This is a genomic window from Mesorhizobium sp. FG116, assembly GCF_057809835.1.
In genome coordinates, this window is sequence record NZ_JBMDKS010000025.1 from 1 (window position 1) to 56523 (window position 56523).

The following is a 56523-nucleotide window of genomic DNA, read 5'->3' on the forward strand; positions in this document are numbered from 1 at the left end:
TTCCGTGACAGTGCGGCAATGCTCAGGCGAGGTAGAAAACAGCACAAGCGAAAGCTCGCCCTGCAACGAGTGGATGCGAAAAATTCCAGCGGCTGCGAGTGATCCCTGGCATTCCCTTCTTGCTCCGCCCCAAAGAGAATTCCAGGATGATGAAGCGGAGAGGTTGCGCCCCCACTTCAAGTGACGAAGCGTAGGGATGCGCTTCCTTTGGTAGCATGACGAAACGGAGGGGAGGAAGCTGGCCTACTCGGCGGCGAGCTTGTTGCCGGTGGCGTAGGTGGACTGATAGCGCGCGCGCTGGCGGTTCAGCGCCACCATGGTGTTGCGCATCAGGATCGCCACCGTGATCGGGCCGACGCCGCCCGGGACCGGCGTGATCCACGAGGCCACGTCCTTGACGCTTTCGGTGTCGACGTCGCCGACGATGCGGCTTTGACCGTCCGGACCGGTCTCGGCATTGATGCCGATGTCGATGACGGCTGCGCCCGGCTTGACCATATCCGCCTTGATGAGCCGCGGCTTGCCGACGGCTACGAACAGCGCATCGGCGCGGCGGGCGTGGGCGGCGACCGAGCGCGTCATGTGGTGGCAGACGGTGACGGTGGCGCCCTCGCTCATCAACAGAAAGGCGATCGGCTTGCCGACGATCTCGGAGTGGCCGACGATAACCACTTCCAGACCCTTGAGGTCGAGGCCGGTTTCCTTGAGCAATTCGACCGACGCGGCGGCGGTGCATGGCGCAAGGTCGAGATCGTTATAGACGATGTTGCCGATGGAGGCCGGGTGCATGCCCTCGACATCCTTGAGCGGATGGATGGCGCCTTGCAGCGCCTTGATCGGAATGTGCGGCGGCACCGGGCGCTGGATGATGATGCCGGTGACGCGCGGATCGGCATTCATGCCGTGGATGGCGGCTTCCAGTTCGGCTGCGGTGAGGTCGGCCGGAAAGTTGCGTTCCTCGAAATCGATGCCGGCAAGCTCGGCCTTGGCGCGCTGGTTGCGCACATAGACGCCGACCGCGGCGACATCGCCAACGGTGATCGAGACCAGCCGGGGCTGGAAGCCGTCAGCCGCGGCGGCTTCGGCCTGCGCGCGCACTTCGGCAATGATGCGCTTGGCGACCGGGCCGCCCCTCAGGTAGCGCGTATCATCGGAGATAGACATTTTTGTTTCCTGTATGGAAAATGGTTTGCATAGGGAGATAACCGAGAACGCCGCCAAGAGCAACGCGAAAGCGGGATTTTCGGCAGCTTTGACCGCCTTCTTTCAGGCCAAGTGCAGATTGGCAACAAAAAGGGCAGCGCGGCGTCGCCGGCTGCCCTCTTCGCGACCGGTCATGTCCCCTACACGACCCGTCCCCCGTAGTTGCGGACTTTTCTACATCACCACGACTGTGGTGCCAACCGGCACGCGCTCGTAGAGGTCGACGACATCTTCGTTGCGCATGCGGATGCAGCCCGACGAAACCGCACCGCCAATGGTCCAGGGCTGGTTGGTGCCGTGGATGCGGTAAAGCGTGGAACCGAGATAGAGCGCACGCGCGCCGAGCGGATTTTCAATGCCGCCGGCAAGGTGGGTCGGCAGGAAGCGGCCCTTGGCCTTTTCGCGCGAGATCATTTCCGCCGGCGGATACCAATCCGGCCATTCGCGCTTTTGCGAAACCTTGTGCGTGCCGGCCCATTCGAAGCCGGGCTTGCCGGTGCCGACGCCATAGCGGCGGGCCTTGCCGTTTTCGCCGACGAGATAGAGGAAGTTCTCGGTGGTATCGATGACAATGGTGCCGGGCTTCTGCGGCCCGTCATAGGCCACTTCCTGCGGCAGGTAGATCGGGTTGATCTGCGGGCGGGCCACGACACGCTTCTGTGGCTTCGGCACGGCAGCGGTGCGGATGCGGTCCGGCTGGACCTGGATCTGCGCCGGCGCTTCGACGGCGCGAAGCTTGCGCTTCTGTTCCGCCTGCTGCGCGCGCTTCAGCGGACGCACGGCGGTCGGTTGCTGGCCAAGCTGCATGACCCACGGCGCGGACAGGTCCGGACTGACCATGACCGGCGGGCGTTCGGCATAGCGTTCGCTGGCCATCGATGCGGGCGCCGCAAAGGCAAGGGCGCAGACCGCGCCAAACAGGGAGACGGAAAGTCGTTTCATCGGGATTTGCTCTCAGCTTAATCGTCTCGGCCCAACGGCAAGACCGTTGGCCCAAGACCCGTTGGCATGGCGCGATGTTGGCTGCGAGCAGCAACCGAAACGTGAATCGGAATGCGTAAAATGCGGTTTTGTCAGTAAACCTTTTGGTATGGTTATCGGCGCGTTCAGGAATCTGGTAAAGCGCCGGTAAAAGGCGAAGCGACAAAGGTTAATGGGCGAAATCCATGAGCGAGAACACTGGCCTCATCACCGGCCCGGACGGCATCGAGCGTTGCTTCTGGCACGGCAATCTGCCGGACTACCTGCACTATCACGACCATGAATGGGGCCGCCCGATGGCCAACGACACGCGGCTGTTCGAAAAAATCTGCCTCGAAGGTTTCCAGTCCGGCCTGTCGTGGCTGACGATATTGAGGAAGCGCGAGAATTTCCGCGAGGCGTTCGACGGCTTCGAGTTCGACCGCGTGGCGCGCTTTACCGACGAGGACGTGGAGCGCCTGCTGGGCAATGCCGGCATCATCCGCCATCGCGGCAAGATCGTCTCCACCATCAACAATGCCAGGCGCGCGCGCGCGTTGGCCGACGAGGCGGGTTCGCTGGCGGCGTGGTTCTGGAAGTTCGAACCGGGGCCTGAGGAGCGCCCGGCGGTGGTCGATCTCGCCCATCTCAAGGCCAACCCGACGACGGCCGTTTCAGTGCGCATTTCCAAGGAACTGAAGAAGCGCGGCTGGAGCTTCGTCGGCCCGACCACCGTCTATGCCTTCATGCAGGCGATGGGGCTGGTGAACGACCATCTGGAAGGTTGTTCGTGCCGTGCCGAGGTGGAGAACGAGCGCAAGCGCTTCAAGCGGCCGCGCTGACCGCGCTTGCGGCGAAAGGCCGGGGAGCCAAACCCTTGCCGCATTAGACGGCATCGGTTAGGACAGCCGCGTCGCAGGGTCCGGCAGTTTTGCCGCTGCGGCATGTCCTGAATTGCCGAGTATCAATCCATGGCCGATAAATCGGAAAAGATGAAAGCGCGGCTGCCGCGCGGGCTCGCTGACCGCAGCGCGGAAGACATCCGCGCCGTCGAGAAGATGACGGCGAAAATCCGCGAGGTCTACGAGCTTTACGGCTTCGAGCCTGCGGACCAGCCGCTGATCGAATATACCGACGCGCTTGGCAAGTTTCTGCCGGACCAGGACCGGCCGAACGAAGGCGTGTTCTCGTTCCAGGACGATGACGAGCAGTGGCTGTCGCTGCGCTATGACCTGACCGCGCCGATGGCCCGCTTCGTGGCGGAGAATTACGACCGCCTGCCGAAGCCCTTCCGCAGCTATCGCTCAGGCTGGGTGTTCCGCAACGAGAAGCCGGGTCCGGGACGCTTCCGCCAGTTCATGCAGTTCGACGCTGATACGGTGGGAACGCCCGGCGTAGCAGCCGACGCCGAAATGGCGATGATGATGGCCGACGTGATGGAGGCGGTGGGCATCAAGCGCGGCGACTATGTTATTCGCGTCAACAACCGCAAAGTGCTGGATGGTGTGCTGGAGGCGATTGACCTTGGCGGCGACGAGAACGCGGGACGTCGGCTGACCGTGCTGCGCGCCATCGACAAGCTGGATAAGCTGGGCGTCGAGGGTGTTCGGCTTTTGCTCGGTCCCGGACGCAAGGATGAGTCTGGCGATTTTACTAAGGGGGCAGGGCTTGAACAAAGGTACATTGATTTTGTTGCAGATTTGTTTTTGAGAACAGATGAAGGCGGATCGACGAGGCAGGTTCAATCCTCAGAAAATGCCCGAAAGTCGATGAACTTGCCTTTGCAAGGCGTCCTCGGAGGAAGCAAGCAAAACGAGACGTACCTGAACGGTGTTGATGAGCTGCTTAGTCTTAAGAATTTGGTGACAGCTGCTGGTTATGGGCCGGAGCGCATACTTATCGACATGTCTGTCGTCCGCGGCTTGGAATACTATACCGGGCCGGTCTACGAGGCGGAGCTGCTGGCCGAGATTCCCAATGACGAGGGAAAAATCGTGCGCTTCGGGTCGGTAGGCGGCGGTGGGCGCTATGACGGGCTGGTGTCGCGCTTCCGCGGCGAGCCGGTACCGGCGACCGGTTTTTCGATTGGCGTCTCGCGCCTGATGACGGCGCTGAAGAATCTCGGCAAGCTCGATACGTCCGATGTCATCCAGCCGGTCGTCGTGCTGGTCATGGACAAGGACACGGAAAGCCTCGGCCGCTACCAGAAGATGGTGTCCGACCTGCGCAAAGCCGGCATCCGTTCCGAAATGTATCTCGGCGGCGCGGGCATGAAGGCGCAGCTCAAATATGCCGACAAGCGCGGCTGTCCAGTGGCCGTCATCCAGGGCGGCGACGAGCGCGCCAAGGGCGAGGTGCAGTTGAAGGACCTGATCGAGGGCGCGCGGCAGGCTGCGGCCATTGCCGATCATGCCGAATACAAGGAAGCGCGTCCCGGCCAAGTGACGGTGGCCGAGACCGACCTCGTCGCGGAAGTGAAGAAGATACTCGCCGCCCAGGCCGAGGACAGGGCCGCAAGATGAGGGCCGGAGCGTCAGCCGCAGCGCGGCAAAGGCCGTCGTCATGACCGCGCGGCCGGCCATCGCCATCGAGATCGCAAGGCTGTTCGCAGAGCGCGGCGCGGTGCCTGTGGACGTGGCGGTGCTGCAGCCGGCCGATCCGTTCCTCGACATGGCCGGCGAAGATTTGCGCCGCCGCATTTTCCTGACCGAAAGCGAGACCGGGCAGACGCTGTGCCTGCGCCCGGAATTCACCATTCCGGTGTGCCTCGACCACATCGCTTCGCAGGCCGGCACGCCGCGCCGCTATGCCTATCTCGGCGAAGTGTTCCGCCAGCGCCGCGAAGGCGCGAACGAGTTTTTCCAGGCTGGCATCGAGGATTTGGGCGACCGTGACACGGCGCGCGCCGATGCGCGTTCGCTGGCCGATGCCCACGCGCTGATTTCACTCGCTCTGCCCGGCGAAACGCTTGCGGTGACGCTCGGCGACCAGGCGGTGTTCGAGGCGGTGCTGGCGGCGCTTGGCCTGCCGCGCGGCTGGCGTATGCGGCTGGCGCGGGCCTTCGGCTCGGATGCGATGCTGGAAGCGGCTCTTGCCGATCTTGCCAATCCGCCCCGCAACGGGCAACTGGCGGGCGCGGTGGCGATGCTTGCCATTGACGGCGACACGGATGCTCTGACCGCGCACATTGCAGGCGAAATGGAAGAAGCCGGGCTGTCCGCCTCGGCTGGACGCACACCCGTCGATATCGCGCGCCGCCTGATCGAGAAAACCCAGTTGCGTAGCGTGCGGCTTTCCGACGACGCCTTTGCCGCGCTGAAGACCTTTCTCGCCATCGATACGCCGCTTGCAGAAGCTGCACCCGCGCTGGAGAAATTCGCCGCCGATGCGCGCCTGTCGCTTGGCGAAGCGCTGGAGAAATTCGCCGCGCGCGCCGAGGCAATCGCCGCGCATGGGCTGGGCGCGGGTACAGTCCGCTACGATGCGGCCTTCGGGCGTCCGCTCGATTATTATACCGGGCTGGTGTTCGAGATCGCGGCGAGCGGCGTTTCCCCGCGTGTTCTTGCCGGCGGTGGCCGCTATGACCGGCTGCTGACGTTGCTCGGCGCAAAGACGCCCATTCCCGGCGTCGGTTTCTCTGTCTGGCTCGACCGGATCGAGGCCCTGAGGGGAGCAAGCCGATGACGGTGACATTGGCCATTCCGTCCAAGGGCCGGCTGAAGGAGCAGACGCTGGAGGTGCTGGCCAAGGCCGGGCTTGCCGTCAGCCTGCCCAGCGACGAGCGCACATACCGCGCCCATGTCGAGGGCCGCGACGACATCGAGGTCGCCTTCCTGTCGGCGTCGGAGATTGCCGGTGAAATCGGACAGGGCGCGGTCGATCTCGGCGTTACCGGCGAGGATCTGGTGCGCGAGAACCTGGCCGACTGGGAACAGCGCGCTGAAATAGCGGCTCGACTCGGCTTCGGTCATGCCGATGTGGTGGTGGCGGTGCCCGACATCTGGCTCGACGTAGACAGCATGGCCGACCTCGACGATGTCGCCGCCGACTTTCGCCAGCGCCACGGGCGACGCCTGCGCATCGCCACCAAATACTGGCGGCTGACGCAGCAGTTCTTCTCCGGCAAGCACGGCATCCAGGTCTATCGCATCGTGGAAAGCCTTGGCGCCACCGAAGGCGCGCCCGCCGCCGGCTCGGCCGATGTGATCGTCGACATCACCTCGACGGGCTCGACGCTGCGCGCCAACAGGCTGAAGGTGCTGGCCGACGGCGTGGTGCTGAAATCGCAAGCCTGCCTTGTCGCTTCGCGCACGGAGCGCGGCGCAAAGGCGCAGGCGCTCGTGGATGAAATCGCGGCCAAGGTGCGCGCGGCAATTGCCGGATAGGCTGGCATTCCAACCGGTCAGGCGGTAAATCCTCGACCATGATCAACGCCCTTAGCTCGCCCGACCTGCAGCAAAGCAACCGGCTGCGCCTCAACACGCTGATCCGCCTGCGCTGGCTGGCGATTTTCGGCCAGAGCATCGCCGTGCTCGTCGTTGCCTATTGGCTGGAATTTCCGCTGCCGGTGGGCCTCTGCTTCGCGCTGATCGCCGGGTCGGCCTGGATGAATTTGTGGCTGGCGTTCCGCTATCCGGCGGCGCACCGGCTGAAGCCGCTTGCTGCCATGGGCATCCTGACATTCGACAGTTTGCAGCTTGCCGGCCTGCTCTACATGACCGGTGGCCTGACCAATCCGTTCTCGCTGTTGATGACGGTTCCCGTCGTCATCTCGGCGACCTCGCTGCCGCTCAGGCTGACCGCCGTGCTCGGCCTGCTGGTGATGGCGGTGGCTACCTTTCTTGCCTTTTTCCACCTGCCGCTGCCGTGGATCGAAGGCGCGCCACTGGTGATGCCGTTCGTCTATGTCGCGGGCATGTGGATGGCGCTTCTGTCTTCCATCGCGTTCACAGCCATCTATGCCTTCCGCGTGGCCGACGAGGCGCGGCTGCTGGCCAATGCGCTCGCCGCGACCGAACTGGTGCTGCAGCGCGAGCAGCATCTTTCCGCGCTGGACGGGCTGGCGGCCGCTGCCGCGCATGAGCTTGGCACGCCGCTCGCCACCATCACGCTGGTGGCCAAGGAAATGGAAAAGGTGCTGGGCAAGGACCCGAAGTTCCATGACGACGTAACCCTGTTGCGGACGCAAAGCGAGCGATGCCGCGAAATCCTCAAGCGGCTGACCAGCCTGTCCTCCGAAGGCGAGCCGCTATTGACCCGACTGCCGATCACATCGCTGATCGAGGAGGTGATCGCACCGCACCGCGATTTCGGCATTTCGATCAAGCTGAAACCCGGCGAGCGCATCGGCGCGGAGCCGGTGGGACGGCGCAACCCCGGCGTCATCTATGGGCTTGGCAACCTTGTCGAGAACGCCGTCGATTTCGCCCATACGAGCGTGAGCGTGAGCTGGACCTGGGACGATGCTTCGGTCCTTCTCACCATCACCGACGACGGCGCCGGTTTTCCGGCAGAAGTCATCGACCGCATCGGCGAACCTTACATGTCGACGCGGCAAGGGGCCGAGCCGGGCGGCGGGCTGGGGCTTGGCCTGTTCATCGCCAAGACGCTTCTGGAACGCTCCGGGGCCAGCATCGTGTTCAGTAATTCGAGCGGACCGGGCGAAGGCGCGGTGGTGCAGATCAAATGGCCGCGCAGCGTGTTCGTCTATGCCGATAACTTGGCTGGCACATCGCTCGACGCGGTGTAGAATTGGACAGCGGCGCTCAACACCTATATCTGCGCGTGAAAGATGCTTTCTTGCACGATAAAAATTGGGCACGACAAAAAATTGGGACCTGACAGATCATGACCGGCGAAGACGTCACTGGCAGCATGGTAACCGGCGGCGACACTTCGCTGCTGATCGTCGATGACGACAAGCCCTTTTTGACCCGGCTGGCACGCGCCATGGAAACGCGCGGCTTTGTGGTGGAAACCGCCGACAGCGTCGAGGAAGCGGTGGGCAAGGCGCGCGCCAATCCGCCCGCCTATGCGGTGGTCGACATGCGGCTTGGCGACGGCAACGGCCTCGACGTGGTGGCTGCGATCCGCGAAAAGCGCGAGGACGCCCGCACCGTCATCCTGACCGGCTATGGCAATATCGCCACCGCAGTTACCGCCGTGAAGCTTGGCGCGATCGACTATCTTTCCAAGCCGGCCGATGCCGACGATGTGTTCGCGGCGCTGACCCGAACGTCCGGCGAGCGCGCCGCACCGCCGGAAAATCCGATGTCGGCCGACCGGGTGCGCTGGGAGCATATCCAGCGCGTCTACGAGATGTGCGAGCGCAATGTCTCGGAAACGGCGCGCCGGCTGAACATGCACCGCCGCACCTTGCAGCGCATATTGGCCAAGCGCGCCCCTCGCTAGGCGGCGTCAAGGTTCAGGTGATGGCGGCCTGCAAATAGCGGGCTCAGTCAACTCTCAACGACATCTGGACGGCTTTGGGAAAATCCGGGCCGCGAAGACCTGTCTGACTGCCGGTCGCTAATGACAGGCCGCCACGTCGTTGCCGTTTGGGCCTTGCAAGAAATGGCCGGGGTTGGCGCACGCGCACCACCCCGGTACTGTCGGGCGTGAATCAAGTTCACGCCGTTCGACCCATCACAAGACATGCGAGGTAGACATATGCAGCCAGAAAGACCGCGCCCGGTTTCGATTTTCCGCGAATTTCTCGACAGCGAGGCGTCCGGCGGAATCGTACTGATGGTGGCCGCGGCACTGGCGCTGATCGTTGCGAACTCGCCGCTGGCGGAGGGCTATTTCGCGGCGCTGCACGCCTACGCCGGACCGCTCAGCGTGTCGCACTGGATCAATGACGGGCTGATGGCGGTGTTCTTCCTGCTGGTCGGGCTGGAGATCAAGCGCGAGGTGCTGGACGGGCAATTGTCGACGTGGCCGCGCCGGATGCTGCCCGGCATTGCCGCCGCCGGCGGCATGATCGTGCCGGCCCTGGTCTATGTCGCCCTCAACCGCAACAATGCCGAGGCCCTTGCCGGCTGGGCCATCCCGACGGCGACCGACATCGCCTTTGCGCTCGGCGTCTTGTCGCTGCTCGGCAACCGCGTGCCGGCAGCACTCAAGGTGTTCCTGACCGCGCTCGCCATCATCGACGATCTCGGCGCCGTCATCATCATTGCCGTGTTCTATACCAGCGGCCTGTCGCTCGCGTATCTCGGCGCCGCCTTCGCCGTCATCGCCCTGTTGATCTTGCTCAACCGCATGGGCGTGCTTTCACTTGTTCCCTATATCCTGCTCGGCGTCGTGCTGTGGGTGCTGGTGCTGAAGTCCGGCGTCCACGCCACGCTGGCCGGCGTTGCGCTGGCGCTGACGGTGCCGCTCAGGGTTTCGCCCGGCATCGCGCACGATCTCGATCACTCGCCGCTGCACCGGCTGGAACACGCGCTGCACGGGGTCGTGCCGTTCGTCATCATTCCGATCTTCGGCTTTGCCAATGCCGGGGTCAGCCTGACCGGCCTGACGCCGGCGGCGCTGTTGGAGCCGCTGACACTGGGTGTCGCCGCAGGGCTGGTGGTGGGCAAGCTGGTCGGCGTGTTCGGCGCATCAGCGCTGGCAATCCGCCTCAAGCTTGCCGACATGCCGGCCAATGCCGGCTGGTCGCACCTTGTCGGCATATCGCTGCTCTGCGGCGTCGGCTTCACCATGAGCCTGTTCATCGGCCTGCTCGCCTTCGGCGACAACCAGGCACTGCAGGATGCAGTGAAGGTCGGCATCCTTGCCGGTTCCTTCGTCGCCGCGGTCCTCGGCGCGGGCGTGTTGCTCGCCTCGCCAAAGCCGGGGCGGGAAGAGGAGTTGTAGCCGCGACGGCTATCGACCACGCGCTACTCGCTCTCGCCCTCCAGCGCCGGCACCGAGACGCCGGCAAGCTCGGCCGCCAGAAGGCGGGCGGCACCGGCGCGCGCGATGCGCAGAATCAGCGCCTTGCGGGTGGCGGCCGCCATGCGATGTTCCGGCGCATCGCGCATGATTTCCGCGCCATAGCCGTCGGAGAGGATGAAGCCGCATTCGTCGGGGAAGATTTCCGCCGGCACGCCCGGATGGGTGGCGAAGAAGAAACGGTCTGAATGCAGCCGGTAATCCGGCCATTTGCGGTCGACGCGGAAATCCTCGATGGACGACTTGATCTCGACGATCCAGATGTCGCCTTGCCTTGTCAGCGCGACAAGATCGGCGCGGCGGCCGGTGGCCAGCGACAATTCGGGCAGCACATGCGCGCCCATGTCGGTCAACAGGCGCTGAACGCCACGCCGGACGAGCAGCGCGCGATCCGACTGGCGGCCATCTATAAGCGGGTTATGGGAAAGCGGCGAAACGATTGGCATGGCACCCACCATGCCAGAGTTTGTTCACGTTTTGAACCCTATCGCGCCTACAACACCATCAAATATCTTAACCTCGACGTAAAGCCATTATGGTCTCGATATCTTTGTCATTGTTTACGCCCAAAACAGTATAACCCTTAAAATCAAGGTTTACGACCAAAAGTAAGTCTTTTGAAGGATCAAACTTTGAGCCGTTATTAATAGCATTGGCGAGAGATCCCGAAGACCCCTCCGAGGATTCCAACACAAAGAAAGAAGTCGTTTCTTTCCAATAGTTGCGACCTACAGCCTTGTTGCGGATTGCGTCATTAACCGAGCTCCATCGCTCTTGGTAAGAGCCATAAAGACTGGACTCATTTGCGATCCGGAAAGAGACAACAAAGATAGTCATATAAAGGTTTCCTTATGTGGAAACCTTTGGTTGGGTTGACAGTAAGTCGAATGCGATTCATGGTGCGCACGTGTCTTCGAAATGCCGCAACCCAGCCAAAGGTTTTGCGGTTATCGACACGGAGCCGGGGTGCCAGCCCCGGCTTTGTCGTATCGAGAATCAGCACTATGCCAATTCGCTTAGAATTTAAGAGCGACTCGGTTTGGGCCGTCAAGAACGTATTTGCGCCGAAAAGATAAACGTGACGGCTTTTCCCCTTAGATTCGTCTGTTCGTTGAGCAATCGCGCTTAACGCCCACTCATATTTACGTTTTTCCTGCCATCTCCTCGAGGATCGGGCAGTCGGGACGGGCATCGCCGTGGCAGGCGAGGACAAGTTTCTGCAAGGTGGAGCGCATCGACTGCAGTTCGCGGATCTTCTCCTCGATTGCGGTCACATGGTCGGAGGCGATCTGGCGGACGTCGGCGCTGGCGCGCGAACGGTCCTGGTAGAGCGCCATCAACTGGCGGCAGTCGTCGATGGAAAAGCCGAGATTGCGGGCGCGCTTGAGGAAGGCGAGGCGGTGGACGTCGTCGCCGGAATAGTCGCGATAGCCGTTGCCGGCGCGCTGCGGCGCGATCAGGCCGATTTCCTCGTAGTAGCGGATGGTCTTGGCCGGAAGTCCGGCGCGACGGGCTGCATCACCGACGTTCATTTGCCAACCTCAAAGCACTGTGCGGCAGTTTATTAAAATTCGGGTCATTGATTTTGCTTCACATTCCCGTGAATGCTGTTGCGAAAATGCAATAGTCTGCAACTTACGCGATGGCTATGCCCAGCATATAGGCACCGCCTGCTTGGCAAGCAAAAAAATAGCCAGCATGTATACGTTCCAGAAATCGAGGCCGATTCGGCCGGATGATTCTGGGCGGGGGCAACGGTTTTACATGCGGGTGAAAGCTTTCCTTCTTGCCGCAGCACTGGCGACCGCGCTGGCCGGTTGCAGCACGATCGGCTCGACGCCGATCTTCACCTCCAGCTACGGCGCTGTGACGGATTCTGGCTACAAGCTGCCGCGCATTCCGATCGAGAAGGTAAAGCGCGAGTTTCACCGCCAGGTTGTGAGCTACGACACCAGCGAGAAGCCGGGCACGATCGTGGTCGATACCGGCAGGAAGTTCCTTTATCTGGTCATGGCCGACGGCAAGGCGATGCGCTACGGCATCGGCGTCGGGCGCGAAGGCTTCGAATGGCGCGGCACTGCCCGCATCGCCATCAAGCGCGAGTGGCCGACCTGGACGCCGCCCTCCGCCATGATCAAGCGCCAGCCGGAACTGGCGAAATATGCCGGCGGCATGGAGCCCGGCCTGATGAACCCGCTCGGCGCACGCGCGCTCTACCTGTTCAACAAGGGTGGCGATTCGGGCTATCGCCTGCACGGCACGCCTGAATGGAATTCCATCGGCAAGGCGATGTCTTCGGGCTGCATCCGGCTGATGAACCAGGACATCATCGACCTCTACAACCGCGTCGACACCGGCGCGAAGGTCATCGTGATGTAACAAGTTTTGTACGCGGACCGTCTAGGCAACACTGACGTCCCAAACAGGAAACCGGGCTCAAAGGCCCGGTTTTTTGTTGTCTGCGCTACGTGTCTGCGACGGAAAGTCAGGCGACCTGTTCGACCTGCTGGACTTCCGGAACGAAGTGCCTGAGCAGGTTCTGGATCCCGTGCTTAAGCGTCGCCGTGGACGACGGGCAGCCGGCGCACGAGCCCTTCATGTGCAGGAACACGGTGCCGTTCTCGAAGCCGCGGAAGGTGATGTCGCCGCCATCTTGGGCCACTGCCGGGCGCACGCGGGTGTCGAGCAGTTCCTTGATGGTGACGACGAGTTCCTCGTCGGCCTTGTCGTAGAACTCTTCCGTCTCGCTGGTCTCGGCGGCAGGGGCCGAGCTCGTCATCACCGGCTGGTTTGACATGAAGTGTTCCATGATCGTGCCGAGGATCGCAGGCTTCAGGTGCTGCCACTCCGGGCCGTCCTTGGTGACGGTGATGAAGTCGTAGCCGAAGAACACGCCGGTGACGCCCGGAATGTCGAACAGGCGGCCGGCAAGAGGCGAAGCCTCGCGGGCGCTGTCGGCATCACGAAAATCGGCGGTGCCTTCGCGCAAGACTTCCTTGCCCGGCAGGAACTTCAGCGTGGCCGGGTTCGGGGTCGATTCGGTCTGGATGAACATGGCCGTCTCCATGGCCGCATTCGGCCGTTCAGATTGGAATAATTCTAAATAGACCTCCCGCCGGTCTTATTCAAGCGATAAGGCGCGGGGAAAGTGGCTGGCTGCAAAGATGCGGGCTGGCGGATGTCTATTTAAGGCTGCGCGCGCAAAAGAGAAAGAGGTTTGCGCCGCCGGCATGCAGACAGGGGCGGACAGCCTAGGAAAGGCTTTCGATGTCCTCGTCCGACAGGGTTTGCGGGATGACGGTGACGGGAATGGGGAAGGCCGCGCCCTTGCCGACCACGGAGGCGACCAGCGGGCCGGGACCTTCCTTGCCCGAACCGGCGGCAAGGACCAGGATCGAGATGTCCTGATCCTCCTCGATCAGCTTGTGGATCTCCTCGACCTTCTTGCCTTCACGTACGACCAGTTCCGGCTCGATGCCGAACTTCTGGCGCACCTTGTTGGCGTAGGTGTCGAGTGCTGCGTTTGCGGTCGCGGCCGCCTCCTCGCGCATGATCTTCTCGACGCCCAGCCAATGCTGGAAATCGTCGGGCTCGATGACGTAGAGCAGCACCAGCACGCCGTTGGTGCTTTGCATGCGCATCGAGGCGTAGGCGACGGCCCGTTCGCATTCGGGCGTGTCATCGATGATGGCGAGGAATTTGCGGCGGTGACCCGCTTCGCGGACGAGACGTTTGGAAACCATGTTTTACTGTACGACTCGGATTGGTGAACCGGCGCAATCTGCCACCGGCGACAGCCGGCGACAAGCCGGTGGATCGCCAGGGCCTGACGCTATCCTCTCAGTTCCCGGCGCAGGATCTTGCCGACCGGAGTTTTCGGCAGCTCGTTGCGGAACTCGATATATTTCGGCCGCTTGTAGCCGGTCAGGTTGACCTTGCAGTAGGCGGCAAGCGTCTCGATGGTAAGATCGGGGTCCTTCTTGACCACGAAGAGCTTCGGCACCTCGCCCGACTTCTCGTCCGGCACGCCGACGGCGGCAACCTCGAGCACGCCCGGATGCTGGGCAACGACCTCTTCGAGTTCGTTCGGATAGACGTTGAAGCCGGAGACGAGGATCATGTCCTTCTTGCGGTCGACGATCTTGGTGAAACCCTGCTCATCCATGAAGCCCATGTCGCCGGACTTGAAGAAACCGTCCTTGGTCATCACTTTGGCGGTCTCGTCGGGCCGGTTCCAGTAACCGGCCATGACCTGTGGCCCCTTGATGCAAATCTCGCCGACCTCTCCCAAGGGCAAATTGTTGCCCTCGTCGTCGCGGATGGCGATCTCGGTCGAAGGAATGGGCAGGCCGATGGTGCCGGTGAAGTCCGGTGAACTGCACTTGTTGGCGGTCGCCACCGGCGAGGTTTCCGACAGGCCATAGCCTTCCGTGATGTGGTTGCCGGTCAGCGCCTTCCAGCGGTCGGCAACGCCCTTCTGCACGGCCATGCCGCCGCCGAGGCTCAAGATCAGCGGCTTGAAGTCGAGCTTGCGGAAATCCTCGTTGTTGAGCAGCGCGTTGAACAGCGTGTTGAGGCCGGGGAAGATGTTGAAGGAATATTTGCGCAGTTCCTTGACGAAGCCCGGAATGTCGCGCGGGTTGGGGATGAGGATGTTGTGGGCGCCCTGCTGCATGCCCATCAGCGCGTTCACCGTCAGCGCGAAGATGTGATAGAGCGGCAGCGCGCAGATATAGGTGAGGTGGGCCGGCTTCGGCTTCACCGCATAGGCATCCTCGACCCACAGCGCGAGCTGGGCAACATTGGCAAGGACGTTGCGGTGCAGCAGCGTCGCGCCCTTGGAAACGCCAGTGGTGCCGCCGGTATATTGCAGGAAGGCGACGTCGTCGGGCGACACTTCGGCCGGCTTGAAGGCAAGGCCGGCGCCTGCCTTCATCGCGGCGTTGAACTTGATGTGACCGGGCAGCGACCAGGCCGGAACGAGCTTCTTGACGCGGCGAACGACAAGATTGACCAGCGCGCCCTTCAGGCCGCCGAGCAGTTCGCCCATCGAGGCGACGACGACATGCTTGACCGGGGTCTTGCCGATTGCCGCCTGCAGGGTCGCGGCGAAGTTTTCGAGGATGACGATGGCTTCCGCACCTGAATCCCGCAACTGGTGCTCGAGTTCGCGCGGCGTATAGAGCGGATTGACATTGACCACGACGTAGCCCGCCCGCAGCACGGCCATCATGGCGACCGGATATTGCAGGACGTTTGGCATCATCAGCGCGACGCGCGCGCCTTTTTGCAGGCCCTTCGACTGCAGGAAAGCGCCGAAGGCACTCGACAGGCGCTCGACGTCGGCAAAGCTCAGCGTCTTGTCCATGCAGGTGAAGGCCGGATTGCCGGAAAACTGCTGGCAGGCGGTGACAAGAAGGTCACCGATCGAGGCCGACTGCATCGGGCCGATCTCCGACGGCATGTTCCGGGGATAGCTGGCGAGCCAAGGCTTTGGCGGCAACCCTGCTGTGAGTCTGGTGATGGCCTTGGGCAAAGGCTTTTCGCCTGCCGGTTTCTTTTGAGCGGGTTTCTGCGGAGCGGGTTTCTTTGCTTCAGTTTTCTTCGTCTCAGACTTTGTCTCAAGTTTTGGGGGTACAGATTTTGCAACCGCCGGCTTTTTGGGCGCGGCCTTCACGGCGACCGGCTTTGAAGCAGCTGGCTTGGCTGCAGCTGGCTTGGCGGCGGCCGGTTTGGGATTTGGCGCTGCAGGTTTCGTCGCCGCCTTTGGCGACGGCTTGGCCGAGCTGGCCTTTGATACGGTCTTGTCAACGGCCTTGGGCGCTGCCTTCGCAGCGGGCGCCTTGGGAGCCGCAGCCTTAGCGGCCGGTGCCTTCGCCGCAGCCGGCTTGGCCGGTTTCGCAGCGGCTTTCTGGACAACGGTCTTGCCGCCCGCCGAACCCTTGTTGCTTGCCTTGGCCAATTTTGCCTCCCCTGATTTCGCCTCGCCGGTCGTGTCGCGGCCGTTGTCGCCGGCCGTCGGGAGCGCCGTCACAGGGACCGGCTCCTCTTTCACGGAAGTTCCACGCAACAATGTATGGCGACAATTCCGGCCCATGCAAGCCGTGCCCCTAGGGCAAGCCGGACGGAAACGTCGAACCGCCGCGCATAAATCCATGTCCGCGGACCGCAGGAAGCCGTCGGATTGCGGAGGTTGCACAACGCGCGCGTTACACTCGGTCGCCGACAGCTGCCTGCTCATTCCATTTGTTGCGCAATATTGGCAATCACGGGAATTTTGTTCCGGTTCCGCAAGGGCAGGCAGGCAGGGAGTTCCAAAGCCGGAAAAACGGTGCTTATATGCGCGCTTCACGAGCCTGATTAGGGGGCTTGGAAGAACATCAGGGAGTGCTCAATGAACAAAAAGCTGACTTTTGCGGCCGCGTTGCTGGCTGCAACCGTCATGGGCGGCATGGCCAATGCCAAACAGCTGGTCTACTGCTCGGAAGCGTCGCCTGCCGGTTTCGACCCGTCGCCGTGGAGCGGTGGTAACGACTTCGACGCATCCTCACGCACCATCTATTCGCGTCTTGTCGAATTCGAACATGGCAAGACCACGATCTCGCCCGGCCTCGCCGAGAGCTGGACGGTTTCCGACGACGGCCTGGAATACACCTTCAAGCTGAAGTCCGGCGTGAAGTTCCAGACCACCGACTATTTCACCCCGACCCGCGACCTCACCGCCGACGACGTGATCTTCTCCTTCGAGCGTCAGTGGAAGAAGGAAAACCCGTGGTTCGAATATCTGCCCGGCACCGGCTGGGAATATTTCGCCGGCATGGGCTTCCCGGACCTGCTCAAGGAAGTCGTCAAGGTCGACGACCTGACGGTCAAGTTCGTCCTCAACAAGCCTGAAGTCGCCTTCCTGCCCGACCTTGGCATGGACTTCGCCTCGATCGTGTCTAAGGAATATGCCGACCAGCTCGAAAAGGCCGGCACCAAGGAACAGTTCACCCAGAAGCCGATCGGCACCGGACCGTTCCAGTTCGTCGACTACCAGGTTGACGCCGTCATCCGCTACCAGGCCTGGGACGGCTATTTCGGCGGCCGCCAGAAGATCGACGACCTGATCTTCGCGATCACGCCCGATCCGGCCGTGCGCGCGCAGAAGCTGAAGGCTGGCGAATGCGATATCATGTCGTATCCGGCACCGGCCGACATTGCCGGCCTGCAGGCCGACACCAACCTCAAGGTCGATGAGCAGGAAGGCCTGAACATCGGCTACATGGCCTACAACACCACGCAGGCTCCGTTCGACAAGGTCGAGGTCCGCAAGGCCCTCAACATGGCCGTCAACAAGCAGGCGATCATCGACGCGGTCTATCAGGGCGCCGGCCAGGTTGCCGTCAACCCGATCCCGCCGACGATGTGGTCGTACAACACCAGCATCAAGGACGACGAGTACAATCCTGATGCGGCCAAGAAGATGCTCGAGGAAGCCGGCGTCAAGGATCTGTCGATGAAGATCTGGGCCATGCCGGTCAGCCGCCCGTACAACCCGAACGCACAGCGCGTTGCCGAGTTGATCCAGGCCGACTACGCCAAGATCGGCGTTAAGGCCGAGATCGTCAGCTACGAGTGGACCGAGTATCGCGAGCGCGGCAAGGCCAAGGATCGTGACGGCGCCTTCCAGCTTGGCTGGACCGGCGACAACGGCGACCCGGACAACTTCCTGTTCCTGCTCGGCTGCGACGCGATCGGCCAGTCCAACTACGCGATCTGGTGCAACCAGGAATTCCAGGACCTGCTCTTGAAGGGCAAGGCGACGACCGACGTTGCCGAGCGCACCAAGATCTACGAGGAAGCCCAGGTTGTCTTCAAGCGTGAGGCTCCGTGGCTGACGATTGCCCACTCCAAGGTGTTTATGCCGATGAACAAGAAGGTTTCCGGCTTCGTCATGGACCCGCTGGGCATCCACCGCTTCGACGGCGTGGACGTCACCGAGTAAGATCGTGACAACAGAATAGGGAACGGCGGCGCTGGACATCCTGCGCCGCCGTTTTATTAAAGACGATGCTTCGCTTTCTTCTCCAGAAACTCGCTCTCATCGTGCCGACCGTCATCGGCATCTCGCTGGCGGCGTTCGCCTTCGTGCGGCTGTTGCCCGGCGACCCGATCCTGGCGATGGCCGGCGAACGCGGCGTCTCGCCCGAGCGCTATGCCGAACTGGTCGTGCGCTTCGGCTATGACAAGCCCTACATCGTCCAGTACTTCAACTACATCGGCGACGTTTTGTCGGGCGACTTCGGCATTTCGATCGCCACCAAGCGGCCGGTGCTGGGCGAATTCCAGGCGCTGTTTCCGGCGACGCTGGAACTGGCGACGGTGGCGCTGATCATCGCCGTCCTGATCGGCATCCCGGCCGGCATTTTCGCGGCGGTGAAACGCGGTTCGTGGTTCGACCAGGCGACGATGGGCGTTGCGCTGACCGGCTATTCGATGCCGATCTTCTGGTGGGGGCTTTTGCTCATCATCTTCTTTTCCGGCTATCTCGGCTGGACGCCGGTATCCGGGCGCATCGGGCTGCAATATTTCTTCAAGCCGGTGACCGGCTTCATGCTGATCGACAGCCTGTTATCGGGCAAACCGGGCGCATTCACCTCCGCGCTCAGTCATCTGATCCTGCCGTCGATCGTGCTCGCCACCATTCCGCTTGCCGTCATCGCGCGCCAGACGCGCTCGGCGATGCTGGAGGTTCTGGGCGAAGACTATGTGCGCACCGCCCGCGCCAAGGGGCTGGCGCCGCGGCGCGTGATCGGCCTGCACGCATTTCGCAATGCGCTGATCCCGGTCGTCACCACCATCGGCCTGCAGGTCGGCACGCTGATGGCCGGCGCGATCCTGACGGAGACGATCTTCTCCTGGCCCGGCATCGGCAAATGGATGATCGACGCCATCGGCAAGCGTGACTATGTCGTGGTGCAGAGCGGGCTCTTGATCATCGCGCTGATCGTCATGGCGGTGAACCTGATCGTCGACGTGCTCTATGCCGTCATCAACCCACGCATCAGGGTGCAGTGATGACAGACCAGTCCGCAGGCCTTCCCGCAGCCGCAACCGTTCCGACGGGTCCGCGCCAGCGCGCCCTTTCCGAGTTCTGGCACTATTTCTCCATGAACACCGGCGCGGTTATCGGCCTCGTCGTGTTCACGCTGCTTGTTTTGACCGCGATCTTCGCGCCGCTGATTGCGCCGCATATGCCCGACGAACAGTTCCGCGATTCGCTGCTGACGCCGCCGATGTGGCAGGAGGGCGGCAAGTCGATGTTCATCCTCGGCACCGATGCGGTTGGCCGCGACATGCTTTCGCGCCTCATCTACGGCGCGCGCTACTCGCTGTTCATCGGCCTTGTCGTCGTCGTCTTTGCGCTGGTCAGCGGCATCATCCTCGGCGTTCTGGCCGGTTATTTCCGCGGCTGGGTCGACACGCTGATCATGCGCGTGATGGACATCATCCTCGCCTTCCCGTCGCTTTTGCTGGCGCTGGTGCTGGTCGCCATCCTCGGCCCCGGACTGTTCAACGCGATGCTGGCGATTGCGCTGGTTTTGCAGCCGCACTTCGCCCGCCTGACCCGCGCCGCCGTGATGGCGGAGAAGAACCGCGAATATGTCGTGTCGGCCAAGGTTGCCGGCGCCAGCCATCTGCGGCTGATGCTGGTGACCATCCTGCCCAATTGCGTCGCCCCGCTGATCGTGCAGGCAACGCTGTCGTTCTCCAACGCCATTCTCGAGGCTGCGGCGCTGGGCTTCCTCGGCATGGGTGCGCAGCCGCCGACGCCGGAATGGGGCACGATGCTGGCCACCGCCCGCGAGTTCATCCTGCGCGCACCATGGGTGGTGACCTTCCCCGGCCTTGCCATCCTGATCACCGTGCTCGCCATTAACCTGATCGGCGACGGCCTGCGCGATGCGCTCGACCCCAAGCTGAAGAGGTCGTGAGCCATGCCCCTGCTCGATATCAAGAACCTAACCGTTTCCTTCGACACCTCGACCGGCCCGTTCCTGGCTGTGAAGGGCATCGACCTTTCGGTCGAGCCGCGCGAGGTGCTGGCCATCGTCGGCGAGAGCGGCTCCGGCAAGTCGGTGTCGATGCTGGCGGTGATGGGCCTGTTGCCAGCATCCGCCACCGTCACGGCGGATCGTATGAGCTTCGACGGCGTCGACCTGCTTGGCATCGACGCGGCTGAGCGGCGCAAGATCGTCGGCAAGGATATCTCGATGATCTTCCAGGAACCGATCGCCAGCCTCAACCCCTGCTTCACGGTCGGCTTCCAGATCGAGGAAGTGCTGCGCTTCCACATGGGCATGGACCGGGCGCAGCGGCGAGCCCGCGCCATCGAGCTTCTGACGCTGGTCGGCATTCCCGAACCTGCCGAACGGCTGAGTTCCTATCCGCACCAGATGTCGGGCGGCCAGTGCCAGCGCGTGATGATCGCGATTGCCATTGCCTGCAATCCGAAGCTGTTGATTGCGGACGAGCCGACCACGGCGCTCGACGTGACCATCCAGAAGCAGATCCTCGACCTTCTGGTGCGCCTGCAGGCGGAGTACGGCATGGGCCTGATCATGATCACCCACAATATGGGCGTCGTGGCCGAAACCGCCGACCGCGTGATCGTGCAGTACAAGGGCACCAAGATGGAAGAGGCGGACGTTCTGTCGCTGTTCGAGAGCCCGAAAAGCAACTATACGCGCGCGCTTTTGTCGGCGCTGCCGGACAACGCCACCGGCGACCGCCTGCCGACGGTATCCGACATGATGTTCGAACCGGCGCCGGGAGCCTGACGATGAGCGTTGTTGTCGAGGGAAAGAACATCAAGCGCGACTATCATGTCGGCGGCGGACTGATGCGCGGCGCGCGCACCGTGCATGCGGTCAAGGGCGTGTCGTTCAGCGTCGAGCAAGGCAAGACGCTGGCGATCGTCGGCGAAAGCGGCTGCGGCAAGTCCACGCTGGCGCGCATCATCACGCTGATCGATCCGGCGACGTCCGGCGATCTTCTGATCGACGGCCACAAGGTCGATATCGCCAAGGACGGGCTGTCGAAGGAGATGCGCCGCAAGGTGCAGATCGTGTTCCAGAACCCGTATGGCTCGCTGAACCCGCGCCAGAAGATCGGCGACATTCTTGGCGAGCCGTTGATCATCAACACCGACAAGCCGGCGGAAGAGCGGCGCGAACTGGCCCACGCCATGTTGAAGAAAGTCGGCCTCGGGCCCGAGCACTACAACCGCTATCCGCATATGTTCTCGGGCGGGCAACGCCAGCGCATCGCCATTGCGCGCGCGCTGATGCTGAACCCGCGGCTTCTGGTGCTGGACGAGCCGGTGTCGGCGCTCGACCTTTCGGTGCAGGCGCAGGTGCTCAATCTGCTCGCCGACCTGCAGGACGAGTTCGAACTGACCTATGTCTTCATCAGCCACGATCTGTCGGTGGTGCGCTACATCGCCGACGACGTGATGGTGATGTATTTCGGCGAAGCGGTGGAATACGGCCCGCGCGACGAGGTGTTTTCAAACCCGCAGCACAGCTACACCAAGACGCTGTTTGCGGCGACGCCGCGCGCCGACGTTGCCAGCATCAAGGCGCGACTGGCGAAGAAGGCCGCCTGAAGGCTACAAGCAGAAAGCGCGGCAGCTCACCACCACTTGACGTCGATGGTGCCGCCGGCGGCGTTGCCGTCGCAATTTTCGTAGGTGCCCGACAGGCCATCGGGACGCTGCGAGGCGAGCGTGTATTCGCAGCCGATGACGTTGTTGTTGCCCTTCTTGATGAAGTCGACTTCCTTGAAGAACAGCGACGTGTCGGAATAGCGGCCCTTGATCAGGTGCTGCGATTTCATCGTCGTCCATTCGAGCGATGCCTCGAACTGGAAGTCCGCGCCCAGCCTGACATCGGTCACGCGGAACGGCCAGCGCGTCGTGCCGTCAGAGGCCGCGCCGTCGAAACCGCCGGCATCGAGATGGGCCTTGATGGTGGTCGCGGAAGGCGCAGCGGCGGGCGCGGCAGCGGGTGCGGATGCGCTGGCTTCCAGCTTCTTTTCCAGTTCACCAATACGCGCCTCGAGGCGGTCGATGCGCGCCGCATCCGTCCCGAACTGGGCTTTGGACAGAACTTCGTGCAGTTGGGCGATCTGGCCGCGCAGGTTCTGGATCTCGCCCTTGGCGGCCTCGAAATCGGTGACGTATTTGGCGATGCCGTAGCTGATGCCCAATACGCCGGCGCCGGTCAGGATCAGCGCACTCGCCTTGCCAAAAATGTTGTCCGCCACCGCTGCCCCCGATGCTGCGCCAAGCTGGCGGCAGGAAATCAGAAAGAGGCGCTGGCGGCAACGTAGATTTCAGCCAGCCGCTCGACACCGGCGCGGTCGTCTTCGTCGAAGCGGCCGGGCGTCGGGCTGTCGAGATCGATGACGCCGATGATCTGGCCATCGCGGACAAGCGGCACGACCAGTTCGGAGCGGGAATCGGGATCGCAGAAGATGTGGTTGTCGGCCTTGGTCACGTCTTCGACGATGATGGAGCGGCGTTCGGCAACGGCGCTGCCGCAAACGCCGCGGCCCACCGCGATGCGCACACAGGCAGGCTTGCCCTGGAACGGGCCGACGACCAGTTCGTCCGGCGAGCGCAGGAAATAGAAGCCTGCCCAGTTGAGGTCGGGCATCGACTGGAACAAAAGCGCGGAGACGTTGGCGGCATTGGCGATGGCGTCGGCCTCGCCGGTGAGCAGGCCTTCCATCTGCTCCGCGAGTTCATGGTAGAACCGAGGCTTGTCGCTAGTGTCGATGGCGTGGGCTGCAAACATATCCTGTCTCCGCCGGTAAACTGCAATCCGGCATAAGGTGATAGGCCCGAACGCCGATCTACGGAAAGCAAAATCCCGTCAGTTGACGCCCTTCGGCACATTTTCCGGCGGCACGGTGTCCTTCACCTTCTGGCGATGGAAGATGAACAGGCCGGCAAGGACGACGATGCCCGCTCCGACAAGGATGCGCGGGCCGGGAAAGTCGCTGAAGAACAGAGCACCGAACACCACCGCCCACAAAAGCAGCGTGTAGTGCAGCGGCGCTAGCGTCGAGGCGGGTGCCAGTTTCAGCGCGCGGGTGATCATGAGATGGGCCGCGCCAGAGACGATGCCGAGCAGAAGCATGGCGCCATAATCCATCGAGGTGGCCGGCTGCCAGTGACCGATGGCGATGACGGCACCGACCAGGCCGGCGGCAACCGTCTGCCAGGTGACAAGCGTGGTGTCACTGGTGCCGCGCAGGCTGCGGTTGAGGACGATGCCGACGGCAAAGGACATGCTGCCCACCAGCGCGAACAGCGAGGATAGCGAGAATGCGGCGGATGACGGCTTCAGCATGATGAGAACACCGCAGAAGCCGACGAGGATCGCCAGCCAGCGCCGCCAGCCGACCTTTTCGCCGAGCAGGAAGTGCGAGAGCGCGGCGACGTAGATCGGGCCTGCCATGTAGAAGCTCATCACGTCGGCCAGCGGCAGGTAGACGACGGCGGCGTAGAACAGAACGGTGTCCAGCGTGGTGGCAACAACGCGCAGGATCTGCAGGCCGAGCCGATCCATGTGGAACAGCTTGGCGGCACCCTGATGGACGATCATCGGGCCGAGGATGAAGAAGGAACCGATCGAGCGGACGAAGACCACCTGGCCGACCGAAAAACTGGCGACCAGCCATTTGCCCATCGCATCGTTGAGCGCGAACATGAAGTCGCCCGCCAGCATCAACAGGATGCCGGCAACGAGCATGTTGCGGATCGGGAACTTGGGCATAGGCGGTGTCTCTTCGGGCCGCTTGGATTGGCGAGCAGGTTGCCCGGCCGCCAGTGGCGATGACGCGCTTTAGCCGCATGTCGCCACGTTGGCGAGGGAATTCGATTGGTTCAGGAAACCGCGAAGAGACTTACGGTGCTGGCGGGCGCACGATGACCGGGCGATAGATGACGCGCGGCTGCAGGAAGGGATCGATGCGACGCATTTCACGGCTTTCAGCGCGCCGGTCGAGTTCGATGCGCTGCAGGCATTCGGCGAAAGCGTCATTGTTGTGCTTGAAGCCGTAGGCCCGGCACTTGGCCTCGTCGGCAGCGCGCAAATCCTGGGCGCTCATGCAGCCTGAAAGCAATATGCCGAGGGCGACGAGGGCAAAAGATGTGAGCGCGCGCATTGTCGAGGCTCCAACGGCGGTGGGTCTGGTTCGAAACGATAGAGCAAAATCGTGGCAAGACTTAACGCGTCTGCCACGATCTCAAGTACCGCCAGAACTCTACTCCGGCACGTGGCGCACCGCGCCCTTGTCGGCGCTGGTCGCGAAGGCCGCGTATGCGCGCAGCGCCTTGGTGACCTTGCGCTTGCGCTGCTCTACGGGCTTCCAGCCGGCCTTGTCCTGCTCGACGCGGCGGCGGGCAAGCTCGGCATCGTCAACGGCGAGATTGATGGTGCGATTCGGAATGTCGATCTCGATGATGTCGCCCTCGCGCACCAGCCCGATCAAGCCGCCTTCTTCCGCTTCCGGCGAAACGTGGCCGATGGAGAGGCCCGAGGTGCCGCCGGAAAAACGCCCGTCTGTCAGAAGCGCGCATTCCTTGCCGAGGCCCTTCGACTTCAGATAGCTGGTCGGATAGAGCATTTCCTGCATGCCGGGGCCGCCGCGCGGGCCTTCATAGCGGATCACGACAACGTCGCCCGGCTTGATCTTGCCGTTGAGGATGGCAAGCACGCTGGAATCCTGGCTTTCGAAGACGCGGGCCGGGCCAGTGAATTTCAGGATCGATTCATCGACGCCGGCGGTCTTCACGATGCAGCCGTCGACCGCGATATTGCCCTTCAGAACGGCCAGTCCGCCATCCTTGGAGAAGGGATGCTCGACGGAACGGATAACGCCGTTTTCGCCATCGGTGTCGAGGTCCTTCCAGCGCGCATCCTGGCTGAACGCCGTCTGGGTGGGTATGCCGCCAGGTGCCGCACGGAAAAATTCGCGCACGGATTCGCTGTTGGTGCGGGTGATGTCCCAGCGGTCGATGGCGTCGCCGATGGTCGTGGCGTGAACGGTGGGGCTATCGCGATGGATCAGCCCGCCGCGGTCGAGTTCGCCGAGGATGCGCATGATGCCGCCGGCCCGATGGACGTCTTCCATATGGACGTCGCTCTTGGCCGGGGCGACCTTGGACAGGCACGGCACCTTGCGTGAAAGCCGGTCGATGTCGGCAAGCGTGAAGTCGACCTCGCCTTCGTGCGCGGCGGCGAGGATGTGCAGCACGGTGTTGGTCGAACCGCCCATGGCGATGTCGAGCGTCATGGCATTTTCGAACGCGGCCTTGGAAGCGATGGTGCGCGGCAGCGCGGTCTCGTCATCCTGCTCGTAATAACGCTGGGCGAGATCGACGATCAGGTGGCCGGCCTCCACGAACAGGCGCTTGCGGTCGGCATGGGTGGCCAGCGTCGAGCCGTTGCCGGGCAGCGACAGGCCGAGCGCCTCGGTCAGGCAGTTCATGGAATTGGCGGTGAACATGCCCGAGCACGAGCCGCAAGTGGGGCAGGCCGAGCGCTCGATGGCCTTGACGTCCTCATCGGATACCGCGTCGTCGGCAGCAGCGACCATGGCGTCGACCAGGTCGAGCGCCTGCGTCTTGCCGGCGAGTACGACCTTGCCGGCCTCCATCGGGCCGCCCGAGACGAACACGGTCGGGATGTTGAGGCGCAGCGAAGCCATCAACATGCCGGGCGTGATCTTGTCGCAATTGGAGATGCAGACCATGGCATCGGCGCAGTGCGCATTGACCATGTATTCGACGCTGTCGGCGATGATCTCGCGCGACGGCAGCGAATAGAGCATGCCGTCATGGCCCATGGCGATGCCGTCATCGACGGCGATGGTGTTGAATTCCTTGGCAACGCCGCCCGCCTTCTCGATCTCGCGCGCGACAAGCTGGCCGAGATCCTTGAGGTGGACGTGGCCCGGCACGAACTGGGTAAACGAGTTGACCACCGCAATGATCGGCTTGCCGAAATCGCCGTCCTTCATGCCGGTGGCGCGCCAGAGGCCGCGCGCGCCGGCCATGTTGCGGCCATGGGTGGTCGTACGTGAGCGATAGGCAGGCATGAAACTGTCCTTGACTGGGCAACGGCGCCATCGCGCCGCTCGATAAAAATAGGTCGCAGGCGTTATACACGCCATCTTTTTCTGTTGCCACGCTTTTGCACTGCGCCAGTTCAGAGCAAGCGGCGCGAGGATAAAAGCCGCAGAAGATGCCCGTTCAAACAAAAAGGCGGTGGATCGCTCCACCGCCTTTTTTGTTTCGCGCGTCTTGCCGGCTAGTCGATCACCGCCGGCATCAGCTTGGGGTCCGGCTTTTCGGCGTGCTTCGGCAGGTCCTTGCTGGCGATGAAGGTATAGAACATCGGCACCACGAACAGGGTGAACATGGTTCCGATGAGAATGCCGGTGAAGATCACCAGACCCATGGAGTAGCGGGCCGCAGCGCCGGCGCCGCTGGACAGGATGAGCGGCACGACGCCGAGCGCCATCGCCGCCGTCGTCATCAGGATCGGCCGCAGGCGCACCTTGGCGGAGGCGATGATGGCATCCCGCCTGCGCATGCCGTGCAGTTCGCGCTGCTGGTTGGCGAACTCCACCAGAAGGATGCCGTGCTTGGTTATCAGGCCGATCAGTGTGATCAGGCCGACCTGCGTATAGATGTTCAGCGTGCCGAGCCCGAGATTAAGCGGCACGACCGCGCCGAAGATCGACAGCGGCACCGACATCATGATGATGAGCGGATCGCGGAAGCTTTCGAACTGCGCCGCCAGCACCAGATAGATGACAAGAATAGCGGCCGCGAAGGCGATCAGGATGGTGTTGCCCTGCTCCTTTTCCTGCCGCGACTGGCCGGAGTAGTCGATGAAGAAGGTGTCCGGCAGGCTCTGCTTGGCGATGTCCTCGATCGTTTTCAGCGCGTCGCCCGTGGTGACGCCCGGAAGCGGCAGCGCCGAAATGGTGGCCGAGTTCAGCTGGTTGAACTGCTCGATTGCCGCAGGCGCGGCATTGGACGATATCTTCACCACCGACGACAGCGGCACCATTTCGCCCGTCACGCTGCGCACGAAATAGTCGCCCAGCTTCTCGGGATTGTCGCGGAACTCCTGCGGCACCTGCGGGATGATGTCGTAGCTGTTGGAATCGCGGTCGAACTGCGCCACTTCCGCGCCGCCGACCAGGAGCGTCAAGGTACGGCCTATGTCGGCAATCGGCAGGTTGAGCGCCGCCGCGCGGTCGCGGTCGATGGTGACCGTGGTTTGCGGAGCGTCGAAGGCCATCGAGTTCTGCACCACGATGAAGCGGCCGGAAGCCTGCGCCTTGTTCTTGATTTCCTCGGCAGCCTCATAGACCTGGCTAGCGTCGCCCGTGGAACGCACAACCATGGAGACCGGCAAGCCACCGCCGGAGCCCGGCAGAGTGGGAGGCGCGAAGACGAAGGCCTCGACGCCGGCGACATGGGAGAGCCTGCCCTGGATGTCCTCCTGAAGCTGCTTTTGCGACCTGTCGCGTTCGGCCCAATCCTTGAAGGCGAAGCCGACGAAGGCGCTGTTGGTCGCGCCGCCGAAGGCGGTGGCGGCGAAAAGCGCGCGCGTTTCCGGAACGTCCTGCACCAGTCCGAGGATCTGGTTGACGTAGGTTTCGGTGTAGTCGGACGTCGCGTAGCGCGGCGCGGTCACCAGCGACAGCAGGAAGCCCTGGTCTTCCTCAGGCGCAAGCTCGCTCGATGTCTTGGTGAACATGAAGCCGGTCAGCGCGACAAGCGCGATGACGATCATCAAGGTCACGGGACGATAGTTCAGCGAGCCCGAGACCAGCTTCTCGTAGATGTGCTCGACGCGCGAGAATGTGCCGTCGACGATGCGCTGGAAGCGGCTGTGCGAACCGGCCTTGAGGATGCGTGCCGACATCATCGGCGTGATGGTGATGGCGACGAGGCCGGAAATCACCACGGAGCCGGCAAGCGTCATCGCGAATTCGCGGAAGAGCGCGCCGGTCAGGCCGCCGGTGAAGGCAAGCGGGGCGAACACGGCGGCGAGTGTCAGCGTCATGGCGACGATGGCCGAGGAGATTTCGCGCATGCCGTTAAACGCCGCCTGCATCGGCGGCATGTTGTCTTCCTCCATGTGCCGATGAATGTTTTCCACCACCACGATGGCGTCATCGACGACGAGGCCGATGGCCAGCACCATGGCCAGCAGCGACAACAGGTTGATTGAGTAGCCGACTGCGAACAAAAGGAAGCACACACCGATCAGCGACAGCGGGATGGTGACGATCGGCATGATGACCGATCGGAACGATCCCAGGAAGAGCAGGATGACCACGATGACGATGGCAACCGCCTCGGCGATGGTCTTGAACACCTCGTCGATGGAGGCGCTGATCTGCTCGGTCGAATCGTAGACGACGACGATCGACATGCCTTGCGGCAAGGTTTCCTGGATCGACGGCACGATCTTGTGGATGGCTTCGGCCGTGCTGAGCGGATTGGCGGCCGGCGTCGGGAAGATGGCAAGGAAGGTGCCGGGCTTGCCGTTGAAGTTGACGCGCGTATCGGTGCTTTGCGCCGCGAGCTCGACGCGCGCGACATCGCGCAATCTTACGACATTGCCGTCCTTGGATTGAAGCGGAAGTTCGGCGAAGGCCTCCGGCGTCTGCAATGTCGAACGCACCGTGATGGACGAGGCGACGTATTCGTTCTCGACCTTGCCGGGTGCCGACAGGAAATTGGAGTTGTTGATCGCGGTCAGCACGTCGGTCGCAGTCACGCCGCGCGCCGCCATCTTGACCGGGTCGATCCAGACGCGCATCGAATAGTCGGCCGCGCCGAATATCTGGACGTCGGCAACGCCTTCCACCGTCGTCATGCGCGGACGCACGACACGCTGGATGTATTCGGTGAGCTGCTCGGGCGTCATGTTCGGATTCTGCATCGACAGATACATCATCGCGAAACTCTGGCCCGTGCCCTTGACGATGACCGGGTCCTTGGCCTCGGTCGGCAGCGTGCCGCGAACGCCCTGCACCTTGGACATCACCTCGGTCAAGGCGATGTCGGGGTTGGAGCCAAGCTTCATGTAGACCGTCACGATGCTCACCGAAGGCGTGCTTTGCGAGGTGACGTAATCGACGTTTTCGGTGGACGAAACGGCGCGTGCGATCGGGGCCGAGATGAAGCCCTGGATCAGGTCGGCGCTGGCGCCCGGATAGGCGGTGGTAACAGTGATGGCGGTTTCGTCGACCTTCGGATACTGGCGGATCGACAGGTTGAAGATGCCCTGAAAGCCCAAAAGCAGGATCAGGCAGGCGAGGACGGTCGAGAGGACCGGCCGACGGATGAAAATGTCGGAAAAGCTCATTGTGCGGCCGCCTGCGGGTTAGCTGGCTTCGTCGGATCAATGGTGTTGTCAACGGTGACGGACATGCCGTTGAACAAGCGGTTCTGTCCTGCCGTCACGACCTGATCACCGGCGGCGATGCCTTTGGTGATTTCGACGAGGCCGGCATTGCGGCGGCCCGGCGTGACGAAGACCTGTGCAAGGACAAGACCGGGCTTGGCCTCTTCCGCCGGCTTGGCAGCTTCGGCAGCGGGCTTTGCGTCAGTCTCCGCCGCGGCGGGAGCAGCGGCGGCATCTGCCGGCTTGGCCTCCGGCTTTGCCTCGGCCGGCTTCACGACGAAGATGAAATCACCGTAGAGGCTGGTGGTGAGTGCCGTCTGCGGCAGCGCCAGAACGTTGGTCTCTTCCGGCAGTTCAACACGCACCTGCACGAACTGGCCGGGGCTGAGCCGCCCGTCAGGATTGGAGATTTCGGCGCGCACCGAAACGAGGCGGCTGACCGGGTCGATCTTGGGATCGATGCCGACGACCTTGCCCTCATAAGGCAGGTCTCCGGAAGCGAGGCCGAAACGGACCGGCTGGCCGATCTTCAACTCGCTGAAGCGCTGTTCCGGCACGGTGAAGTCGGCGCGCATGGTGTCGATGTCCTGCAAGGTGGCGACCGCATTGCCCGGCGCGACATACTGGCCTTCCTCGACCCGCGGAATGCCTATGGTGCCGGAGAACGGCGCCTTGAGCAGCTTCTGGTCGAGCACGGCCTGCAGCTTGGCAACCTGCGATGTGGAGGCCGACGAAGCGGCGCGCGCAGCGTCGAGCGTGGCTTCGGTGCCGACGCCACGTTCCTGCAAGGCGAGCGCGCGGTCGAGCGCCTGCCGGTCCAGCGCGGCCTGCGTCTTGGCGGCAGCGAGATCGGCCTGCTGCACCGCGTCGTCGAGGCGAACCAGCGACTGGCCTTCCTCGACATGCTCGTTGGCAGCAAAGATGACGTCCTTGACGATGCCGGTCGTTTCCACTGTCAGGTCAACGCCGCGCGCCGCCGATACCGTGCCGATCGCCTCGATGCCCGGGGTCCAGTCCAGCGGCTTGACCTCCGTCGTCGAGACGGTCGCGGGCGGGGCCTTCATGGTGGCGAAGAAGTCGCTGATCGCCTTGTCGCGGAACAGGTTGAATCCGACGATGCCGCCGCAAACAAGCACGAGCAGGATGAAAGCGATGATGAAACGCTTGATCACGGGTGATCCTTTCGGTCGGCAATGACAATAGGGCAAGCGGGCGCGACGGCGCCTCAAACTGATTACTTACTGTACCGTCTGGACGGTAATGTCAATTGGGTCTAAGCTATTGATGGAGGCATCATGAAGCAAAAAAAGTCAAACTCCCGCGAAAAGATACTGACAGCAGCTGCCGATGTCGCTCGCGAAGCCGGTCCCGGCAACCTGTCGCTGGATGCGGTCGCCAGCCGGGCCGGCGTCTCCAAGGGCGGCCTGCTCTACAATTTCCCCAGCAAGGCAAAGCTGATGCAGGCGCTGGTCGAGACGTATCTCAACGACTTCCAGCAGGCTTTGGAAACGGCCCGCGCGGCGGAACCGGACAAGAGCCTGCTTGCCAACTACCTTCGTCTTTCGGCGCAGGAATGCGACGAGACGAAGGATGCCGCATCGTGGATTTTTTCAGCTATTGCCGAGGACCCTGATTTCCTCACGCCGATGAAGACATTCAAGCGCCAGCTTTTCGAGCGCCTGAAAGCCGACACGCCCGACCTCAAGAAGCTGCTGGTCACCTATATGGCGATCGAAGGCCTACGCAACCTCAGCCTGTTCGACATCGACCTGCTTGATGAGCGGGAACGACACCTCCTCGTCGATACATTGCTTGAGATCGCCAACGGATAGCTAGCGCCCTTTGCAGTTTGGCCAAAGCCATGCTTATTCAAGGCCATGGCATTCACTCTTAGGCAGTTGCAGTATTTCGTTGCCGTCGCCGAGCAAGGCACGGTTTCGCGCGCTGCCCAGAACCTGTCCATCTCGCAATCCTCGGTGACCGAGGCGATCAAGGAACTGGAAAGCGACCTCGGCGTCGAACTGTTCGAGCGCCACCCGCGCGGGCTCAACATCACCCACAAGGGCCACCAGTTCCTGCGCCACGCCACCAAGATCCTGTCCGGCGTTTCGGATGCGCGCCGCGCATTTTTCGGCGAGCAGGCGGCTGCGCCCGGCCGGCTGCAACTCGGCGTCACCTCCATGGTGGCCGGATACGTGCTGTCGGACCTGCTTGCCCGCTACCGCCGCGCCAACCCGGCGGTGGAAATCTCGGCAATCGAGGACAATGGCGACTATCTCGAACATTTGCTTGTCGGCGGCAAGCTGGACGTTGCCGTGATGGTGACCTCCAACCTGCGCGACCGCACCGCCCTGCAGTCGGAAATCCTTGAAGTCTCCGCTTACCGGCTGTGGCTGCCGCTCGGCCATCCGCTGGCGGCAGCCGACATCATCAGCGTGGGCGACATTGCCGGCGAGCCGCTGATCATGCTGACCGTGGACGAAATCGAGGAGAACACCGGCAAGCTGCTCGCCGCCATCGGCGCCAAGCCGCATGTCGCGTTCCGAACCCGCTCGGTCGAGGCGGTGCGCAGTCTTGTCGCAACCGGCGCGGGCGTCGCGCTGTTGCCCGACCTCGTCTACCGGCCGTGGTCGCTGGAAGGCGACCGTATCGAATCCCGCGACGTTTCGGGCTCACTGCCGGTGGTGCAGGTCGGCATGGTATGGCGGCGCGGCTCCAGCCTGCCGCAAGCCGCGCGCGACTTCATCGGCATTGCCCAATCGCAGCGCACGGTGCGCCAGCGGCCGTGAGTTTGATATCGGAGAAACCGATATCGCCTTTCTGATAAATGAATTTGCGAAACCGGCGGTTTCAAGACACCTTTTCCAAGAGGGAGAAGCCGTAGACGAACGGCCCCTTTCGAAACGGGAGGATCGACGATGCAGTCATTTCTGAAATCATGCACGGCTCTCACCATGGCGCTGACCTTTGCCGGGCAGGCGGTGGCGCAGGAGGCGCTGAAGGAGCTTGGCAAGGGCGAGGGCGCGCTCTCGATCGTTGCCTGGCCCGGCTATGTCGAGCGCGGCGAAACCGACAAGGCTTATGACTGGGTGAGCGATTTCGAAAAGGAAAGCGGCTGCAAGGTCACCGTCAAGACCGCAGCCACCTCCGACGAGATGGTGGCGCTGATGAACGAAGGCGGCTTCGACCTCGTCACCGCGTCCGGCGATGCCTCGTTGCGCCTGGTTGCCGGCAAGCGCGTGCAGCCGGTCAATGTCGATCTGATCCCAAGCTGGAAGACGGTGGACGAGCGGCTGCAGAATGCGCCCTGGTACACGGTCGACGGCGCCCATTACGGCGTGCCCTACCAGTGGGGCCCGAATGTGTTGATGTACAACACCAACGTGTTCAAGGAAGCGCCGAAGAGCTGGAATGTCGTGTTCGAGGAACAGACGCTCTCCGACGGCAAGTCCAACAAGGGCCGCGTGCAGGCCTATGACGGACCGATCTATGTTGCCGATGCCGCCAACTATCTGATGGCGCACAAGCCGGAACTCGGCATCAAGGACCCCTACGAACTGAACGAGGACCAGTACAAGGCAGCGCTCGACCTTCTGCGCACACAGCGCACGCTGGTCGGCCGCTACTGGCATGACGCCGCGATCCAGGTCGATGATTTCCAGAACGAGGGCGTCGTCGCTTCAAGTTCGTGGCCGTTCCAGGTCAACACGTTGGTTGCCGCCAAGCAGCCGATCGCCTCGACGGTGCCGGAAGAAGGCGCGACCGGATGGGCCGACACCACCATGCTGCATGTCGATGCCGAGCACCCGAACTGCGCGTATATGTGGATGGAGCATTCGCTGAAGCCGAAGGTGCAGGGCGACCTCGCCGCATGGTTCGGCTCGGTGCCGGTGGTTCCGGCGGCGTGCAAGGGCAACGAGCTTCTGACCGACGAAGGCTGCGCCACCAACGGCTTCGAGAATTTCGACAAGATCAAGTTCTGGAAGACGCCGGTTTCTCAGTGCGCCAGCCAGAACAACCAGTGCGTGCCTTATTACCGCTGGGTGTCGGACTATATCGGCGTCATCGGCGGGCGGTGAGCGCGCATCCTCTCAAGCGCGCCTTGCCCCTCACCCTTGCCCTCTCCCCGCAAAGCGCGGGGAGAGGCGACGCTGACGTCGAAGCTTTTTTCCTCTCCCTGCCGCGCAAGGAGAGGCGGCGACGACTCTCGAAAAGAGTGAACTCATGACCTCTGCCGTTTCCTTCCAGAAAGTCTCGCGTCATTTCGGCACGGTGCGCGCCGTGGACGCCGTAGACCTGGACATCGCGCCCGGCGAGTTCTTCGCCATGCTGGGGCCGTCCGGTTCAGGCAAGACGACCTGCCTCAGGCTGATCGCCGGCTTCGAGCAACCAACGGCAGGATCGATCTCCATCTTCGGCGAGCGTGCGGAAGGCGTTCCGCCCTACCGGCGCAACGTCAACACCGTGTTCCAGGACTATGCGCTGTTCCCGCATCTCAACATCCTCGACAACGTCGCCTATGGCCTGATGGTCAAAGGTGTCGGCAAGGCCGAACGCCACAAGGCAGCCGAGGATGCGCTGGCGCTGGTGCGGCTTCCCGGCTACGGCGGGCGTCGTCCCGGCCAGCTATCGGGCGGCCAAAGGCAGCGCGTGGCGCTGGCCCGCGCGCTGGTCAATCAGCCCAAGGTTTTGTTGCTGGACGAGCCGCTGGGCGCGCTCGACCTCAAGCTGCGCGAGAACATGCAGGAAGAACTGAAGTCGCTGCAAAAGGCGCTCGGCATCACCTTCATCTTCGTGACCCACGACCAGGGCGAGGCCCTGTCGATGGCGGACCGGGTCGCGGTGTTCAATGACGGCAAGATCATGCAGGTGGGCACGCCGCAGGACATCTACGAGCGGCCTGCCACGCGCTTCGTCGCCGATTTCGTCGGATCTTCCAACGTGCTGCCACCGGATTTCGTGCAACGCTACTCCGGCCAGCGCCGCTGGGGCAGCCTGCGGCCCGAGGCGATCAGGGTCGGCAAAGCCACGCGCGGCGACGGTGTTTCGGCGCGGCTCGTTTCGGCCAATTATCTCGGCGCGACGACGCGGCTGGCGCTCGACGCCGACGGCTTGCGGCTGCACGCCGTGGTGCCCGCCGGGACCAAGCTGCCGGAAGAAGGCGAAGCGCTGGTGCTTACCTTCAACCGCGACCAACTCCATTTGATGGATGAGCCGGCATGAGCATGGCCGCCAATCAATACCGCACCGCGCCGGCCATATTGCCGGCGGCAAGCGGCATTCGCGGCGTTCTGTCCGATGCCTTCTGGCGCAAGCCGAAGCTCCTGCTTTTCCTCATGCTGCTGCCGCCGGTGCTATGGCTCGGCGTCGTCTATATCGGTTCGCTGTTTGCGCTGCTGTTGCAAAGCTTCTTCTCGATCGACGAATATTCCGGCCTGATCAACCGTGAGTTCACGCTCAAGACCTATGGCGACCTCTTGCAGGCCGCCAACCTCGACATCATCCTGCGCACCGTCACCATGGCGGCGGCGGTGACGCTCGCCTCCATCGTCGTCGCCTTTCCCATCGCCTATTACGCCGCGCGCTATGCGCAAGGGCGCTGGAAGGCGCTGTTCTACCTCGCCGTGATGCTGCCCTTGTGGTCGAGCTACCTGGTCAAGGTCTATGCGTGGAAGCTGATCCTCGCCAAGGAAGGCATCCTCACCTGGCTGCTGGCCAAGCTGAACCTTTTGTGGCTGCTCGACGGCTGGCTGTCGCTGCCCATCGTCGGCGGCAACTCTCTGTCCGTTTCCTTCACCGGCACCTTCATCGTCTTCGTCTATGTCTGGCTGCCGTTCATGATCCTGCCGATGCAGGCAGCGCTCGAGCGCGTGCCGGGCAACCTCATCGAGGCCTCATCGGACCTTGGCGCCTCGCCACGGCAGACATTCTGGAACGTGTTGTTGCCGCTGGCGCTGCCGGGCATCGTCGCGGGCTCGATCTTCACCTTCTCGCTGACGCTTGGCGACTACATCATTCCGCAGATCATCGGCACGTCGCGCCTGTTCATCGGGCAGGCCGTCTATTCGCAGCAAGGCACGGCGGGCAACATTCCGCTGGCCGCCGCCTTTGCCGTGGTGCCGATCGTCATCATGGGGCTCTATCTGTGGATGGCCAAGCGCATGGGGGCCTTCGATGCGCTCTGACCGCAACCAGAAGACACCGCTTGGCCTGAAGATCGCCGCCGGACTCGGCCTCATCTTCCTGCATGCGCCGATCCTGCTGATCTTCGTCTACGCCTTCACCACCGAGGAGAAGAGCTATCAGTGGCCGCCGCCCGGCCTGACCACGCAATGGTTTGCGGTGACCTGGAACCGGCCGGACGTGTGGGAAGCGCTGTCGCTTTCGGTCCGCGTCGCAGCCATCTCGACCGCGATTGCCGTTGTGCTCGGCACGCTTTGCGCAGCTGCGGTTTCGCGCTCGAAATTCTTCGGCCGCGAGACGGTGTCGCTGCTCGTCATCCTGCCGATCGCGCTGCCGGGCATCATCACCGGCATTGCGCTGCGCTCGGCGTTTGCGCTCACTGACATCCCGTTCTCGTTCTGGACGATCATCCTCGGCCACGCCACCTTCTGCGTCGTCGTCGTCTACAACAACGCCGTTGCCCGCTTCCGGCGCACCTCCGGCTCGATGATCGAGGCGTCGATGGACCTTGGCGCGGACGGTTTCCAGACCTTCCGCTATGTCGTCCTGCCCAACATCGCGACCGCGCTGCTTGCCGGCGGCATGCTGGCCTTTGCGCTGTCGTTCGACGAAGTCATCGTCACCACCTTCACCGCCGGCCAGCAGCAGACGCTGCCGATCTGGATGCTGGAGGAACTGATCCGCCCGCGCCAGCGCCCGGTCACCAATGTGGTGGCGATGGTGGTGGTGCTGGTGACGCTGTTGCCCATCCTGCTTGCCTATTACCTCACCCGCGACGGCGACCAGATCGCCGGCTCGGGCAAATAATCCCTGAAGGAGAGTTCCATGCACACCGAGATGCTGATCGGCTCGAAATTCCAGAAAGGCACCGAAACCGAGGAACCCATCCTTAATCCGCGAACGGGCGAGACGATCCTCAACCTGCCCGAGGCAAGTGCGGCGCAGATCGAGGCTGCGGTCGCGGGGGCCGAGAAGGCGTTCGGCGCATGGTCGCGCACGACGCCTGCCCAGCGCGCCGGCTACCTGCTCAAGATCGCCGACCGCATCGAGGCCGACGCCGAGGCGTTCGCCAAGCTGGAGGCGCTGAACTGCGGCAAGCCGATCAATGCCGTGCTGAACGATGAAATCCCGGCAATCGTCGATTGCTACCGTTTCTTTGCCGGCGCAGTGCGGACCATGCCCGGACAGGTTGCCGGCGAATACCTGCCCGGCCACACCTCGATGATCCGGCGCGATCCCATCGGCATCGTCGCGTCCATCGCGCCGTGGAACTATCCGCTGATGATGATGGCATGGAAACTTGCTCCGGCCATTGCCGGCGGCAACACGGTCGTCTTCAAGCCGTCCGAGCAGACGCCGCTGACCGCGCTTAAACTGGCGCGCATCCTGGCCGAAGTGTTGCCGGAAGGCGTCGTCAACGTCGTGCTCGGCCGCGGCGAGAGCGTCGGCAGCCCGCTGATCAACCACCCCAAGATCAACATGATCTCGATCACCGGCGACGTCGCCACCGGCAAGAAGGTGCTGCAGGCCGCCGCCAAGTCGGTCAAGCGCACGCATCTCGAGCTCGGCGGCAAGGCGCCGGTCGTGGTGTTCGACGACGCCGATCTCGACGCAGTGGTCAACGGCCTGCGCGCCTTCGGCTACTACAATGCCGGCCAGGACTGCACCGCAGCCTGCCGCATCTATGCCGGCAAGAAGATCTACGACAAGCTTGTCGCCGACCTGTCATCCGCCGTCTCGACCATCAAGTACGACCAGGCCGACGACACCGAAAACGAGATCGGGCCGCTGATTTCCAAGCGCCAGCGCGACCGCGTGTCGAGCTTCGTCGAGCGGGCGTCTGAACTGAAGCACATCGAGATCACCACCGGCGGCAAGCCGGGCGCTGGTTCGGGCTTCTATTACCAGCCGACTGTCGTCGCCGGCGCCTTGCAGGAAGACGAGATCGTGCGGCGCGAAGTGTTCGGGCCGGTGGTCTCGGTGACGCGGTTCTCCGACACGGACGAAGCGGTGGCCTGGGCCAACGACAGCGACTACGGCCTCGCCTCGTCGGTGTGGACCAAGGATGTCTCGCGCGCCATGGCGACGGCGGCGCGGCTGCAATATGGCTGCACCTGGATCAACACGCACTTCATGCTCACCACCGAGATGCCGCATGGCGGACTGAAACAGTCCGGCTATGGCAAGGATATGTCGCTCTATGCGCTGGAGGATTACACGGCCGTGCGCCACGTCATGGTCGCGCACGGATAGAGCCCGACCTCTCCCGCTGCGGGAGAGGCAACGATTGGCCGTTCAACATGGGAGGAGAAAGACCATGCACCGCCGCCAGTTCCTGACATCCGCATCCGTAGCGGCAGCCGTTTTCATTGTCGCACCGTCCTTCGCGCAAGACGGCTCGCAAGCAGTCGTCGATGCCTATCTCGCCGCCTGGAACGCCCACGATTCGGCAAAGGCAGCGAGTTATTTTGCCGACGACGTCACCTATTACGATGCCTCGGTCGGCACGCCTGTAAAGGGCAAGGAGGAGGCCAAGACCAACGTCATCGACAATTTCCTCAACGCGGCTCCCGATGCCGTGTGGAAAATGAAGGGCGCGCCGGTCGTACAGGGCGACCATGTTTCGTTCGAATGGGAGTTTTCCGGCACCAATTCAGGCGACTGGGGCGACGGCACCAAGGCGACCGGCAAGACGTTCTCGTTTGCCGGCGCATCCATGTTCACGGTCAAGGACGGCAAGATCGCCGCTCAGAGCGACTATTACGATGCGCTCGGCTTCTACAAGCAGCTTGGGTTGATGTAGGCGCGTTGGTTCCGAAAAACGCCGCCGGCGCGTTCCAGCACCGGCGGCGAATTTGTGCGGATCGCTACTCCACGATCCTGTAAATGTTCCACAGGCTGGTGCCCGAGACGACATAGGGCTCCATTTCCTTGCCCCATTTGGCATGAGCGTCGATTTTGCCGATCTTGGCGAAGAACTCTTCCAGCTTTGCCAGGCTTTCCACCTCATGATGGGTCTCGATCGTCGCTTCGCGCGCACCGATCGAGCCGGTCATGATCCTGAAGTTCAAATCCTCGACGCCGACCTTCGAGCCGATATCGCGCTCCCATTTGCGCATCAGTTCGAGCACCGTCTGCTTGTGACCGAACTTGGCGTCGATCTGCCATCTCGCGCTGAACATGATTTGCCCCCTCTACTCGTCCCAGGCCTGCACGACGGTCTGACGCGCAATGCGACCGTTCTTCAGTTCGACCACGGTGGCGCAATAGACCTTGGTGCCATCGGGATAGGCGCAGTTCTCGGTGAAGGCGAGCCGATCGCCCTCGGTTACGGATGACTCGATCTTGTGGCTCATGGCACGACCGCAAATGTCGTCCCAGAACGTGGTGATGGAGGCCTTGCCGCGTATCTCGCGCGGCTTGCTCGGCGGATTGTTGCGGTCGATCACCCGCACCACGGCATCGTCGGCATAGAAGCCGGAGAGCATGGCTCCGTCGCGTCCTTCGATGGCCTTCTTGATGGATGTGCTGTTCACGGCGTCCTTGGTCTGAAGCATGATTTCCTCCTGTTGCCGCCCGTGTCGGGGGCCTTGCGGTTGAAAGCTTCGATAATTCGCCTTTAGGTTGAGTTGCAGCCGCAACCCACCCGCGCCGATCATAGCAGAAAGCCATGGCGAAGGCAGGCTTGTATTTTAGCGGAGGCAAATGTCTTTCCAGCGAGCCCGCGGCGTGGCGGCTGGGGAAAACGAGGCTGCGGAGACCGCAAGAATACGGTGCGCATCCACATATTTCAGCCGGCTATCTGTTTCCCCATGGTCAATGCGGCGCTATGGGAGAGCAGTTCGCAAGTGACGAAAGGTCGAACATGCTTGGCTGGTTCAGGAAGCTGCTTCCGCGCGAGGACAAGTTCTTCGACTTGTTCGAGCGCCATTCCCGAACCGTCGTCGGCGGAGCGGAAGCGCTGGAAAAACTGCTTGCCGGCCAGGATGTCGAGCGATGGGCGAGCGAAATCGTTCGCCTGGAAAACGAAGCGGATGCCATCACCGCCGAAGTGCTGCTTGCAGTTCGCCGCTCCTTCATCACGCCTTTCGACCGCAGCGACATCCAGGACCTGATCCAGTCGATGGATGACGCCATCGACATGATGCACAAGACGGTCAAGACCGTGCGCCTGTTCGAGAGGACCGAATTCGACCCGTTGATGCAGGAGATGGGCACGATGATCACCGCCGCCGCAAGGCTTGTCGCGGAGGCGATCCCGCTGCTTGGCAAGGTGGGGCAGAACGTGCCGCGCCTGACCGCCATCGCCCGTGAAATCAAGAAGCTGGAGGATCACTCCGACGACGTGCACGAGCAGGGGCTGAAGGATCTTTTCCATCGCCATTCCGGCGGCGACGCCATGGCGTTCATCGTCGGCAAGGAAATCTATAGCCAGCTTGAGAAGGTGGTCGACCGCTTCGAGGACGTCGCCAACGAAATAAGCGGCATCGTCGTGGAAAACGTCTAGGGTGCGCGTCTGTTCAGATCATGGTGGCCTGCAAACGGCGGCGTTCTGCGCTTCCGATGCTCATGTATCTGCACATACACTGCGCTTCGGTTCTCGAACGCCACCGTTTTCGGCTCACCCTGATCTGAACACCCACACACCCTTTTTAATCTGATGGATGCAACGCTCGCCTTTCCCCTGCTGTTCAGCCTCATTGCGGTCGCGCTGTTCTTCGACTTCCTGAACGGGCTGCATGACGCCGCCAATTCCATTGCCACCATCGTCTCGACGCGGGTACTGCGGCCGCAATATGCGGTGCTCTGGGCAGCCTTCTTCAATTTCATCGCCTTCCTGTTCTTCGGCCTGCATGTCGCGGAAACGCTCGGCAAAGGCATTATCGACGCCGATACAGTGACGCCTGCGGTGATTTTTGCCGCGCTTACAGGCGCAATCGTCTGGAACATCGTCACCTGGCTGGCGGGCATCCCGTCGAGCAGTTCGCATGCGCTGATCGGCGGGCTTGTCGGGGCAGGCGTTGCCAAGGCCGGCGGCGGCGCCATCGTGTGGTCCGGTCTGCTCAAGACCACCTTCGCCATCGTGCTTTCGCCGACCGTAGGCTTCCTCTTGGCGCTTTTTCTCGTTCTCGTCGTCTCCTGGCTGTTCGTGCGGCAGACGCCCTTTGCCGTCGACAACAGCTTCCGCTTCCTGCAGTTCATTTCCGCCTCGCTCTATTCGCTCGGCCATGGCGGCAACGACGCGCAAAAGACGATGGGTATCATCGCTGTGCTGCTCTATTCGCAAGGCATGCTGGGCGACACGTTCTACGTGCCGCTGTGGGTGGTCTTGACCTGCCAGTCGGCGCTGGCGCTGGGCACGCTGTTCGGCGGCTGGCGCATCGTGCACACGATGGGGTCCAAGATCACCAGGCTGAACCCGATGCAGGGTTTCTGCGCCGAAACCGGCGGGGCGATCACGCTCTTTGCCGCCACCTGGCTCGGCATTCCCGTCTCCACCACCCACACCATCACCGGTGCGATCATCGGCGTGGGAGCCGCGCGCCGCGTTTCCGCCGTGCGCTGGGGCGTGGCCAGCAGCATCGTTTGGGCATGGGTGATCACGCTTCCCGCCACGGCGGCCATCGCCGCTGCGACATTTTACTTGACGGAACTGGTCAGCTAACCTCCTGCAAAGCTTGGAACGGCGGCGGATTTGCACTATCTCAGCCGCAGCCAAGCCATTTGAGGAACGAGCCATGCCCGCCGGCGAAAACGTCACAAAAGAAACCGTCATCGAACGCCTGAAGACGGTCAGTGGACCAGATTTCTCCGGCAACATCGTCGATCTCGGCATGCTCTCCGACATATTCATCGCCGACGGCAAAGTGTTCTTCTCGATAACCGTGCCGGCAGCGCGGGCGCAGGAGATGGAACCGCTCAGGGCAGCGGCGGACCGCGTCGTCAAGGCAATCCCGGGCGTGACCGGAGCAGTGGTGACGCTGACCGCCGAGAAAAAGGGCGGCGGCATGGAGGCATCGGTGCCTCCGCGCCCGGCACCGCCTCGCCCCGTGCAGCAACCCGCCGCCGCAGCGCCGCATGCGCCGCACCCGGCACCCGCCTCGCGCGCATCCGGCAAGCGCGGCGTGCCCGGCATCGAGGCGATCATCGCCGTGGCCTCCGGCAAGGGCGGCGTCGGCAAGTCGACCACCGCCGCCAACATCGCCCTTGGCCTTGCCGCCAACGGCTTGAGGGTCGGCATCCTCGATGCCGATATCTACGGACCCTCCGTGCCGCGCCTTCTCGGCATCCACGGCAAGCCACAGAGCGCCGACGGCAAGATCTTGAAGCCGATGGAGAACTACAGCCTGAAGGCGATGTCGATGGGCTTCCTCGTCGATGAGGAAACGCCGATGATCTGGCGCGGGCCGATGGTGATCTCGGCGCTGACGCAGATGCTGCGCGAGGTCGAATGGGGGCCGCTCGACGTGCTGGTGGTCGACATGCCGCCCGGCACCGGCGACGCACAACTCACCATGGCCCAGCAGGTGCCGCTGGCAGGCGCGATCATCGTTTCGACGCCGCAAGACCTTGCGCTCATCGACGCCCGCAAGGGCCTCAACATGTTCAAGAAAGTCGACGTGCCGTTGCTCGGCATTGTCGAGAACATGAGCTATTTCATCGCGCCGGACACCGGCAAGCGCTACGACATCTTCGGCCATGGCGGCGCCAAGCGCGAAGCCGAGCGCCTCGGCGTGACCTTCCTCGGCGAAGTGCCGCTGGAAATGGGCATCCGCGAAAGCTCGGACAGCGGCCGTCCCGTCGTTGCCGTCAAGCCGGACGGGCCGGAAGCAAAAATCTACCGCGCCATCGCCGCCAAGGCCTGGGAGCGGCTGCAGGAAGAAAAGGGCGCGGCCGAAGCGGCGCCGGCAATCGTCTTCGAATGATCAGGCGCCGTTGCTCACCTTCTCATTGAAGGTCGAGAAGAATTCGCCGGCCAGTTTTTTCGAAGTCGAGGTGATGAGGCGGCTGCCCAACTGGGCGATCTTGCCGCCGACATCGGCCTTTGCTTCATAGTTGAGGATCGTGGTGTCCGGCCCGTCGGCGGTCAGCTTGACGTCCGCGCCACCCTTGGCGAAGCCGGCGATGCCGCCCTTGCCCTCGCCCTGGATGGTGTAGGAGTGCGGCGGGTTCAGGTTCTTCAAGGTCACTTCGCCGTTGAAGGTTGCCTTGATCGGCCCGATCTTCAAGACGACGGTGGCGGCAAGGTCGGTATCCGACTTCTTTTCAAGCGACTGACAGCCGGGAATGCTTTCCTTCAGCACCGCCGGATCGTTCAGCGCCGCCCAGACCTTTTCCAACGGAGCGGAAATACGTTCTTCGCCTTCGATCACCAGCGCCATGCGTGCCTCCCGATGCAACCAGACCGGAACGGTAACGCGCGATGATTGCGGTGTCTATTGCCGGAAAGAAAAGGTGACGCGCCGAGCTATACGGCCAGTTGAACCTGCACGGCGTCCTGAAGCCCGAGGATTTGCTCCCGGATCGCCGCATCCGGCAAGCCGCTCGACCTCAGATCGGCGACGATGCCGGCGATGCGTTCACGCCAGAACGAATTGGCTGCAGGTCCATGAACCGTACGCAGGCTGTCTGCGATGGACTGGACGAGATTGGAACGGGAATGCAGGGGAAAAAGAATCACATTGCTCATGAACGCACAGTCAGATGACCATGGTTGATGAAGGGTAAACCGCGCGGGCCCGGGGCTAATAGAAACTGACGGGGAAGTAGCGCAGGTAAAGCTCGGCGAAGATGCCCTTTTCGGAGATTTCCTGCAGCGCGTAGTCGAAAGCGGCTGCTAGCACCGGCTGGTCGGCTTTGGCGGCGATCGACAAGCCGGTGCCGAGATATTCCGGCGCGATGTAAGGGCCGCCGGCAAAGCGGCAGCAATTGGCGGCATCTTCGCCTGCCAGCCAGAACGACAGCCGCATGCCGTCGCCGAAGGCGGCATCGACCTTGCCGGCCTTGAGACCGGCATAGAGTTCCTCCGGCTTGGCGAAAGGCACGAGTTTCACCTTGCCGAAATAGGCCTGAAGCATGTGTTCGTGCGCGGAGTCTGCCAGAACGCCGACGGGCTTATCCTGGATCTTGTCATAGATCGGCTCGGTCAGGGGCTTCGCCTTCGGCACGATAAAGCGGGCGGGAAACTGGAGATAGGGGCGCGAGAACACGTATTTCGCCCGTGTCTCCTCGGTCGCGGCTATGCCTGCGATGATGGCTTCGCCCTCGCCTCTCGCAAGAGCGCCCTCAAGTTCGGCCCATGGCAGCGCCTCGATCTGGCATTTGTCGGCCATGCCGAGTTCGGCACAGACCGCGCGGGCCAGGTCGATGTGGAAGCCCGACAGGCGGCCACTGCCGTCGAGGAAATTGAAAGGCGGAAAGTCGGTGGTGGTAAGGAACCTGAGGCGCGGCAGGGCCGAGAGATCAGGCTTCGGCAAACGCTCCTTGGCATCCCAAAGCACGGGAACCTGGGGCGTTTGCGCCTGAGCGGCACGTGCCGGCAAGACAAGAACGGCCATGGTAAAGACGATGGCCAGAAGTCCCCGAAACATCACGAATCGCACTCCCGCTGCCGCAAACCGAGGTGGTTTTGATATGAAAAGGGCGCCGCGACAAGCATCCGCGCCGCAATAGACATAAGTCGCGTTGTCTCCCGATTAACGTAGTGATGCCACAATTTGCCTTACTATGCGCGGCTGCGGATAGCCCAAGGCGGTGAAATCTGCCACACTGTCCGACGGGAGTGCGAGACCGGCGCTGGAAGGATCGGGCGTTTAACTGATCCTCGAGTGAAAGAACGCCGGCTCTTTTGGAGATGTCTAGGTGAAGGGGCTATTGAGTTTCGGCAAGCCGGGACGGCATCGCTTTTCAATGCAGTATGGTTACAATGTGCGGCGTTCCTGGTGGCACGAAGTCAAGGCGCACGCGCATCTTGTGATCGCTGCGGTCGGGACTGTGGCCCTGCTGGCGGTGGCGGCGGTCGCGCTGTGGCTGGCCATGCCCGCTGGAGAGCGTCAGGCATTCGCTGAAGCGAAAGTCGATCCGCAGCCGGCAATCGCAGCGCCTGCAACCGAAGTTCCGGCCAGCGACGTCACCGCTCAAGCCAAGCCGCAGCCCGAACCGCCGGTGGAAACGGCCTCCGTTGCCGAACAGCCCGAAGCGCCGATGACGAAGACAGAGGTTCCGGAGCTCGACCCGCAAGCAGCCGCCGCAATCACAGCACCCGCAGTGGAAGGCGACCAGGATACCTCCCCGCCGATCGAAGCCGGAAAGGAACCTCCGCCGCAGGAAATGCCGCTGATGGCGGCCATTCCGACACCCAGGCCGGCATTCCTCAGCGAAGCGGCCAAGCCAGACAAGCCAAGTGAGGCAAGCGACAAGACGTCCGGCCATACGCTCAAGGCTGTTACCATGCGCTCGGGCCCGAAAAGCGGCTCGTCGGCGATCGACACCGTGCCCGCCAAGACCGCGATCGAAGTGATCTCGTGCGAAAAGTGGTGCGAGATCGTCTACGAAGGCAAGCGCGGCTTCGTCTACAAGAGCTTCGTCCAGCAGGACTGACCGCTAATCCCGCTTTCGGCCAGGCTCAGATGCAGCGGCCGCCATCCACTTCCAGCGCCACGCCCGTAATGAACGCCGCCTCGTCGGATGCCAGCCAAAGCGCTGCATTGGCGATGTCGAGCGGCGTGGACAGACGTCCGAGCGGAATGGAGGCGCGGAATTTCTCGCGGATTTCCGGCGTATCCGCACCCATGAATTTTTCCAGCATGCCGGTTTCGCCCGCGACCGGGCACAGGCAGTTGACCCGAATGTTGTGCGGCGCAAGCTCGACCGCCATCGATTTCGTCGCCGTGATCGCCCAACCCTTGGAGGCGTTATACCAGGTGAGGCCGGGACGCGGCCTCAGGCCAGCAGTGGACGCGGTAGTGAGGATGACACCGCCACCTTGCCTTTGCATCGTCGGCACGACCGCAACGGCGGCATGATAGATCGCCTTCATGTTGACGGCGGTGATGAGATCGAAAGTCGCTTCATCGACCGCAAGCATATCGCCATTCCGGTGCGTGTAGCCGGCATTGTTGATCATGATATCGACGCGGCCAAAGGCGCTCTTGGCGGCATAGACCAGTTCCTCGACCTCGGCGCGCTGCGAGACATCGGTGGTGACGGCGATTGCCGCCTCGCCGATCTCCGCCGCCACGCGCTCCGCGCCCTTGGCGTTGAGATCGGCAACCGCGACCTTCGCGCCTTCTTCGGCAAAGCGCCTGGCCATGCCTTCGCCGAAACCGGATGCCGCGCCGGTGATGATCGCAACCTTGTCTTTCAGTCTCATGTCGTCGTCTTTCCAATCTGCAATGCACTTGTCGGCGGGAGCGCGGGCCTAACCGTGATTGAACACGATGGTCTTGGTCGCCGACATATCGTAGAGCGCTTCAAAGCCCTTCTCGCGCCCATGGCCCGAACGCTTGAAGCCGCCGAAGGGCAGTTCGATGCCGCCGCCGGCACCATAGCCATTGACGAAAACCTGGCCCGAGCGGACCCGCTTGGCAACGCGATGCTGGCGCGCGCCATCCCTGGTCCAGACACCGGCGACGAGGCCAAAATCCGTGGAATTGGCGAGACGGACGGCCTCTTCCTCATCGTCAAATGGGAAAAGGGTCAGCACCGGCCCGAACACTTCTTCGCGCGCAATGACCGCATCGGGATCGACCGAACCGAACAGCACCGGCGCGAAATAGTAGCCGCCTTCCGGCGCATCCTTATCGACCGAACCGCGCGCCAGAACGGGGACGCCCGCTTTCTCCGCATCCGCGACCATGGCCGCGACGCGCTGGCGCTGCCTTGCATTGATCAGCGCACCGAGATCAAGGTCGGCATCATGCGGGCCGGCGACAAGCTTGGAGAAGCGCTCGGCAAGCCCTGCCGCGACTTCCTCGTAAACGGTGCGTTCGATCAGCGCGCGGCTACCGGCCGAACAGGTCTGGCCGCCATTCTGGATGATGGCGTTGACCAGCACCGGCAGCGCCTTGGCAAGGTCCGCATCGGCAAAGACGATCTGCGGCGACTTACCGCCAAGCTCCATGGTGACGCCGCGATTGTTGCCTGCCGCCGCCTGCTGGATGGCGGTGCCGGTGGCGGGAGAGCCGGTGAAGGTGACGTAGTCGACGCCCGGATGCGCCGAAAGGGCGGCACCCGCCTCGCGCCCATAGCCGGTGATGACGTTGAACACGCCGGCGGGAAAGCCGGCCTCCAGCGCAAGCTCTGCAATGCGGATTGCGGTGAGCGAAGCGTCTTCCGCCGGCTTGACCACCAGCGTGTTGCCCATGGCCAAGGCAGCGCCCGCAACGCGGGCCAGGATCTGCAACGGGTAGTTCCACGGAATGATGCCGGCCACGACGCCGTGCGGTTCGCGCAGCGTAAGCGCCGTATAGCCGTCGAGGAAGGGAATGGTGTCGCCGTGGATCTTGTCGCCGGCGCCGCCGTAGAACTCGTAATAGCGCATGGTAGAGGCGACATCGGCGCGGCCTTGCCGGAGCGGCTTGCCGGTGTCGCGCGCCTCCAGTGCCGAAAGCTCGCTGCCATTCTTGTCGATCAGGTGAAACAGGCGGGTCAACAGCCGGCCCCGTTCGAAGGCCGGCATCCTTGCCCATGGTCCGTCCTCGAACGCCCGGCGTGCAGCCTCTACGGCGCGGTCGACATCTGCGGCGGAAGAGGCCGGGATCGAGGCAAAGACCTTGTCGTCCGACGGGCACACCACATCTATGCGTTCACCCGAGGCGGAATCTACGGCCTTTCCGTCGATGATCTGAAGGAAGGCACGGCCTTGTGCGACGGTTGTCGAAAGATGCGCTCCCATCTTCGATTCTCCCTTGGCTCGCTTTTGCCGGGCAGCATATGATTGCGGCGCGGCACACAATTGAACTATCGCCTGCTACCACGCCACCCGCTTGGACCAGTAACGATGCCGCAGATGTGACACCATGGCACTGGTCAAATTAAATCGATTAGATTATATCCACGGCGGCACGATGAGCTGTGGCAACACGGACAAACCATGACAAGCCAGATCATACCTGTCGACCCATTCGACTTCATCATTTTCGGCGGCACCGGCGACTTGGCGGAGCGCAAGCTTCTGCCGTCGCTCTATTATCGCCAGCGCGACCACCAGTTTTCCGAACCGACCCGCATCATCGGCACGTCGCGCTCGAAGATGAGCGACGCCGAGTTCCGCGCCTTTGCCAAGAAGGCGATCCAGGAGCATGTCGCCAAGGACGATCTCGACACCAAGGAACTGGACAAGTTCCTCGGGCGGATTTCCTACGTTGCCGCCGATGCGCTGAGCGGCGAGGGATTCGACAATCTCAAGAAAGAGCTCGGCGACAGCGAGCGCATCCGCGCCTTCTATCTTGCGGTGGCGCCGGCGCTGTTCGGCGAAATCTCGCACAAGCTCAAAGAACACAAGATGATCACGCCCAAGTCGCGGATCGTCGTTGAAAAGCCGATCGGGCGCGACCTCGATTCGGCCCATGCCCTGAACGATCTCATCGGCAAGGATTTCCACGAAGGCCAGATCTTCCGCATCGACCACTATCTCGGCAAGGAGACGGTGCAGAACCTGATGGCACTGCGTTTTGCCAATGCGCTCTACGAGCCGCTGTGGAATTCCGCCCATATCGACCATGTCCAGATAACCGTTGCCGAGACGGTGGGTCTGGAAGACCGCGTCACCTATTACGACAAGGCGGGCGCGCTGCGCGACATGGTGCAGAATCATATCCTGCAGCTTCTGTGTCTCGTCGCGATGGAAGCGCCGGCATCGATGGATGCGGATGCGGTGCGGGATGAAAAGCTGAAGGTGCTGAGGGCGCTGAAGCGCATCAACGGCAACGATGCGCCGAAACAGACGGTACGCGGCCAGTATCGCGCCGGCGCATCGGCAGGCGGCCCGGTCAAGGGCTATGTCGAGGAACTGGGCAAGGAGAGCGACACCGAAACCTTCGTCGCCATCAAGGCCGAGATCGCCAACTGGCGCTGGGCCGGCGTGCCGTTCTACCTGCGCACCGGCAAGCGGCTGGCGTCGCGCGTTTCCGAGATCGTCATCGAGTTCAAGCCGATCCCGCATTCGATCTTCGGCGAAAATGCCGGGCCGATCTTCGCCAACCAGCTCGTCATCCGGCTGCAGCCCGACGAAGGCGTCAAGCAGTACATCATGATCAAGGACCCCGGTCCGGGCGGCATGCGGCTTCGGCAAATTTCGCTCGACATGAGCTTTGCCGCCTCCTTCGACGGGCGCGCGCCCGACGCCTACGAACGGCTGATCATGGACGTGATCCGCGGTAACCAGACCCTGTTCATGCGCCGTGACGAAGTCGAGGCTGCATGGGCCTGGATCGATCCGATCCAGCACGCCTGGGAAAGCGCGCGCCACGAGGCACAAGGCTATACCGCTGGCACCTGGGGGCCATCGGCATCTATCGCACTCATCGAGCGTGACGGACGAACCTGGCACGAGAGTGCCTGATGCAGAAAACGGCCGCCTATGCGTGGAATGATTTCGCAGAGCGCGCCGACCTGGCTGACGCGCTGGCGAACGAGGTTTCCTCGCATCTGGCCAACGCAATTGCGCGGCGGGGAGCGGGTTTCCTCGCCGTATCCGGCGGAACCACGCCAGCGCTGTTCTTCGGCGCTTTGTCGAAGCGGAAGATCGCTTGGGACAAGGTCCTCGTCACGCTGATCGACGAACGCTTCGTGCCGGCCAACTCGCCGCGCTCCAACGCCGGGCTGGTGATGGCCAATCTTTTGCAGAACGAGGCGGCGTTTGCCCGCTTCGTGCCACTCTACCGGGATGATGCCGACATCGATCATGCGGCGCGTTCAGAAGACGCGGAGCTTCGCTCGCTGCCCTGGCCGCTCGACGTCGCTATCCTCGGCATGGGCACGGACGGCCACACGGCTTCCTTCTTTCCCGATGCCGACAACCTCCAGACCTTGCTCGACCCGCAATCCAACCGGATCCTGTTGCCGGTGCATGCGCCGAGCGCCGGAGAGCTCCGCTTGACGCTGACCGCCGCGCGCATCGTCGAGGCCAGCTTCATAGCCCTTCATATCGAGGGAGAAGGCAAGCGCACGGCGTTCGAGGCTGCGATCGAGCAAAACGGGAAAAAGCCCATCGGCGCGGTGATCGACATGGCGGCAACGCCGGTCGAGGTGTTCTGGGCGCCGTAATAGCGGAAGGTTCGGCCGACGGTCGAAAGGACAAACGAGATGACAGCCAGATCAGATATCGAAGCCATCACCGACCGCATTCGCGAACGCTCGCGCGCCAGCCGCGAAACCTATCTCGGGCGCATCTCGGACGCAGCCGGTCGCATCGCCAATCGCGCCGTGCTCGGCTGCGGCAACCTCGCGCACGGCTTTGCCGTGTGCAGCCCTTCGGAGAAGATCGCGCTCAGCGGCGACAAGGTGCCGAACCTCGGCATCATCACCGCCTATAACGACATGCTGTCCGCTCACCAGCCATTTGAGACCTACCCGCAACTGATCAAGGCGGCCGCGGCCGAGGCGGGCGGCATTGCCCAGGTGGCCGGCGGCGTGCCGGCGATGTGCGACGGCGTGACCCAAGGCCAGCCGGGAATGGAACTGTCGCTGTTTTCGCGCGACGTCATCGCCATGGCGGCGGCGGTCGGCCTGTCGCACAACATGTTCGACGCTGCCGTCTTTCTCGGCGTCTGCGACAAGATCGTGCCGGGCCTGGTGATCGCGGCGCTGACCTTCGGCCACTTGCCGGCGGTGTTCGTGCCGGCGGGACCGATGACCACCGGCCTGCCCAATGACGAGAAGGCCAAGGTTCGCCAGCTCTATGCCGAAGGCAAATGCGGGCGCGACGAACTTCTGGCGGCGGAATCGAAGTCCTATCACGGACCGGGCACCTGCACCTTCTATGGCACAGCCAATTCCAACCAGATGCTGATGGAGATCATGGGCCTGCACACGCCGGGGGCCTCCTTCGTTAATCCGGGCACACCGCTGCGCGAGGCGCTGACCAAGGAAGCGGCGCGACGGGCGCTTGCCATCACGCAACTCGGCAACGCGTATACGCCGGTCGGCCGCATGATCGACGAGCGCGCAATCGTCAACGGCGTGGTTGGCCTGCACGCCACGGGCGGCTCCACCAACCACACCATCCATCTGGTCGCGATGGCGGCGGCGGCCGGCATCAAGCTGACCTGGCAGGACATTTCCGACCTGTCGGAAGCGGTGCCGCTGTTGGCGCGGGTCTATCCGAACGGCCTTGCAGACGTGAACCATTTCCAGGCGGCCGGCGGCATGGGCTTCCTGATCCGCGAACTGCTCGACGCGGGGCTTCTGCATGACGATGTGCAGACGGTGTGGGGCGAAGGGCTCGGCGCCTATTCGGTCGAGGTCAAGCTCGGGCCGGACGGTTCCGTGCTGCGCGAGGCCGCACCCGCCCAAAGCGGCGACGAGAAGATTCTCGCGCCGGTCGCCAAGGCATTCCAGCCAAGCGGCGGTCTCAAGGTGCTCTCCGGCAATCTTGGCCATGCCATCATCAAGACCTCCGCAGTGAAAGCCGACCGCCGCATCATCGAAGCGCCGGCGCGCGTGTTCGACAGCCAGCAAGGATTGAACGACGCTTTCAAAGCCGGGAGCCTGACGGGCGATTTCATCGCCGTCATCCGCTTCCAGGGGCCAAGGGCCAACGGCATGCCGGAACTCCACAAGCTGACAACCGTTCTCGGCGTACTGCAGGATCGCGGCCAGCGCGTTGCCATCGTCACCGACGGGCGCATGTCGGGCGCATCGGGCAAGGTGCCGGCGGCGATCCACGTGACGCCGGAAGCGCTGGAAGGCGGCGTGATCGGCAAGATCAACGAAGGCGACATCGTGCGCCTCGATGCCGAGGCAGGCACACTCGACGTTCTGGTGCCGGCGGCGGAACTGGTGCTGCGGCCATCGGCCGAAGCTGATCTCAGCGGCAATGAATTCGGCTTCGGCCGCGAATTGTTTGCCGGCTTCCGGCATCTCGTCAGTCACCCCGACCAGGGTGCGACTGCCTTTAGCGCAGCGGCATAGGCGGTTTTCACCCAACAAAAAGGGGCGCCTCAAGGCCGCCCTTTTGCATATCGATGGCCGAAGCCTATTGGATGGTGAGTTCGGTCCGTTCGCCGGCCTTGACGGTGAACGGCGTTTCGCTGTCGGCCTTGTCAGACTTGAAGTCGGTTACGACGACATAGTCGCCGGCAACCATCGTCGTCTGGAATTTCTCGCCGTAGCCGTAAGTGACCTGTTTGCGCTCGCCCTGGAGATCCTTCTTGGCCTCGTAGATGCGATAGCCGTCGGCGCCCGGCGCTTCGATGGCGAGAACGCCGGCGTTCAGCGTCACGCTGATGTTCTTGAATTCACCGACCGCGATGCTGAACGGCTGTTCCGCCGTTGCAGCCTGCATGTCGACGGCAGCAACATAGTCGCCCGCCGGTAGGTCGAACTTGCTGGCAGGGCCATAGCCATACGTGACCTGTTCGCGGCTGCCGTCCAGTTTCTTCGCCGCCTTGAATATCCGCCACGACAGGTCGCCCGAATCCACCTTTTCGCCGCCCTCGGTATAGAACGCATCGGCCTGCGCCTTGCCGACACCGACGATGAAGTCCTTGTCGATGGTCTGGCCGGCGGCGACCTGAAGCGTTTCGCTGGTTTCTCCGGCGCCGAGCTTGATGGTGATCCTGGTTTCGCCTGCGGGGACGACCGTCTTGACCTGACCATAATTCGCCGACGATTCACCCTCGCCCGGATAGTCGATGATGATCTGGGCGTTGCCGTCGATTTCCGCATCGGGTGCTGGGCGGGCGCGAAGCACCAATGCTCCGGCGTTGAGGTTGAACACCGGCTCTGAAACCTTGTCGGCGCTGACGGTTACCTTCTGCTCGGCCTTGGCGTAGCCGCTCAGCGAAGTGACGATGTAGTCGCCGGGCTCAAGGCTGATCTTGTAGTCGTTGTAGCTGCCATCGACGCGCTCGCCCTTGCCGCCGGCGGCGTCGATCTTGAACACCTCGTAATAGACGTCGATCTTGGGGGCTTCGCCGCCTTCGGTCAAAACGGTCTTCGGGATGAGGTTGTACTCGACCTTGGCCGGAGCGGGTGCGGGCGCAGGTTCTGGAGCCGGCTGCGGTGCGACGGCTTCGGCCAGCGCGTCCTTCAACGCGGCTTCATCGGAAGCCTGGATGTACTTGCCACCGGTGTTCTCGGCCAGACAGGCGACCTGCCGACCTTCCTCTGCGGTCAAGCCGAACCCGACCACGTCAGCGGTGAAGTCGACGCCTGCCGCCTCCAGTTCCTTGCCCAACTGGCACGGATCGGCATTGCAGGTTTCGAGACCGTCGGTGATGAGGATCACCTTGGCCTTGTCCTCGGTGTATTTGAGCGCTTCAGCCGCCTGGCGTACCGCGGCGCTGAGCGGCGTCTTGCCGAGGAATTTCAGATTGTCGGCGGCGGTGGAAATCGCGGCGGCCGTGCCAGCCTTCGGCGGCACGATCAGTTCGATGTCGTCGCAACTGCCCTTCTGGCGGTGGCCATAGGCCATGAAGCCGATCTCTTCATCTCCCGGAACGGACTGGAGAACGGTCTTCAGCGACTGGCGCGCGATTTCGAGCTTCGGCTTGCCGTCGATCTGGCCCCACATCGAGCCGGAGGCATCGAGAATGACGATCACCCGGTCGGCTGCACTTGCAGCCGAGCATGTCGCAATCATCATGAAAAGACCGAACAGAATGCGTGTCAGTGCCGCCATCACTTGCCTCGTGGTCGTTACCGATTCCGGTGCGATTTATTTTCTGGAATTGCCGCAGTTGAGGGCGGCAAGCTAACGAAGCAGGCCGGTGCTGGCAAGCAGGCGGTTGCAGCTTCCAAAGCGCGTCACGATCTTTCAGATTCGCTTAACGCGCTTCAGATTCTTGATTTTGTGCATGTCTTGATCCCAAAACCGATCCCCACTTTCGGGAGACATGCACTAGTAGGTGGTGCGGCGCTCTTCGGAAGGCGGCCGGCCGAACTGGAGCCGGTAGCTCTGCGCGAAATAGGAATGAGAGGTGAAGCCGGTTGCAATCGCCACATCGAGGATCGGCATGTTAGTCTGGCGCAACAATTCGCGCGCCCGTTCCAGCCTCAGCCGCATGTAGTAGCGGCCCGGCGTCACGGTGAGATGGCGCAGGAACAGGCGCTCGACCTGGCGCACCGAAAGCCCCGCCGACTTGGCAAGCTGAACAGCCGACAGGGGCTCGTCGAGGTGGTCGGCCATCAGTTCGACGATGCGCCTGAGCTTTTCCGATTTGCCGGTGAGGTCGCGCTCGGGGCCGACGCGCTGGCGGTCGCCAGCGGAGCGAATGCGCTCGTGCTGGAACTGGTTGGCGACGCTGTTGGCGAGGTTGGGGCCGAAATCGGAGCGGAGGATCTCCAGCATCAGGTCGATGGAAGTGGTGCCGCCGGCGCAGGTGTAGCGCTTGCGGTCGATCTCGAAGACGTTGCCGGTGCAGTTGATTTCGGGAAAGCGCTCGAGGAAGCCGGCGCGGTTTTCCCAATGGATGGTGCAGCGGTAGCCATCGAGCTGGCCGGCCTCGGCCAAGAGGTAGGAGCCGACCGAAAGCGCGCCCAGCGCATTGCCGCGCCGACCCCAGTTGCGCAGCGCCGCGAGCACCTTGCTCTTGCCGGGGAACTCCGTCGTCAACCCAACGCATGCGAAGATCACATCGACCGGCGGCAGGTCGGCCACGCTGTAGTCGATCTTGATCGACAGGCCATTCGACGCGATGACCGCCTCGCCATCGGCCGACACGGTTTTCCAGCCGTAGAAGTCGCGCCCGATCAGGCGATTGGCCGAGCGCATGGTGTCGATGGCGGCGGCCAGCGAGAACATCGAAAACTTGTCGACCAGCAGGAAGGCAAATTGCCGACCGCCTTCCACCGGATCATTCGTGGACGCGCGGACAACGGGGACTGCTGGCGTCGGCAAGGCTTGTTCTTTCCGGGATCAGAAGGAGGGGCGTTCGAGACCTGCGGCAAGATAAGCGGAAATGACCGTATTTGCCATCAGCATGGCAATGGTCATCGGCCCCACCCCGCCGGGCACCGGCGTGATGGCACCGGCGATAGCGGCAGCCTCCTCATAGGCGACATCACCGACGAGGCGCGACTTGCCCTCGCCCTTTTCCGGCGCCGGGATGCGGTTGATGCCGACGTCGATGACCGTCGCGCCCAGCTTCACCCAATCGCCACGCACCATCTCAGGGCGTCCCACCGCGGCAACCAGAATATCGGCGGCGCGCGCCAAGGCCGGGAGGTCGCGCGTGCGGCTGTGGGCAATGGTGACCGTGGCATTTGCCGCAAGCAGCAGGTTGGCCATCGGCTTGCCGACAATGTTGGAGCGACCGAGAACGACGGCGCTCAGGCCAGACAAATCCTTGCCGCGCACGCGTTCGATCAGCAGCATGGAGCCTGCCGGAGTGCAGGGAACGAAGGCCGTGTCGATTTCCCCGGTGCCGAGCTTGCCGACATTGATGAAGTGGAAGCCGTCGACATCCTTTGCCGGCGCGATTGTCTGAATGACCTTGCCGGCGTCGATGTGGGCCGGCAGCGGCAGTTGAACCAGAATGCCGTGGATCGCCGGGTCGGAGTTGAGATCGCCGATCAGCTTGAGCAGTGCCTGCTCGCCGGTGTCTGCCGGCAGCGTGTGCTGGACGGAAAGGAACCCGCACTCCTTCGCCGTGCGCGATTTCGAGGCCACATAGACCTGACTGGCCGGGTCTTCGCCAACGATGACAACGGCAAGGCCGGGTTGCCCCTTGCCTTTACCGACAAGCCCGGCGGTCAAGGCCTTGACCTTGGCGGTGACCTCCGCTGCCACCTTTTTCCCGTCGATCACCTCGGCCATGCCATCCTCGTCATCGCAAAATATGCCTGCGCATATTCACGATAATTCGACACCGCAATCCCGCCAATGCGGCGTCGGATGCCGTAAACTTGAAACTGGACCGTTTTGATTTCAGGCGTCAGATCTGCCGGTTGCGGGCGCGACTCTCGGCCAGCTCGCGCAACGCATCGCGAACTTCGCGCAGACTGGCGCGGATTTCCTCGACGGATGGTTCTTCCTCGGCGATTTCATCAACCAGCGGCTCGCGACCTGCCGGTGAGGGGCTCCCGGTCGCCGATACGGCAGGCGACCCATATTCGGCAGGCTGGCTCCGGTTTGGGCCATCCAGAGGAGTTTCGCGCCGTTGGAGTTGCCGCCCCTGACGGGCACGGTCAGCGGCCGTTTCACGCAGGCTTTCATAAGCACCGCGCACGGCCCCCAACCCGACGCCCGATGCAAAGCCCAAAAGCAGGCCGGCCAGCGCCATGATTGCGCGCGACGGTCCATTTGGCTCAAGCGGCGGAAACGCCTTGGAAATCACGCTGACATTGGCGGTGTTGATGTCCTTGCGCTCGCTGGTTTCCTTGGCGCGCAACAGGAACGCCTCATAGACCGAGCGCTTGGCGGCGGCTTCACGTTCGAATTCGCGCAGGCTGACGAGATCGTTGCTGACGTCGCCGCTGCGCACCTTGAGCTGCGCGAGCCTGGCCGACAGTTCCTGCTCAAGTTGGACGGCGCGGCGCAAGTCAACCTGCAGCGACGAAGCGATGCGGCGAAGCTCCGCGGCGATGC

The 56523-nt window shown here is 62.8% G+C and carries 54 protein-coding genes (1 of these 54 only partly in view); 28 read left to right on the forward strand and 26 right to left on the reverse strand.

Features of this window, described 5'->3' with window-relative positions; translation table 11 throughout:
- Nucleotides 1-243: 243 nt before the first annotated feature.
- Together ACODTY_RS18050 and ACODTY_RS18055 are read right to left on the reverse strand one after the other, a co-directional pair.
- On the reverse strand, nucleotides 244-1164 hold the full coding sequence (locus ACODTY_RS18050) for a bifunctional 5,10-methylenetetrahydrofolate dehydrogenase/5,10-methenyltetrahydrofolate cyclohydrolase (RefSeq protein ID WP_488995595.1): 921 nt from the start codon (nucleotides 1162-1164) through the stop codon (nucleotides 244-246).
- A gap of 213 nt (nucleotides 1165-1377) precedes the next feature.
- A complete protein-coding gene (locus ACODTY_RS18055) occupies nucleotides 1378-2145 on the reverse strand; it encodes a L,D-transpeptidase (protein WP_488995596.1) in 768 nt (255 codons plus the stop codon).
- Between the two features lie 224 nt (nucleotides 2146-2369).
- On the opposite strand from ACODTY_RS18055, the gene ACODTY_RS18060 reads away from it, so the two are divergent.
- The 7 genes from ACODTY_RS18060 (at nucleotide 2370) to nhaA (ending at nucleotide 10023) form a co-directional block, all read left to right on the forward strand.
- Nucleotides 2370-3005, forward strand: a complete 636-nt coding sequence (locus tag ACODTY_RS18060) for a DNA-3-methyladenine glycosylase I (RefSeq protein ID WP_488995597.1) — start codon at nucleotides 2370-2372, stop codon at nucleotides 3003-3005.
- A 129-nt stretch (nucleotides 3006-3134) separates the two neighbouring features.
- Nucleotides 3135-4685 (forward strand): histidine--tRNA ligase, encoded by a 1551-nt coding sequence (gene hisS, locus ACODTY_RS18065; protein WP_488995598.1) that lies wholly within the window; start codon nucleotides 3135-3137, stop codon nucleotides 4683-4685.
- A gap of 40 nt (nucleotides 4686-4725) precedes the next feature.
- A complete protein-coding gene (locus tag ACODTY_RS18070) occupies nucleotides 4726-5847 on the forward strand; it encodes an ATP phosphoribosyltransferase regulatory subunit (protein WP_488995599.1) in 1122 nt (373 codons plus the stop codon).
- Nucleotides 5844-6548 (forward strand): ATP phosphoribosyltransferase, encoded by a 705-nt coding sequence (gene hisG, locus ACODTY_RS18075; protein ID WP_488995600.1) that lies wholly within the window; start codon nucleotides 5844-5846, stop codon nucleotides 6546-6548. Before ACODTY_RS18070 ends, hisG begins: the two co-directional genes overlap by 4 nt.
- A gap of 38 nt (nucleotides 6549-6586) precedes the next feature.
- Nucleotides 6587-7912 (forward strand): ActS/PrrB/RegB family redox-sensitive histidine kinase, encoded by a 1326-nt coding sequence (locus ACODTY_RS18080; RefSeq protein ID WP_488995601.1) that lies wholly within the window; start codon nucleotides 6587-6589, stop codon nucleotides 7910-7912.
- A 98-nt stretch (nucleotides 7913-8010) separates the two neighbouring features.
- A complete protein-coding gene (locus tag ACODTY_RS18085) occupies nucleotides 8011-8574 on the forward strand; it encodes an ActR/PrrA/RegA family redox response regulator transcription factor (RefSeq protein WP_056243324.1) in 564 nt (187 codons plus the stop codon).
- A 258-nt stretch (nucleotides 8575-8832) separates the two neighbouring features.
- A complete protein-coding gene (gene nhaA / locus ACODTY_RS18090) occupies nucleotides 8833-10023 on the forward strand; it encodes a Na+/H+ antiporter NhaA (protein ID WP_488995602.1) in 1191 nt (396 codons plus the stop codon).
- Between the two features lie 23 nt (nucleotides 10024-10046).
- Here the strand turns inward: nhaA and ACODTY_RS18095 are convergent, their stop codons facing one another.
- From ACODTY_RS18095 to cueR, 3 genes are all read right to left on the reverse strand, one after another.
- The gene (locus ACODTY_RS18095; RefSeq protein WP_488995603.1) at nucleotides 10047-10547 is read right to left on the reverse strand and encodes an MmcB family DNA repair protein; all 501 of its coding nucleotides are present in this window, start codon (nucleotides 10545-10547) and stop codon (nucleotides 10047-10049) included.
- A gap of 67 nt (nucleotides 10548-10614) precedes the next feature.
- The gene (locus ACODTY_RS18100) at nucleotides 10615-10938 is read right to left on the reverse strand and encodes a hypothetical protein (RefSeq protein WP_488995604.1); all 324 of its coding nucleotides are present in this window, start codon (nucleotides 10936-10938) and stop codon (nucleotides 10615-10617) included.
- 305 nt (nucleotides 10939-11243) lie between these two features.
- Nucleotides 11244-11633, reverse strand: a complete 390-nt coding sequence (gene cueR / locus ACODTY_RS18105) for a Cu(I)-responsive transcriptional regulator (protein ID WP_488995605.1) — start codon at nucleotides 11631-11633, stop codon at nucleotides 11244-11246.
- A 232-nt stretch (nucleotides 11634-11865) separates the two neighbouring features.
- On the opposite strand from cueR, the gene ACODTY_RS18110 reads away from it, so the two are divergent.
- Complete coding sequence (locus ACODTY_RS18110; RefSeq protein ID WP_488995606.1) at nucleotides 11866-12480, forward strand: L,D-transpeptidase; 615 nt, start codon at nucleotides 11866-11868, stop codon at nucleotides 12478-12480.
- A 106-nt stretch (nucleotides 12481-12586) separates the two neighbouring features.
- Here ACODTY_RS18110 and ACODTY_RS18115 read toward each other — a convergent pair whose 3' ends face one another.
- The 3 genes from ACODTY_RS18115 to ACODTY_RS18125 form a co-directional block, all read right to left on the reverse strand.
- Nucleotides 12587-13156: a NifU family protein gene (locus ACODTY_RS18115; protein ID WP_488995607.1), complete on the reverse strand. Its 570-nt coding sequence runs from the start codon at nucleotides 13154-13156 to the stop codon at nucleotides 12587-12589.
- Nucleotides 13157-13352: 196 nt separating this feature from the next.
- Nucleotides 13353-13844 (reverse strand): universal stress protein, encoded by a 492-nt coding sequence (locus ACODTY_RS18120; protein WP_488995608.1) that lies wholly within the window; start codon nucleotides 13842-13844, stop codon nucleotides 13353-13355.
- An 89-nt stretch (nucleotides 13845-13933) separates the two neighbouring features.
- The gene (locus ACODTY_RS18125; RefSeq protein WP_488995609.1) at nucleotides 13934-16135 is read right to left on the reverse strand and encodes a long-chain-fatty-acid--CoA ligase; all 2202 of its coding nucleotides are present in this window, start codon (nucleotides 16133-16135) and stop codon (nucleotides 13934-13936) included.
- Between the two features lie 360 nt (nucleotides 16136-16495).
- Between ACODTY_RS18125 and ACODTY_RS18130 the strand changes: the two genes are divergently transcribed.
- The 5 genes from ACODTY_RS18130 (at nucleotide 16496) to ACODTY_RS18150 (ending at nucleotide 21751) form a co-directional block, all read left to right on the forward strand.
- A complete protein-coding gene (locus ACODTY_RS18130; protein WP_488995610.1) occupies nucleotides 16496-18088 on the forward strand; it encodes an ABC transporter substrate-binding protein in 1593 nt (530 codons plus the stop codon).
- 65 nt (nucleotides 18089-18153) lie between these two features.
- Entirely contained in the window at nucleotides 18154-19161 is a 1008-nt protein-coding gene (locus ACODTY_RS18135) for an ABC transporter permease subunit (protein ID WP_056243308.1), read from the forward strand.
- Nucleotides 19161-20078: an ABC transporter permease subunit gene (locus tag ACODTY_RS18140; protein WP_056243306.1), complete on the forward strand. Its 918-nt coding sequence runs from the start codon at nucleotides 19161-19163 to the stop codon at nucleotides 20076-20078. The genes ACODTY_RS18135 and ACODTY_RS18140 overlap by 1 nt, the downstream gene beginning before the upstream one ends.
- A 3-nt stretch (nucleotides 20079-20081) precedes the next feature.
- Nucleotides 20082-20924 carry an ABC transporter ATP-binding protein gene (locus ACODTY_RS18145; RefSeq protein ID WP_488995611.1) on the forward strand — a complete coding sequence of 281 codons (843 nt, stop codon included), beginning with the start codon at nucleotides 20082-20084 and terminating at the stop codon, nucleotides 20922-20924.
- A 2-nt stretch (nucleotides 20925-20926) separates the two neighbouring features.
- Nucleotides 20927-21751 carry a dipeptide ABC transporter ATP-binding protein gene (locus ACODTY_RS18150; protein WP_488995612.1) on the forward strand — a complete coding sequence of 275 codons (825 nt, stop codon included), beginning with the start codon at nucleotides 20927-20929 and terminating at the stop codon, nucleotides 21749-21751.
- 26 nt (nucleotides 21752-21777) lie between these two features.
- Here the strand turns inward: ACODTY_RS18150 and ACODTY_RS18155 are convergent, their stop codons facing one another.
- From ACODTY_RS18155 to ACODTY_RS18185, 7 genes are all read right to left on the reverse strand, one after another.
- On the reverse strand, nucleotides 21778-22410 hold the full coding sequence (locus tag ACODTY_RS18155) for an ABC transporter C-terminal domain-containing protein (protein WP_488995613.1): 633 nt from the start codon (nucleotides 22408-22410) through the stop codon (nucleotides 21778-21780).
- 38 nt (nucleotides 22411-22448) lie between these two features.
- Complete coding sequence (locus ACODTY_RS18160) at nucleotides 22449-22943, reverse strand: GAF domain-containing protein (RefSeq protein ID WP_488995614.1); 495 nt, start codon at nucleotides 22941-22943, stop codon at nucleotides 22449-22451.
- 78 nt (nucleotides 22944-23021) lie between these two features.
- On the reverse strand, nucleotides 23022-23927 hold the full coding sequence (locus ACODTY_RS18165) for a DMT family transporter (protein ID WP_488995615.1): 906 nt from the start codon (nucleotides 23925-23927) through the stop codon (nucleotides 23022-23024).
- A 130-nt stretch (nucleotides 23928-24057) separates the two neighbouring features.
- Complete coding sequence (locus ACODTY_RS18170) at nucleotides 24058-24318, reverse strand: hypothetical protein (protein WP_488995616.1); 261 nt, start codon at nucleotides 24316-24318, stop codon at nucleotides 24058-24060.
- A 99-nt stretch (nucleotides 24319-24417) separates the two neighbouring features.
- Nucleotides 24418-26253: a dihydroxy-acid dehydratase gene (gene ilvD / locus ACODTY_RS18175; RefSeq protein ID WP_488995617.1), complete on the reverse strand. Its 1836-nt coding sequence runs from the start codon at nucleotides 26251-26253 to the stop codon at nucleotides 24418-24420.
- 212 nt (nucleotides 26254-26465) lie between these two features.
- Nucleotides 26466-29549, reverse strand: a complete 3084-nt coding sequence (locus ACODTY_RS18180) for an efflux RND transporter permease subunit (protein WP_488995618.1) — start codon at nucleotides 29547-29549, stop codon at nucleotides 26466-26468.
- Entirely contained in the window at nucleotides 29546-30760 is a 1215-nt protein-coding gene (locus tag ACODTY_RS18185; RefSeq protein WP_488995619.1) for an efflux RND transporter periplasmic adaptor subunit, read from the reverse strand. Before ACODTY_RS18185 ends, ACODTY_RS18180 begins: the two co-directional genes overlap by 4 nt.
- 123 nt (nucleotides 30761-30883) lie before the next feature.
- Here ACODTY_RS18185 and ACODTY_RS18190 point away from each other — a divergent pair, with 123 nt between their 5' ends.
- The 8 genes from ACODTY_RS18190 (at nucleotide 30884) to ACODTY_RS18225 (ending at nucleotide 38574) form a co-directional block, all read left to right on the forward strand.
- Nucleotides 30884-31420 (forward strand): TetR/AcrR family transcriptional regulator, encoded by a 537-nt coding sequence (locus ACODTY_RS18190; protein WP_488995620.1) that lies wholly within the window; start codon nucleotides 30884-30886, stop codon nucleotides 31418-31420.
- A gap of 45 nt (nucleotides 31421-31465) precedes the next feature.
- Nucleotides 31466-32377, forward strand: coding sequence for a LysR family transcriptional regulator (locus ACODTY_RS18195; RefSeq protein ID WP_056243282.1), 912 nt, complete (start codon nucleotides 31466-31468; stop codon nucleotides 32375-32377).
- A gap of 129 nt (nucleotides 32378-32506) precedes the next feature.
- Nucleotides 32507-33667 (forward strand): ABC transporter substrate-binding protein, encoded by a 1161-nt coding sequence (locus ACODTY_RS18200; RefSeq protein WP_056243279.1) that lies wholly within the window; start codon nucleotides 32507-32509, stop codon nucleotides 33665-33667.
- Nucleotides 33668-33812: 145 nt separating this feature from the next.
- Entirely contained in the window at nucleotides 33813-34811 is a 999-nt protein-coding gene (locus ACODTY_RS18205; RefSeq protein WP_488995621.1) for an ABC transporter ATP-binding protein, read from the forward strand.
- Between the two features lie 2 nt (nucleotides 34812-34813).
- Entirely contained in the window at nucleotides 34814-35773 is a 960-nt protein-coding gene (locus ACODTY_RS18210; RefSeq protein ID WP_488995660.1) for an ABC transporter permease, read from the forward strand.
- Nucleotides 35763-36578 carry an ABC transporter permease gene (locus ACODTY_RS18215; RefSeq protein WP_056243272.1) on the forward strand — a complete coding sequence of 272 codons (816 nt, stop codon included), beginning with the start codon at nucleotides 35763-35765 and terminating at the stop codon, nucleotides 36576-36578. Before ACODTY_RS18210 ends, ACODTY_RS18215 begins: the two co-directional genes overlap by 11 nt.
- A gap of 18 nt (nucleotides 36579-36596) precedes the next feature.
- Complete coding sequence (locus ACODTY_RS18220) at nucleotides 36597-38024, forward strand: gamma-aminobutyraldehyde dehydrogenase (RefSeq protein WP_488995622.1); 1428 nt, start codon at nucleotides 36597-36599, stop codon at nucleotides 38022-38024.
- Between the two features lie 64 nt (nucleotides 38025-38088).
- On the forward strand, nucleotides 38089-38574 hold the full coding sequence (locus ACODTY_RS18225) for an ester cyclase (RefSeq protein ID WP_488995623.1): 486 nt from the start codon (nucleotides 38089-38091) through the stop codon (nucleotides 38572-38574).
- Nucleotides 38575-38638: 64 nt separating this feature from the next.
- On the opposite strand, the gene ACODTY_RS18230 is transcribed toward ACODTY_RS18225, so the two are convergent.
- Nucleotides 38639-38953, reverse strand: coding sequence for a hypothetical protein (locus tag ACODTY_RS18230; RefSeq protein WP_488995624.1), 315 nt, complete (start codon nucleotides 38951-38953; stop codon nucleotides 38639-38641).
- Between the two features lie 12 nt (nucleotides 38954-38965).
- Nucleotides 38966-39328, reverse strand: a complete 363-nt coding sequence (locus ACODTY_RS18235) for a nuclear transport factor 2 family protein (RefSeq protein WP_488995625.1) — start codon at nucleotides 39326-39328, stop codon at nucleotides 38966-38968.
- 308 nt (nucleotides 39329-39636) lie between these two features.
- Between ACODTY_RS18235 and ACODTY_RS18240 the strand changes: the two genes are divergently transcribed.
- The 3 genes from ACODTY_RS18240 to ACODTY_RS18250 all read left to right on the forward strand — a co-directional run bounded on the left by ACODTY_RS18240 (nucleotide 39637) and on the right by ACODTY_RS18250 (nucleotide 42697).
- Nucleotides 39637-40278, forward strand: a complete 642-nt coding sequence (locus ACODTY_RS18240; protein ID WP_488995626.1) for a DUF47 domain-containing protein — start codon at nucleotides 39637-39639, stop codon at nucleotides 40276-40278.
- A gap of 153 nt (nucleotides 40279-40431) precedes the next feature.
- Entirely contained in the window at nucleotides 40432-41436 is a 1005-nt protein-coding gene (locus ACODTY_RS18245) for an inorganic phosphate transporter (protein WP_488995627.1), read from the forward strand.
- Between the two features lie 73 nt (nucleotides 41437-41509).
- A complete protein-coding gene (locus ACODTY_RS18250; RefSeq protein WP_488995628.1) occupies nucleotides 41510-42697 on the forward strand; it encodes an Mrp/NBP35 family ATP-binding protein in 1188 nt (395 codons plus the stop codon).
- Here the strand turns inward: ACODTY_RS18250 and ACODTY_RS18255 are convergent, their stop codons facing one another.
- The 3 genes from ACODTY_RS18255 to ACODTY_RS18265 all read right to left on the reverse strand — a co-directional run bounded on the left by ACODTY_RS18255 (nucleotide 42698) and on the right by ACODTY_RS18265 (nucleotide 44329).
- Nucleotides 42698-43153 (reverse strand): SRPBCC family protein, encoded by a 456-nt coding sequence (locus ACODTY_RS18255; RefSeq protein ID WP_488995629.1) that lies wholly within the window; start codon nucleotides 43151-43153, stop codon nucleotides 42698-42700.
- An 86-nt stretch (nucleotides 43154-43239) separates the two neighbouring features.
- Nucleotides 43240-43461, reverse strand: coding sequence for a DUF6074 family protein (locus ACODTY_RS18260; RefSeq protein ID WP_488995630.1), 222 nt, complete (start codon nucleotides 43459-43461; stop codon nucleotides 43240-43242).
- A 55-nt stretch (nucleotides 43462-43516) separates the two neighbouring features.
- A complete protein-coding gene (locus tag ACODTY_RS18265; RefSeq protein WP_488995661.1) occupies nucleotides 43517-44329 on the reverse strand; it encodes an ABC transporter substrate-binding protein in 813 nt (270 codons plus the stop codon).
- Between the two features lie 304 nt (nucleotides 44330-44633).
- Here ACODTY_RS18265 and ACODTY_RS18270 point away from each other — a divergent pair, with 304 nt between their 5' ends.
- A complete protein-coding gene (locus tag ACODTY_RS18270; protein WP_488995631.1) occupies nucleotides 44634-45371 on the forward strand; it encodes an SH3 domain-containing protein in 738 nt (245 codons plus the stop codon).
- A gap of 25 nt (nucleotides 45372-45396) precedes the next feature.
- On the opposite strand, the gene ACODTY_RS18275 is transcribed toward ACODTY_RS18270, so the two are convergent.
- A complete protein-coding gene (locus tag ACODTY_RS18275) occupies nucleotides 45397-46143 on the reverse strand; it encodes an SDR family oxidoreductase (RefSeq protein WP_488995632.1) in 747 nt (248 codons plus the stop codon).
- Nucleotides 46144-46191: 48 nt separating this feature from the next.
- Nucleotides 46192-47667, reverse strand: a complete 1476-nt coding sequence (locus tag ACODTY_RS18280) for an aldehyde dehydrogenase family protein (RefSeq protein ID WP_488995633.1) — start codon at nucleotides 47665-47667, stop codon at nucleotides 46192-46194.
- A 198-nt stretch (nucleotides 47668-47865) separates the two neighbouring features.
- On the opposite strand from ACODTY_RS18280, the gene zwf reads away from it, so the two are divergent.
- The 3 genes from zwf to edd are packed head-to-tail and all read left to right on the forward strand — an operon-like array spanning nucleotide 47866 to nucleotide 51905.
- Nucleotides 47866-49335: a glucose-6-phosphate dehydrogenase gene (zwf, locus tag ACODTY_RS18285; RefSeq protein ID WP_488995634.1), complete on the forward strand. Its 1470-nt coding sequence runs from the start codon at nucleotides 47866-47868 to the stop codon at nucleotides 49333-49335.
- Nucleotides 49335-50039, forward strand: coding sequence for a 6-phosphogluconolactonase (pgl, locus tag ACODTY_RS18290; RefSeq protein ID WP_488995635.1), 705 nt, complete (start codon nucleotides 49335-49337; stop codon nucleotides 50037-50039). The genes zwf and pgl overlap by 1 nt, the downstream gene beginning before the upstream one ends.
- Nucleotides 50040-50078: 39 nt before the next feature.
- Nucleotides 50079-51905: a phosphogluconate dehydratase gene (gene edd / locus ACODTY_RS18295; protein WP_488995636.1), complete on the forward strand. Its 1827-nt coding sequence runs from the start codon at nucleotides 50079-50081 to the stop codon at nucleotides 51903-51905.
- Nucleotides 51906-51969: 64 nt separating this feature from the next.
- Here the strand turns inward: edd and ACODTY_RS18300 are convergent, their stop codons facing one another.
- The 4 genes from ACODTY_RS18300 to ACODTY_RS18315 form a co-directional block, all read right to left on the reverse strand.
- Nucleotides 51970-53616: a vWA domain-containing protein gene (locus tag ACODTY_RS18300; RefSeq protein WP_488995637.1), complete on the reverse strand. Its 1647-nt coding sequence runs from the start codon at nucleotides 53614-53616 to the stop codon at nucleotides 51970-51972.
- 219 nt (nucleotides 53617-53835) lie between these two features.
- The gene (locus ACODTY_RS18305) at nucleotides 53836-54834 is read right to left on the reverse strand and encodes a GlxA family transcriptional regulator (RefSeq protein ID WP_488995638.1); all 999 of its coding nucleotides are present in this window, start codon (nucleotides 54832-54834) and stop codon (nucleotides 53836-53838) included.
- A gap of 18 nt (nucleotides 54835-54852) precedes the next feature.
- Nucleotides 54853-55752 (reverse strand): bifunctional methylenetetrahydrofolate dehydrogenase/methenyltetrahydrofolate cyclohydrolase FolD, encoded by a 900-nt coding sequence (gene folD, locus ACODTY_RS18310; RefSeq protein WP_488995639.1) that lies wholly within the window; start codon nucleotides 55750-55752, stop codon nucleotides 54853-54855.
- Between the two features lie 118 nt (nucleotides 55753-55870).
- Nucleotides 55871-56523 carry the end of a GumC family protein gene (locus ACODTY_RS18315; RefSeq protein ID WP_488995640.1) on the reverse strand. Its footprint extends 1495 nt past the window's final position, so the window shows 653 of its 2148 coding nt (coding positions 1496-2148); its start codon lies off the right edge, out of view; the stop codon is at nucleotides 55871-55873.

Coding starts and splice junctions, on each gene's coding strand:
- ACODTY_RS18080 (WP_488995601.1), top strand. CDS start 6,587: ATGATCAACGCCCTTAGCTCGCCCGACCTGCAGCAAAGCAACCGGCTG.
- ACODTY_RS18130 (WP_488995610.1), top strand. CDS start 16,496: ATGAACAAAAAGCTGACTTTTGCGGCCGCGTTGCTGGCTGCAACCGTC.
- ACODTY_RS18070 (WP_488995599.1), top strand. CDS start 4,726: ATGACCGCGCGGCCGGCCATCGCCATCGAGATCGCAAGGCTGTTCGCA.
- ilvD (WP_488995617.1), bottom strand. CDS start 26,253: ATGCCTGCCTATCGCTCACGTACGACCACCCATGGCCGCAACATGGCC.
- ACODTY_RS18240 (WP_488995626.1), top strand. CDS start 39,637: ATGCTTGGCTGGTTCAGGAAGCTGCTTCCGCGCGAGGACAAGTTCTTC.
- ACODTY_RS18200 (WP_056243279.1), top strand. CDS start 32,507: ATGCAGTCATTTCTGAAATCATGCACGGCTCTCACCATGGCGCTGACC.
- ACODTY_RS18150 (WP_488995612.1), top strand. CDS start 20,927: ATGAGCGTTGTTGTCGAGGGAAAGAACATCAAGCGCGACTATCATGTC.
- ACODTY_RS18195 (WP_056243282.1), top strand. CDS start 31,466: ATGGCATTCACTCTTAGGCAGTTGCAGTATTTCGTTGCCGTCGCCGAG.
- ACODTY_RS18275 (WP_488995632.1), bottom strand. CDS start 46,143: ATGAGACTGAAAGACAAGGTTGCGATCATCACCGGCGCGGCATCCGGT.
- ACODTY_RS18135 (WP_056243308.1), top strand. CDS start 18,154: ATGCTTCGCTTTCTTCTCCAGAAACTCGCTCTCATCGTGCCGACCGTC.
- pgl (WP_488995635.1), top strand. CDS start 49,335: ATGCAGAAAACGGCCGCCTATGCGTGGAATGATTTCGCAGAGCGCGCC.
- hisS (WP_488995598.1), top strand. CDS start 3,135: ATGGCCGATAAATCGGAAAAGATGAAAGCGCGGCTGCCGCGCGGGCTC.
- ACODTY_RS18100 (WP_488995604.1), bottom strand. CDS start 10,938: ATGACTATCTTTGTTGTCTCTTTCCGGATCGCAAATGAGTCCAGTCTT.
- ACODTY_RS18165 (WP_488995615.1), bottom strand. CDS start 23,927: ATGCCCAAGTTCCCGATCCGCAACATGCTCGTTGCCGGCATCCTGTTG.
- ACODTY_RS18300 (WP_488995637.1), bottom strand. CDS start 53,616: ATGGCGGCACTGACACGCATTCTGTTCGGTCTTTTCATGATGATTGCG.
- ACODTY_RS18190 (WP_488995620.1), top strand. CDS start 30,884: ATGAAGCAAAAAAAGTCAAACTCCCGCGAAAAGATACTGACAGCAGCT.
- edd (WP_488995636.1), top strand. CDS start 50,079: ATGACAGCCAGATCAGATATCGAAGCCATCACCGACCGCATTCGCGAA.
- ACODTY_RS18245 (WP_488995627.1), top strand. CDS start 40,432: ATGGATGCAACGCTCGCCTTTCCCCTGCTGTTCAGCCTCATTGCGGTC.
- ACODTY_RS18220 (WP_488995622.1), top strand. CDS start 36,597: ATGCACACCGAGATGCTGATCGGCTCGAAATTCCAGAAAGGCACCGAA.
- ACODTY_RS18180 (WP_488995618.1), bottom strand. CDS start 29,549: ATGAGCTTTTCCGACATTTTCATCCGTCGGCCGGTCCTCTCGACCGTC.
- hisG (WP_488995600.1), top strand. CDS start 5,844: ATGACGGTGACATTGGCCATTCCGTCCAAGGGCCGGCTGAAGGAGCAG.
- zwf (WP_488995634.1), top strand. CDS start 47,866: ATGACAAGCCAGATCATACCTGTCGACCCATTCGACTTCATCATTTTC.
- ACODTY_RS18095 (WP_488995603.1), bottom strand. CDS start 10,547: ATGCCAATCGTTTCGCCGCTTTCCCATAACCCGCTTATAGATGGCCGC.
- ACODTY_RS18160 (WP_488995614.1), bottom strand. CDS start 22,943: ATGTTTGCAGCCCACGCCATCGACACTAGCGACAAGCCTCGGTTCTAC.
- ACODTY_RS18115 (WP_488995607.1), bottom strand. CDS start 13,156: ATGTTCATCCAGACCGAATCGACCCCGAACCCGGCCACGCTGAAGTTC.
- ACODTY_RS18235 (WP_488995625.1), bottom strand. CDS start 39,328: ATGCTTCAGACCAAGGACGCCGTGAACAGCACATCCATCAAGAAGGCC.
- ACODTY_RS18210 (WP_488995660.1), top strand. CDS start 34,814: ATGGCCGCCAATCAATACCGCACCGCGCCGGCCATATTGCCGGCGGCA.
- ACODTY_RS18205 (WP_488995621.1), top strand. CDS start 33,813: ATGACCTCTGCCGTTTCCTTCCAGAAAGTCTCGCGTCATTTCGGCACG.
- ACODTY_RS18215 (WP_056243272.1), top strand. CDS start 35,763: ATGCGCTCTGACCGCAACCAGAAGACACCGCTTGGCCTGAAGATCGCC.
- ACODTY_RS18170 (WP_488995616.1), bottom strand. CDS start 24,318: ATGCGCGCGCTCACATCTTTTGCCCTCGTCGCCCTCGGCATATTGCTT.
- ACODTY_RS18145 (WP_488995611.1), top strand. CDS start 20,082: ATGCCCCTGCTCGATATCAAGAACCTAACCGTTTCCTTCGACACCTCG.
- ACODTY_RS18055 (WP_488995596.1), bottom strand. CDS start 2,145: ATGAAACGACTTTCCGTCTCCCTGTTTGGCGCGGTCTGCGCCCTTGCC.
- ACODTY_RS18280 (WP_488995633.1), bottom strand. CDS start 47,667: ATGGGAGCGCATCTTTCGACAACCGTCGCACAAGGCCGTGCCTTCCTT.
- ACODTY_RS18140 (WP_056243306.1), top strand. CDS start 19,161: ATGACAGACCAGTCCGCAGGCCTTCCCGCAGCCGCAACCGTTCCGACG.
- folD (WP_488995639.1), bottom strand. CDS start 55,752: ATGGCCGAGGTGATCGACGGGAAAAAGGTGGCAGCGGAGGTCACCGCC.
- ACODTY_RS18260 (WP_488995630.1), bottom strand. CDS start 43,461: ATGAGCAATGTGATTCTTTTTCCCCTGCATTCCCGTTCCAATCTCGTC.
- nhaA (WP_488995602.1), top strand. CDS start 8,833: ATGCAGCCAGAAAGACCGCGCCCGGTTTCGATTTTCCGCGAATTTCTC.
- ACODTY_RS18110 (WP_488995606.1), top strand. CDS start 11,866: ATGCGGGTGAAAGCTTTCCTTCTTGCCGCAGCACTGGCGACCGCGCTG.
- cueR (WP_488995605.1), bottom strand. CDS start 11,633: ATGAACGTCGGTGATGCAGCCCGTCGCGCCGGACTTCCGGCCAAGACC.
- ACODTY_RS18265 (WP_488995661.1), bottom strand. CDS start 44,329: ATGGCCGTTCTTGTCTTGCCGGCACGTGCCGCTCAGGCGCAAACGCCC.
- ACODTY_RS18060 (WP_488995597.1), top strand. CDS start 2,370: ATGAGCGAGAACACTGGCCTCATCACCGGCCCGGACGGCATCGAGCGT.
- ACODTY_RS18250 (WP_488995628.1), top strand. CDS start 41,510: ATGCCCGCCGGCGAAAACGTCACAAAAGAAACCGTCATCGAACGCCTG.
- ACODTY_RS18085 (WP_056243324.1), top strand. CDS start 8,011: ATGACCGGCGAAGACGTCACTGGCAGCATGGTAACCGGCGGCGACACT.
- ACODTY_RS18255 (WP_488995629.1), bottom strand. CDS start 43,153: ATGGCGCTGGTGATCGAAGGCGAAGAACGTATTTCCGCTCCGTTGGAA.
- ACODTY_RS18225 (WP_488995623.1), top strand. CDS start 38,089: ATGCACCGCCGCCAGTTCCTGACATCCGCATCCGTAGCGGCAGCCGTT.
- ACODTY_RS18120 (WP_488995608.1), bottom strand. CDS start 13,844: ATGGTTTCCAAACGTCTCGTCCGCGAAGCGGGTCACCGCCGCAAATTC.
- ACODTY_RS18230 (WP_488995624.1), bottom strand. CDS start 38,953: ATGTTCAGCGCGAGATGGCAGATCGACGCCAAGTTCGGTCACAAGCAG.
- ACODTY_RS18050 (WP_488995595.1), bottom strand. CDS start 1,164: ATGTCTATCTCCGATGATACGCGCTACCTGAGGGGCGGCCCGGTCGCC.